Consider the following 57,671-nt stretch of genomic DNA (forward strand, 5'->3'; position numbering starts at 1 on the left):
ATCGGAGAGAATTCGCAAACATTTTGCGAGGTATTTCCGATTTTAGTCCAAAATAATTTGAAAAAAGTGGTTCTAAAATAGTGTGCTAATTTACATGAATACAGACAAAAAAAGTGAGCGATCAGGCTATTCTCGAATATTATGCGAAACGCTGGTCGATCGAAAGCTACGTTCAGCAAACGAAAGAAACATTAGATTTCGATCGATATCGAATCCATCATGAGTAAGGCATCAGCGATATTGGACCATCGTGCAATTTACGTATATCTATTGCATGACAGAACATTCAAGTGATTTTTCAACCGGTCTTGCGAGTGTGAGATCGAGAAAGATTCATGATCTCATTAGAGTTTATTTATTACGAAGCCCAAAAAGGAGTGCCACTGATTTCATTAAAAACTAGTTACGAGTGACATAAGGATACCTTCGTTTACTTTTTGAAGATAGCAATATAATAAATATACTGTAATTTATTAATTTTAATAAAATTACAAAAAAATATTGACTCCTTTGATGAACTTAAATTATAATTTAGACACAAAAGTGCCGTTATTTGGATGATGATAAGTAGTAATTCTATTTTACACTTTTGGTAAAGCGCTTAACTAAATTTGTTATTCAAAATTGGATAAAATAAAAAATATTGATTTTTCAAATAACTTAAATTATAATTTAGTCAAGATAATTAGCGTTCTTTCAACTATGGTGAATTGTAATTCTACTTTGCACTTTTAGTAAAGCGCTTAACTGAATTTATTAAATGTAGATGGTTTAGATGTAAAGGAGCTGTTAATACTTAAGGCAAAATGCAGAGAGGATGCGATAAATGTATGGGAATTGTTTAATTCTTCAATCAGGAGGTCCTACTGCCGTTATTAATAATTCAATGGTCGGTATTATCGATGAAATCTTGAGTTCTTCGTTTACCGGCAAAATATATGGTGCTATAGGCGGGATTCATGGACTGCTGAATGAGTCGTTTATTACACTAAATAACTTGTCTATTCAAGATCGTTACCGGCTTCGATGTACGCCGGGGGCTGCATTAGGTACGTGGCGTTACAAATTAACTCCTGACGATTTTGAAAATATTATTAAAATTTTTAAAAGAAATAATATTAGATATTTCTTTTGTATCGGTGGTAACGGTTCGATGAATGTGGCGAAAATAATGAATGAATTCGCAAAAGCAGCTGGATTCGAAATGGTTGTTATTGGGATTCCGAATTCGATAGATAATGATTTATTAGGGACTGATCATTCTCCGGGATATGGTAGTGCAGCTAAGTTTCTAGTCACTTCAGTTCTTGATGTGAAAATGGACATGGCCAGCTATCCAGAAAGTCGCAGGGTAACGATTATCGAAACGATGGGAAGACATACTGGCTGGCTTGCTGGTGCCTGTGCTTTGGCTGAAGTGTCTACTGATAACGACCAGCTCCTCATTTATATTCCAGAAGTTCCGTTTCATTTGAGTGATTGTTTAAGTAGAATCTCTAAGGCTTGTGATGAAAAAAGAAATACAGTATTAGTAGTAGCAGAGGGCCTACGTAATGAAGATGGTCAATTGATACAACAAGATATAGAATATGATATTTTAGGAAGACCAAAACTCGGCGGTATTTCTTCTTTTTTGAAAGAGAAGATCGAAGAACATATAGGTATTGACACACGTTCTATCGCTTTAAGCATTTGGCAACGGAGCAGTATTGCTCTTGCTTCGAAGGCAGATGTAGATGAAGCGTACAAAATAGGAAAAGAAGCTTGGTTATATGCCGTTGAAGGATATACAGGGGTCATGATTGGCATTAAACGAAATATGAATACAGACAACTACCAGGTATCTTATGAAGCAGTTCCGTTTGAAGAAACAGCAGGGAAAGAGCGATTTGTACCACAAGAATGGTATGATTCTCAAAAACATACAATGACCGAAAAGTTTAAAGAATATGTACATCCGGTCATTCAAGGGGAGATGCTCATTCCGATAGAAAATGGTCTACCAGCTTATAAGCGAATTATTTAGGCGGCAAAAGGTAAGCGCTTTACATTTAGTTTTAATAACTAATTATAAAAAAGTTTCTCGAAGTATATAAAAGGAGTTGGGGAAATTTGAAAGAAAAAGTTCGTTGTGCCGTCATCGGTGTAGGCAGGCTGGGGTTTGTTCATGCGAAAAATGCTGCGACCTGCATCCGAGGAGCAGAAGTTGTCACAATTGTTGCTTCTAGGAAAGAAAGGGCAGAAAAAGTTGCACGTGAGTTAGGTGTTCAATGCTGGACGAACGATCCCCAAGAAGTATTCGATAATCCACTGATTGATGCTGTAATCATTGTAAGTCCAACGAAGACTCATGCTGAATTAATTATTCAAGCAGCACGGAGCAAAAAGCACATTTTTGTAGATAAGCCGTTAACAGAAACTTTGGAAGAAGCTGATGAGGTGATTAAAGCGATTGCTGAAAATAACGTCTATTGTCAAGTAGGGTTCATGAGACGATTTGATCCTTGTTATGCAGAAGCGAAAAGAAGAATTGTCCGAGGGGATATAGGAGAGCCTATTTATTTTAAAGGGGTGAGTCGAGATCCTGGTTCCCCCCCTGAAGATTATATTAAAACAAGTGGTGGTATTTTTCTTGATTTGTGTATTCACGAATATGATATTGCTCGTTTTTTGCTTGGAGATGAAGTGAAATCCGTTCAATCATTCGGTCGAGTACTTGTTCATCCATTTATGGAAAAATACAATGATGTTGATCAAGCCATGACATTTATAACCTTTAAGAAAGGGGCGGCAGCTAATGTGGAAGGAAGCCGAAATTCTACATTTGGCTACGATGTTAGAGGGGAGGTCGTTGGCACAGAAGGAGTGATTCAAATTGGGTCGATACAACATCACCATAATATTATTATGACCAAGAACAAGAGTTATCATGATAATATTCCAGATTTTCAGACTAAATTTCAAGGTGCCTTTTTACTAGAACTTGAGCATTTTATTGATTGCGTCCGAAATGATGTTAAGCCATCTGTAGATGAAATAGATGGGAAAATAGCGTTGGAAATTGCGGTAGCTGCGACTGAATCGTTTAAAAAGAAGGAAATTGTATATCTGTAAAAATTTTTATAGAAAATAATTTGTAAAGGAGAGGGAAAAATGGAAACGATCCGTTTGACTATGGCACAAGCGCTTTTGAAGTTTTTAGACAATCAGTATGTTGAGTTTGACGGAAAAGAAATTAAATTTGTGAAAGGCGTATTCGGTATTTTTGGCCACGGTAATGTGACGGGACTCGGAGAAGCGCTTGAAAGACAGCCGGGGGATCTAGTATATTTGCAAGGAAAAAATGAACAAGGTATGGTGCACGCGGCAACTGCTTATGCAAAGCAAAAAAACCGACTACAAATTTTTGCTTGCACATCGTCGATTGGACCTGGAGCGTTAAATATGGTGACGGCAGCTGCAACTGCAACGGTCAATAGAATTCCTGTACTCTTGCTTCCAGGAGATATTTTTGCTAGCCGACAGCCTGATCCAGTTCTACAGCAAATAGAAGATCCGACTGATTATACGGTATCAGCAAACGATGCTTTTAAGCCGGTTAGTAAATATTGGGATCGTATTTCCCGGCCAGAACAACTAATGACTGCTGCATTAAACGCTATGCGTGTACTGACCGATCCTGAGGAAACAGGCGCTGTGACATTGGCGTTGCCGCAGGACGTTCAAGCAGAAGCTTATGACTATCCAGTAGACTTTTTTAAGAAAAGAGTGCATCATATCGAACGAAAAATTCCTTCAAAAGCAGCAGTACAGCGTGCGGTTAAGCTCATTTCTGAAAAGAAAAAGCCTATTATTATTGCTGGTGGGGGCGTACATTATTCATTGGCTACAGAAGTGCTGGCTTCTTTTAGTGAAACGTTCAATATACCGGTGGGAGAGACACAAGCAGGAAAAAGCGCGCTTTCATGGAAGCATCCAATGAATATGGGCAGTATCGGCGCCACAGGGTCGCTGGCTTCTAATATCTTGGCTAAAGAAGCAGATTTGGTTATTTGTTTAGGAACAAGATTAACCGATTTTTCGACATCATCTAAAACAGCATTCCAGAACCCAGAAGTGGAGTTTCTGAATATTAACGTAAGCACATTTGATGCCATGAAGATGGATGCACACATGTTAGTGGCTGATGCTAAAGTCGCGCTTGAACTGCTAACAGAAGAGTTAAAGAAAATTAATTATCGAAGCAGCCATGATACAGCCAAATTACAAGAGTTGAAAGAAAAGTGGAATCAGGAAGTAGATAGACTTTATGAGGATGAACGCGAGAATGGCTTGTCACAAACTCAAGTTCTCGGCGAAATTAACCGGTTCATTGATGAAAGCGATATCATTGTATGTGCTGCGGGAAGTATGCCTGGAGATTTACACCGTTTATGGAGAAGCACTCAACCAAAAACATATCATATGGAGTATGGTTTCTCGTGTATGGGATATGAAGTGGCTGGTGCGCTAGGAATTAAAATAGCGGAACCAGATAAAGAAGTCTATGCCCTTGTTGGTGACGGAAGCTATTTAATGTTGCATTCGGAATTAGTCACAAGCTTACAAGAAAAGAAGAAAATTAACATTATATTGGTCGATAATAATGGATACCAATGCATTCACAACTTACAAGTCGCACATGGAAGCGACGGATTTGGAAATGAATTTCGCTATCGCTCTGAAGAAGAAAACGTTTTATCAGGAGATTATTTACAAATCGACTATGCCGCAAACGCTAGAAGCTTAGGGGCCAAAGGGTATACTGCCCGTACGATTGATGAATTAAAAGAGGCGCTTGAGAAGGCAAGAAAAGAAACGGTATCCACATTGATCGATGTTAAAGTTTTACCTGGCACGTCTACAACGGGATATGAATCATGGTGGAGACTTGGGGTTGCCGAAGTGTCCAATAGCGAAAAAGTGCAAGAGGCTTATGAAAATATGCAAGCAAAATTAGAGCAAGCAAGAAAATATTAAGCACCTAAAAATATCTGTTTGTCCCTGAAACTGTTGATGTTGAGGAAGGGTTTTATATCACCAAAGATACAGTGCTCCATGAATACCGATTCCCTTCCTCCTCAAAATTTTAATATTTAATATATGTCAGGAGGAGAAATAAAATGTCAAAGCTTCTAGTAACACCAAAAACACAAGCGACTCAAGACGGTAATGCAATTACAATCACACCTGAATCAGCAGGTTGGAAATATGTTGGCTTTGAAGTTTATCATTTGAAAAAGGGACAGATGTTTGAAAAAGAGACAGGGAGAAACGAAATGGCTGTTGTCATTCTCTCTGGACTTGCAAACGCTGAAACCAAATCTAAACATTGGGATAACATTGGAAAAAGAATGAGTGTATTTGAAAAAATACCTGCATATACCGTATATGTTCCTCATGATGATCAGATAAAGATCGAGGCGCTCACCGAACTCGAAATCGCCGTCTGTCTCTCTCCTGGTGGCGGAGACTATGAAGCCCGGCTGATTAAGCCGGAAGAGGTCGAAGTCGTAACGCGTGGTTACGGTAACATGGAGAGAGAGATACACAATATTTTGCCAGAAAACAAGCCTGCACATAGTCTATTTGTGATTGAAGTTTTCACACCACAAGGGAATTGGTCAAGCTATCCGCCTCATAAGCATGATCAAGACAATATGCCTCATGAAACATATTTAGAAGAAACATATTATTATAAAATCAATCCTGCAGATCGCGGATTTGCCCTTCATCGCGTATATACAGATGATCGTTCACTCGATGAAACAATTGTTGTTCGAGATGGGCAAGTTGTACTCGTTCCAAAAGGCTATCATCCTGTTTCAGCGCCACCTGGATATGAATTGTATTACTTAAATGTAATGGCTGGTCCAATTAGAAAATGGTGTTTTACAAATGATAAAGATCATGAATGGTTAATGAAATAAAACATGGTATGTTGAGTTGTAAGTAAAAATTTCAAATAGATAGGGAGGGATGCATAATATGAATCTTCCTTTTCATCTCGGGATTCACCCAATCAACTGGGTGGGCGAAGATGTACTTGAGCATGGAGATTTTTATACGTATGAACAGGTTATGGAGGAAATATCATCACTTGGTTTTGAAGGGACAGAAATGAGTCGTAAGTTTCCTAAAAATGTAAATGAGCTTAGAACAGCATTGGAACATTATGACCTTCAGCTAACAACACAGTGGAAATCCGTCTTTTTTTCTGATCCAAACCAGCATGAAAGTGAATTAAAGGCGTATCGCAAACATGTTGAGTTTCTCAAGCAATTCGGCTGTAAAGTTGTGAGTACAGCGGAGATCGGAGGATCTATGCTTAACCAGGATCCGCGTCGTGGACAGGATGAAACATATGTTGAGTGGTTGGATGATGATGGGTGGAAATACATGATTGAGGGATTGAATAAAGCGGGTGAAATTTGCCGTGAGAATGGGATGTATTTAGTTTATCATCACCATGCCGGTACAGTAGTAGAAAGACCTGAAGAAATCGAGCGTCTAATGGAAATGAGCGATCCCGAAACAGTGTTTCTTCTCTATGATACAGGGCATGCCTATTACGGAGGAAATGATCCTGTTCAGCTATTGGAAAAATATTACGATCGGATTAAATATATCCACTTAAAAGATGTGAGACAAGATGTTTTGGATAAAGCAAGAGAAGAAAAATACAGCATTAGAAAATGTATTAGAAGCGGTCTTTTTACAGTTCCCGGAGACGGTTGTCTTGATTTTGTGCCAATTATTAAAATTTTACTAGAACGAGGTTATAGCGATTGGGTTTTAATAGAAGGGGAACAAGATCCTTTACAATATAATCCATATGAATATGCAAAAAAATCAAAAAGTTATATAGAAGATATTATTAGAAATTTAAAGAGATAGATAATATTATTTCGGTTTGTCGACAAAGCGGATATTAGTGAGAAATAGTTGAGAAACATGATTTAACGACCTGATGTATTCAAAGAACTAGATAGAGGGATCTAACGAAAGCTTTGAATGCATCTATGGAAGAGTGGGAGTGTTCCAAGGACAGAATCTGGGAACTACAAAGTTTAGGAATGCTCAAACAGACGGTACGGAATATGATATGAATGGGAAACACTCGAAATAAATTGTTGTAATTTTTATAATAATATCTAGTTTCATAAAAATAAAAAAAATACTTTGACCCTTGAAGTTCTTTAGCTAAAATTAGAATAAATTACATTGGGTAAGCGCTTTACCTATTGGATAAAAAATAAATATAAGCTTTATTGTTATTGTTGGATTAACAGAGTTTTGTCATCCTAAATTATAAATAATGATGCCTTTTAATTAAGTGCTTATCCGAAAACAGTATCGAGAGGATGGGGTAATCATGGAAAAAACAATACGTTGTGCAGTATTAGGATTGGGGAGACTTGGATATAAGCATGCTGAAAATCTTGCTTCAAAAGTGAAAGGTGCCGAACTTGTAAGCGTTGTCGATCCGCTAGAAGGAAGAGCTGAGCAAGTCGCTAAAGAGTTGGGGGTAAGGAAGTGGTCTTGTAATCCCGATGGGGTGTTCGAAGACGACAATATTGATGCAGTGGTGATTGTCACTCCAACTAGCACTCATGCGGATATGATTAAGCGTGCTGCAAGAAATGGGAAGCATATCTTTGTGGAAAAGCCAATTACTCAGGAGTTAGCTGAAGCAGATGAAGTGATTCAAATTATTAATGAGCATAAAGTTATTTGCCAAGTGGGCTTTATGAGGAGATTCGACCCAGCATATGCTGAAGCCAAAAGAAGGATTGAGGCCGGGGATATTGGAGAACCTATTTACTTTAAAGGGGTAAGCAGAGATGGAAACGTCCCTCCTGAAGAATTTATAAAACATAGTGGAGGCATTTTTCTCGACGTTGCTATTCATGATTACGATATAGCGCGTTATTTAATGAATCAAGAAGTGAGTTCTGTTACATCAACAGGGAGCATTCTATTAGATTCAAACAAATTTATGGAAAAATATAATGACGTGGATCAAGCACTATCTTACTTGACTTTTGATTCAGGGGCTACTGGAGATATTGAAACAATGAGAATCGCTCCTTATGCATATGATATTCGCGGAGAAGTAGTTGGGACAGAAGGCGCGATCCAAATTGGTTCCATGAGGCTCAATGATGTGAAATTGTTTACGAAAAAAGGAAGTTATCACGATTTAGTTCAGGATTTTCCGACACGATTTGAAGATGCATATTGGTTAGAAATGATTCATTTTATTGAGTGCTTGCAAAAAGGTGAAAAACCAGTATGTACCGAAATTGATGGAAAATTAGCTTTGGAAATCGCTGTAGCAGCAACACGATCATTTAAAACTGGAAAAACGGTTTATTTAAAAAAAATAGCCATATGAAAGAGGGGGGCTTTTTAAGATAAAACAAAATTGTTAAAATATGGTAAAATTTTACCAAAAAAGGGTGATTTAAAATGAATGTAAAACTAGGCGTATGCCATTGGTCTTGCCCAATAGATGGGCCGTATGCTTTGAAGATGGCATCAGAACTAGGTTTGGAAGGAATTCAGTTAGATATCGGAAGTTATGAGCGCGGATTTCCTTTGTCTAGACCATCGATCCAAAAAGCGTATGTAGAATATGCCAAAAAATATAATATTACTATTACATCTTTGGCAGTTAGAGAGTTAGATAGACACGGGATGACTAGGAAAGACGGCACTATGGAAAAGGAAATTGCAGTAGAGGCAATTTTGAAAGCCATTTCAGCTGCAGAGGCTATGAATATTCCAATTGTTATGCTTCCTAGTTTTGAAGATGGGGAAATTAAAACGGATCGGGATTTTCAAAGGGTTGTAAACTGTTTAAAAATGGCATGTGAGGAAGCCGAGAAGAAAAATATAATAATCGCAACTGAAAATCTGCTGTCTATAGAGGAAACAAAGCAACTTTTCAATTTAGTTAATAAACCGAACCTTAGATTATACTTCGATACCCAAAATTATCACTTAAGAAGAAATTATAATGTGGCAAGTATGGTAGAAGAGCTTTTTCCTTATATTTGTGAAATCCACGTGAAAGATGGTAGAGATGGACATATGAGCGGTGCCCTTTTGGGTGAAGGAGATTCTGGTTTTTTTGAAACGATGGAAGTATTAAGAGATAAAAATTATAGTGGGTGGATTCTGCTAGAAAATTACTATGATCTAAGACCTTTATCTTTAGAAGGAGATGATCCAATAGAGTTATTAAGGAGAGATATTTCTATTTTAAAGACACAAGTTTTGTATTCAAATGGATAAATCAAATTACAACCTTATAAAGGGAAATGGGGGAAGAGGCTTATGAAAAAAAAGATGATAAATCTATCAGTTATGTTGCTGGTTATTGCTGTTCTTTTAATTGGATGTGTCCAGCAAGAGAGTACTCAAGGAGGGAAAACAAGTAATGATAATAAAATAGTGGTTGGATTTTCACTCGGAACAATTAAGGAAGAAAGATGGCAGCGGGAAATTGAAATGGCAAAGAAATTCGCAAAAGAACATAATTTTGAACTAGTAGTTCAGTCTGCAGAGGAAGATGCATCTAAGCAGGTTAAGCAAGTGGAAAATATGGTTACACAAGGAATTGATGTTTTGATTATATCTGCGCAGGATTCAGAATCGGCTGGAGCTGTCGTAGATATAGCACATAGAGCGGGGGTTCCAGTGATTGCATATGACCGACTGGTTCGAAACGGTGATTTAGATTACTATGTTACATTTGATACGGTAAAAGTAGGAGAGTTGCAAGCTCAAGGGCTTGTACAAAAGTATCCGAAAGGGAATTATATTTGGCTTTTAGGTGGGCCGGAGGATTTTAATGCGTATCTACTTAAAGAAGGGCAAGAGAAGGTATTAAAACCTCTAATTCAGAAAGGGGATATTAAGATCGTTACACAACAGTGGTGTAAAGGGTGGAGTCCTGAAGAAGCATTAAAACATACCGAAAATGGGCTTACTGCAGCAAATAACAATGTAGTAGCAGTTCTTGCTTCAAACGATAATACAGCTGGAGGAGCAGTACAAGCATTAGAAGCTCAAGGATTAGCTGGAAAGGTCGGAGTTTCAGGACAAGACGCTGATTTAGCAGCAGTTCAAAGAATTGTAGAAGGTAAACAAACGATGACAATTTACAAACCAATAAAAGTTTTGAATCGAAAAGCTATGGAATTGGCATATGCTTTGGCTAAAGGAGAGAAGGAAAAAGTGAATAGCATGGTAAACGGTAAAGTTAACAATGGAACTAAGGATGTACCTAGTGTAGTAGTTGATGTTGTCAACGTTACGAAAGAAAATGTAGTTGATACGGTAATCAAGGATGGATTCCATAAAATTGAAGATGTTTATAAAAACATCCCGAAGAATGAGTGGCCAAAACAATAATGATATGAAAAGGGGTATCTATCTGGTAGATATCCCCTTTGTCCAAAAACAAACGTGATGGAAAGAAGGTGGGATCATGGGATTGTATATATTAGAGTTAAAGAATATTTGCAAAAAATTTCCTGGAGTAAAAGCATTAGATAATATCAATCTTAGAGTTAAATTTGGAGAAATACATGCACTGTGTGGAGAGAATGGAGCTGGGAAATCAACACTAATAAAGATTCTCAGCGGCGTTTATCCATATGGAACGTATGAGGGAAAAATTTATCTTGATGGAAAAGAGGTACAATTTCGTAATATCCGTGACGCGGAAAATAACGGAATCGTCTGTATTCATCAAGAACTTGCACTAGTAGGTGAATTAACTGTTCAAGAGAATATTTTTTTAGGAAACGAGCCGAATATTGCAGGTGTTATTAAAGAGGACGAAATGTATATTAAAACTAAAAATCTTTTAAATGAGCTTGGATTAGATATTGATCCCAGAGAATTAGTAAAAAATCTTGGTATAGGGCAACAGCAGTTAGTAGAGATTGCTAAGGCGCTATCCAAGAATGCGAAAATTCTTATACTTGATGAGCCTACTTCAGCATTGACTGAAAAAGAAAGCAATACTTTGTTAAATATCCTTTGTCGTTTGAAAGCAAAAGGAGTTACATCTATTTATATTTCCCATAAGCTTGATGAAGTCCTAAGTATCGCTGATACTGTTTCCGCTATACGAGATGGGCAATACATTGGTTCAAAGGATATTAATGAAATTACCAAGAGTGAACTTATTTATATGATGGTGGGGAGGAAGCTCGATAAACTATATCCACGTAAAAAGAGGGAGAGAAAGGATTGTAGTTTTGAAGTAAAGAACTTGACTGTTTACGATCCTGAAATTCAATCAAGAAAAGTTATTGATAATATTAGTTTTAGGGCTTATAAGGGAGAAATATTGGGTATAGCCGGTTTAATGGGAGCAGGCAGGACAGAGATGGTTTCCGCAATTTTTGGAGTTTTCCCTGGAAAAAGGGAAGGAGAGTTTTATATAGATGAAAAAAAAATAAATATTCGCCAACCAATAGATGCCATCCAAAATGGAATCGCTCTTGTTCCGGAAGATAGAAAAGGAACCGGACTTGTTTTAAATATGACTGTCAAAGAAAATATTTCAATGGCTAGTTTAAGAAATTTTTTCAATTTTATTATTAAAGAAGATGAGGAAAATTCGTACACTCTTCGTTATGTTCGTGATTTAAATATAAAAACATCTAATATTGAAGAAGCTGTAAATAACCTTAGTGGTGGAAATCAGCAAAAAGTTGTACTGGGAAAGTGGCTATTAACAAAACCAAAAGTCCTTATTTTAGATGAGCCTACTCGTGGAATTGATATTGGTGCTAAATTTGAAATATATGAACTTATTAATCAGCTAGTGGATGAGGGTGTTACAGTAATTATAATTTCTTCTGAGCTTGAAGAAGTTCTGGGGATTAGTGATCGAGTTTTAGTTATTTATGAAGGTAAATTGAGGGCTGATCTCCCTATTCAAGAAGCAACCCAAGAAAAAATAATGTATTATGCTACAGGAGGGGTCTAAAAGTATGGAAGGAAAACTCAATAAAAGTTTAGAGCTCAATGAAGTGAACAACAATAAAAAGAATTTTAATCCAAAAAACTTTTTTTCTACTAATGTAAGAGCATATGCCATGATCATTGGTCTAATACTTATATGGGCCATGTTTGCTATATTAACTGACGGGATATTTCTTTCAGCACGCAATATATCTAATTTAACTATGCAAATGGCTGTTGTTGCTATTTTAGGAGCAGGAATGGTCTTGGTCATTGTGACTGGCCACATAGATTTGTCTGTGGGTTCACTAGTAGGTTTAATAGGAGGAATTGCTGCAGCATTAATGGTTTGGAAGGGGTGGGGCACTGGACTAACTATTATTACTGTCCTCTTAATCGGGTTGGCAATAGGAGCTATTCAAGGTTTTATAACTGCCTATTTAAATGTACCTGCCTTTATTGTTACGTTAGGTGGAATGATGGTTCTTAAAGGAATATTATTAGGGATTACAAAGGGAGTCACTATTGCTCCTATGAGAGAAAGTTATAAAGTTTTTGGTCAGGCTTATATTACAAACGTAACCTTATTTAGCTTTGCTGGACTAGTGATTTTATCTATGTTCTTCCTAGCTTATCGCAAAAGAAAAAGTGGAATTAAATATAATCTAAAACAGGAACCAAGCTCTTATTATGTTAAACCTTTGGTTTATAGTCTTTTGATTTTAGGCTTTGTTTACATTATGGTTGCCTATAAAGGCATGCCCGTACCTGTTTTCATTATGTTGATTTTAGTAATTGTATTGACTTTCTTAGCGGATAAAACAACATTCGGAAGAAGTGTATATGCAATAGGCGGGAACTTACAAGCTGCTATTTTTTCGGGTATCTCAGTAAAGAAAATTGTTTTGATTGTTTTTGCTTTAAATGGACTAATGGCTGCTATTGCGGGAATCATTTTGTCTGCGAGGTTAAACGCTGGTTCTCCTGCAGCGGGAACAATGATGGAATTAGATGCCATTGCAGCGGCTGTTATTGGTGGAACAAGTTTAATGGGGGGGAAAGGAAAAGTATATGGTGCAATTTTAGGTGCTTTAATCATGGCAAGCTTAGATAACGGAATGAGCCTGCTTGATATGGATGCTTTTTGGCAATATATTGTGAAGGGCTCAATTTTGATTTTTGCAGTATGGTTTGATATATACAGTAAAAAGAAAGCATAGGATTTTGTATTAAATTATCGTGTTGTAAAACGCATAATGGATGCATAAATGCACATATAAAAAACACCGCTTTGGAAATCATATACAGCGACCAAAAGATAAACACCCAAGGGGTGGATGCTATCATGATTTCCAATTCTATGATCGAATATGCACTAACTGGAGAAATGGATCCTATTTTAGATGTATTATTTCGATACATCGATCAACTTTCTTTGGAACCTCTTATGTGACATGAAGATCACCCTTGCCCATTACTGATCAAAATTTGGGAAGTGGTTATTCAGCTTTCGAAGCATCATCGAACGGGTCTTTAATCAACCGGATAGTAATAGTCTGGAACCATCACGATCGTATGGATTTAATTGATATTTGTTGCATATGTAACTTTGTATACTTATGCATAAATTTTAGTTTTCACTTTAATTTTACAACACCATCTTAAATATTAAAGTGAAAAAGTACAATAAAAAGCTTTAAAAAGTCAAGGATTTGTATTATAATAAGAAATTAAGGAAAGCGCTTAACCAAGGGTAGGTGAAATTATTTGAAAAAGTTAACAATTGGAATTATTGGAGCTGGAAGAATTGGACGTCTACATGCTGAAAATATTATTCATATACCACAAGTGAGAATTAAAACAATCTCTGATCTTTTTGTCGATAGTGTAAAAGATTGGGCATGTCAAATTGGTGTTGAAAATGTGGCAACGAATTATGAAGATATTTTAAATGATGATGAAATTGATGCTATTTTTATTTGTTCACCGACTGATACACATGTACCGATTATTCAAAGAGCTGCAGAAGTGGGTAAACACATTTTTTGTGAAAAGCCAATCAGCTTTTCGATTCAGGAAACGAAAGCTGCTCTAGAAGCTGTGGAAAAAGCAGGCGTAAAGCTACAGGTCGGCTTTAACCGTCGTTTTGATCGTAATTTTGTAAAAATTCAAGAAGTAGTAAAAAACGGGCTTATCGGAGAAGTGCATATTGTAAAAATCACATCCCGCGATCCTGAACCTCCTCCAATAGAGTATATTAAAAGTTCAGGAGGTTTGTTCTTTGATATGTCAATCCACGATTTCGATATGGCTCGTTATGTGACGGGAAGTGAAGTGACAGAAGTATATGTTCAAGGAGCTAATTTAATTGATCCAGCTATCGGCGATGCGGAAGATATTGATACTGCTGTGATTACTTTGAAGTTTGCAAACGGGGCAATCGGAGTGATTGATAACAGTCGTAAGGCTGTATATGGATATGATCAGCGTGTTGAGGTGTTTGGATCGAAAGGTAGCATTATGGCGGAAAATGACCATCTGACCAACGTCGAGATAAGCACAGAGGAAGGGGTATATAAAGATAAGTTAAAGTACTTTTTCTTGGAGCGTTATAAAGAGGCCTATATTCGGGAAACATATGCATTTATTGACTCTATTTTACACAATAAACCACTCTGTTGTACCGGAAATGACGGTTTACAAGCAGAATTAATTGCTAGAGCTGCACAGGAGTCTCTAAAAACAGGTAAGCCCGTAAAAATAGAATATATAAAAATTTAAAAAGATGGCATAGACTTACTGCTTTATCTTATTTTTTTCAGGTATAAGGTAAAGCGCTTAACCTATTTATTAAAAGCAAGTTTAAGGAGGAATATAAAGTGAATCAAACACTTTCTAAAGAAAACTTGGCTTATTTGAAGGAAAAGTCAATTGAAGCACGACGCCTTATCATTGAAACAGTATTCCATGCAGGTGCTGGTCACATTGGAGGGCCATTGTCAGCGGTTGATGTCTTGGTTAATCTGTATTTTAATGAAATGAACATTGATCCACAAAATCCGAAAGCAGAAGATCGTGATCGTTTTGTTCTATCAAAAGGACATGCAGCAGTTGGACTTTATACTGTGTTAGCAATGAGAGGATACTTTCCGATAGAAGAATTAAAAACATTTGATGCTCTTAATTCTCGATTGCAGGCACACCCTGATATGAATGCTTTACCAGGTATTGATATGTCAACTGGTTCTCTTGGTCAAGGAATTTCAGCAGCAGTTGGAATGGCACTTGGAGCGAAACTTCAGAAGAAAGACTTCGTTACTTACTGTATGATTGGTGATGGAGAATCACAGGAAGGTCAAGTATGGGAAGCCGCAGATGTGGCATCTAAATACAAACTGGACAATCTTGTATGTATTCTTGACTATAACAAATTGCAGCAGTTTGGCTGGAATGCTGAAGGAGGAGGGAGAGAAATACCTGTGTTTGAACCTGAAAAGCGCTGGGAAGCTTTCGGATGGCATGTGATTAGTATTGATGGGCATGACCATGTACAAATTAGCAAAGCTTTTAAGGAAGCTCGTAAAATAAATGACAAACCAACCATTATTATTTCAAATACAATAAAAGGAAAAGGTGTATCCTTTATGGAAAATCAGTATTTATGGCATTCACGTGTTCTGACAGGTAAAGAATTTAACGATGCAATTCAAGAAATAGAAATGGGGTTTAAGAAATGAAAAGAGTATTATCTACAGAAAAAGTTTCAATGAGAGATGTGTTCGGTGAAATATTGTTACAATTGTCAATAGAAGATGAAACTGTTTACGTCCTTGATGGGGATTTGGCTAACTCTACGAAAGTAGATACAGTGGCTATGAAAAATCCAAAAAAATTTTTACAGATGGGTATTGCTGAACAAAATATGATGAGCGTTGCAGCAGGGCTTGCAACAACGGGATTACAGCCATGGGCTACTACATTTGCAGCGTTTCTTTCTAAACGGGCAATTGATCAAATTCAAGTTCAGATTGCTCAACCAAGTTTAAATGTCAAAATGGTTGGTGCCTACAGTGGTCTATTGACAGGATTGACAGGGAAAACACATCAGGCATTGGAAGACATTGCCATTTTTCGCTCGCTTGCAAATATGGTTGTGCTCGCTCCAGCAGATAGTGTGGAAGTAAAGAAGATGATGGAGTTTGCCCACAAATACAAAGGTCCTGTATACATGCGTCTTGCACGTGATCCTTATCCAGTTATTTTCTCACAGGATTACAATTTTGAACTTGGAAAGGCAGTTACATTAAAAGAAGGAAAAGATATTACAATTATTTCAACAGGTACACAAACGAGTCGTTCGCTTGAGGCAGCTGAAAAGCTGGAGGAAGAAGGGATTTCAGTGGCTGTCATCCATATGCCAACAATTAAGCCACTTGATAAAAAAGCAATTATTAGAGCAGCGGAGACTACAGGAGTGATAGTAACAGCTGAAGAACATAGCATTTACGGTGGTCTTGGAAGTGCTGTAGCGGAAGTGCTTGTTGAAGAAAAGCCAGTTCCAATGCTTCGTGTAGGAGTAAAAGATCGGAACGCTGAGTCAGCTCCAAACGAAGAATTATTAGAGAAATACGAAATTTCTGTTAAATATGTTGCTGAAGCTGTAAAAAAAGCACTGAAGAGAAAGTAAATATATAAGTTGAATTTTTGTTTTTCAACTAATCCATTCAGCAGTCACGTTATATTTTGGTCTATAAACAATGCGGTTGTAGATGATATGGGAAGGGTGTGAAACTCTTTATTGCAACTTAATACTAGAAATTGAAAATGGAAGTTTAGAAATTCCTAAACTTCCATTTAATATAATATTTTTTAAAAGGTGGGAGATGAAAACATGCGGAGGAACATTGTCAAAGAAAAACTCTTTATTAATGGCAAATGGATAGAAACAGATACTACACATAAGATATATAATAAATACACAGGAGAACTTTTTTCTGAAGTTTGTGTAGCAGATGAGAGATTAGTAGATCAAGCTGTTGAAGCCGCAGTGTACGCTCATAAAAATACATTATTTTTACCAGAGCATCGATATACAGTACTAATGCGTACAGCTGAGCTTTTACTTGAGAGTAGTGAAGAATTTGCAAAGATTATTGCACAGGAAGGCGGCAAACCAATTACAGACGCAAAAGTTGAAGTCAATCGGTCAATATCCACATTAAAGATAGCGGCAGATGAAACAAAAAAGCTCGTTGGAGAAATTATTCCTAATTATAATGTTCCAGGCCGTTTCATGTATACAGTGAAAAAACCTGTTGGAGTAGTAGCGGCTATTACGCCATTTAACTTTCCGTTAAATCTTGTCGTGCATAAAGTTGCTCCTGCACTCGCAGCTGGAAACCCAGTGATTATTAAACCGGCATCTGATACTGCTACAACTGCAATTAAACTATGTAAACTGTTAGAAAAAGCAGGGGTACCGAATGGTTACGTGCAATGCGTTGTTGGAAGCGGTAGTACAGTTGGTGAACAGCTTCTTCGCGATGAGAGGATTGCCCACTATACGTTTACAGGTTCACCGGCTGTTGGTAAGCATATTCGAAAAACGATTGGCTTAAGAAAAGCTACATTAGAACTTGGTTCAAACTCTGCTACTATTGTTCATAGCGATGCCAATGTTGGAAAAGCAGCAATGAGACTTGCCAAAATGTCATTTTCTCATGCTGGACAGATTTGTATTTCAGTTCAGCGCATTTTTGTCCAAGAATCGATTCAAGAAAAGTTTCTTGAGAAGTTTTTAAAAGAAGTTTCTCTTTTAAAAGTAGGAGATCCGTTAGATCCTGATACAGTCGTTGGGCCAATGATTAATGAAAGCGAAGCGAAGCGTATTGAGCAGTGGGTGAGAGAGGCAAAAGAAGGTGGAGCTGAAATTTTAATCGGTGGCACAAGAGAAGGGAATATTTTTCATCCAACTGTTATTACTAATGTAAGAAAAGGAATGAAAGTATTGGATGAAGAAGTATTTGCGCCAGTTGTTACAGTGTCAGCATATAGAACAATCGAAGAAGCTATTGAACTTGTTAATGATTCGAAATACGGGTTACAAGCTGGCATTTACACATCTGATTTGAATTTGTCCTATAAAATTCCTTACTTACTAGAGGTGGGTGGTGTAATTATTAATGATACCTGCTGTTACCGGGTAGACCAAATGCCTTACGGTGGTGTAAAAGAAAGTGGAAATGGTAAAGAAGGACCGTCATATGCAATTCAGGATCTTGTGGAAACAGTAACAGTTGTTGTAAATCTAGAAGACTAATTGTATGTAAAATTTTTGTGTCAAAAATCCCATCTCACCAAATGGATTGATGGAAAATGCATTTTAAATCCATTTGGTGAGATATTTAGCGATAACATTGCAGGTTTGATAAAATTAAATTATAAGAAAGAGTTCTATTTTTGTAGAGTAGAATCTGACTTTCGTCATCAGCTCTTAAACGATTTACGCGTCGCTCTCCTAAAGTAGTCATGGTCGACGCTATCGCTTTATGAAGCGGTCTCTTGATATTAGGTCAATAAAGTAGACACAAAAATTTATAAATTTTTTTTTCGCAGCTACCGCGCTATCGCTTGGTGACCTTTTAAAAATAATTACGACGTTGTCCTAATTATTTTTAAAGGTAAATTTTCGGGTCTAACTATTCTATTAATATGCTCATTAAGCTTCTTTTTTCCGTACATACGTTCGTATTCAGATGGCGAAAAACACTCTGTTGCGGAGTGAATACGTTTATTGTTGTAAAATATTTCTACATACTCAAATATGCTCTTTTTTGCTTCTTCCCTTGTTTTATAACGAGTCTGATAGATTAGTTTTTTTTATTATCCCATGAAATGATTCAATACAAGCGTTGTCATAACAATTTCCTTTTCGGCTCATGCTACATTTCATTCCGTATTCCATTAGCTTAGCTTGAAAGTCATTTGAAGCATATTGACTCCCTCAATCAGAATGATGGAGGATAGAACCCTGTGTGTTGACGCTGATAGGCTTGCTTTAAAGCACTCAACACTAGCTCCTTTTTCATGGAAAAGTCTATATGCCAGCCGACTATTTTTCTTGAATACAAACATAATACTAGCTAGATAAAGAATATTACTATAATAAACTGTGTCTACTTTTTAGTCTAACATCAATGAAGAAGCTGAACATTTAAGACATGCCGAAGAAAACAAAAAAATCTACGCTTGAAGAAAAGAAACGATTGAACGAGTGTTTGCGGATATGAAAGAGAAGAATGTTCTGCGTTGGACAGTTTATCGAGGTCTAGAAAAAGTTTCAATGCAGGAGATGCTTGTTTGTGTTGCCATGAATTTGAAAAAACTAGCTACATGGCTATGGAGGGCAACTCCAGGCTCTTCATTCACATTTAGGCTCTTAATCAAAATAGGGTTCAGACTCAGCGTCTGAACCCTATTTTGTCTACAGTCTGCGACATGAATTTCATGTCCTAGGTCATCGCGAAAGATTACGATGCGATGACGTTTCTTCGAACGGCATTGTGGTGTTCCTAATTAGCATATGACGTCTCGAATCATGATGATGGCTGTTTTCTAAACGTCTCAAACTGCGACATTGATGCAGTTCCATTTTCTTTGATGCGAATCACAAAATCTTGTCCGTTTTCAGCAAATGGTCGATGCGTTCGATTTTGAAATACGCACGGTCTTCAACAAGAATATGTCGTTTGTGCGCTAATGTTTTTCCGACAGGAGCATCATGACGAAGGGACGATCGTTTCCACCGTTTCGAGCGGCATTTCCAGTTCAGGGGAATCAGCGACATGACGCTTGACACCAGAGCACTCCCTGTGATATATGGCCCAAGGAAGGCGAGATTTTCCTATCGTTATGGTGGTCGAATTCATCACTAGCAATAGACGTGGAAACTGGAGAGCACGACATGTTTTTCGATAGCATTTGGATACAATGAGATTGAAGAGTCGTTTTATGATGTCATAGCAAACATCACTGACTTTTTTCGAAAAGGTAGAGGAAACTTACGGCAATACATAAGTCGCTGCTACAGCGGATCCATGGTTGAAATCCTTCCCATTCGTTCATAGAAGCAGTCACAAAGTAGTGAATCAGCGTACGAACATCAGAGACTCGGGCAGTATATTTATAGCCGAACACTTCGATTTCGATGTGGTTTGCAATTCCTCTTCTGAAACAATTTTTTACAATAGATTCGGAAGTGTGGTATTTATTTTCATGAATAGCACCTCTTTCCTTGGTGATACTTATATTCTAGAGGAAAGGTGCTCTTTTTTGTATCTGTCACTGGATTTTATTGGTTAATCAACACGCCTGAAATATAAGAGCTATGTGCTTGACTTCAATTTTACTGTAGATTTTCGCTCTACAAGCGTTGGAAGAAGAGTAATGCGCCTCTTTTCTTTTATTTCTCCTTCGATCATTGAAACCATTAAATCCATTACTTCTTTTCCCATGCTTTGAATTGGTTGAGCAATGGTTGTTAATGTCGGTTCAACGATTGTTGCAATAATAGTATTGTCAAATCCGACAACAGAAAGTTGCTCTGGTACGTTCATTCCCATTTCTTTCGCTGCTTGGATTACTCCCGCCGCCAATAAATCATTACAAGCAAAAATAGCTGTTGGAGGTTTGCTACCACTTAAATATTTATGAGTCATAAATTTACTTGCTTCTAAAAGATTATTGGTTTTTTGAATAAATTCGAAGTCAGGTGTGAACTCCAAATTATTTTCCTCCAATGCCTGTTTAAAACCACGGAGCCGTTCTCTGTTACTCCATACATCAAGAGCGATGATACCGATATTTTTATGACCTAGCTTAATTAAGTGTGAAGCCGCGAGGTATCCTCCCATGAAATCATCAATTGCTACCGTATTGATAGAAAACATCGGAAAATCACGAGCAACACTCGCTACAGGAATATCTTCTTGCATAAGTTCTTCCACTTTATCTAAATTTTCAAATCCGGAAGCTAAGATAAAGCCGTCTATACCTTTTTGTTTCAGAAGACTAAGGTATTTATTCTCCTTATCAATTTGATAATCCGTGCTACATATGACGAGGTTATAACCAAGTTCGTGTCCCCGATCTTCAATACTTCTTGCTAACTCTGAAAAAAATGGATTCGCTAAATCGGGAATAAGTAGTCCGATTGTCTTTGTTTGCTTTCCCATCAGAGCTGATGCCATCATATTCGGATGATAGTTAAGTCTTTCCATCACTTCACGGACTTTTCTTCTTGTCTTTTCACTAATCCGTCCGTTATTATTAATCACCTTAGATACGGTTGCGATTGAAACATTCGCTTCTCTTGCCACGTCATAAATGGTCACTTTCAACCTTATTTCTCTCCCCTATTTTTCAGGATATTGTTTGAACGATACAAGAAATAGGAACTACTTCACTTATGGAAATAGTTTCCTCTAGATTTTTGAGTTAAATTTCGATAAAGGAGGATCCATTGTATAATGATTGATAGCTTCTTTGCAAATAACTCGCCATTTCAAATGAATTTCCTTTTACGATGACTTTTCACTACCGTCTGTTGAAACATTAGAGCGAAATGAAGAATCTACAAAGATTGATTCTTTCGGTCTGATGATTTCATAACGATTATAAAGGGAAGATCTATTTGAAGCAAATACTTCCCCTGTTCGATATTCATCGTCAATTAAGATACAAATAGGTGAGGTATCAGCTGTATATTCAGGATGAATTTTCCCGCTCATAGACACTTTTACTAGTTTCATGCCTATTAATTGAGTAAGTGTATGAATGCCCCGTAACACCCTACATCCCACATGGCACCACCGAACTCTTGGTGTAGCCGAATATTATTCGGATCATTAAGTAACCATGAAAAATGCACCTTAATATGATGGTGATTACCAATAAAATCAGATTCGAACAATTCTTTAACCCTTTTATATTGACTATGAAATTGATACATAAACGCTTCCATCAAAAATAACGTTATTAGCTTCAGAAGCTCTTTTAATTTCAATCATTTTCTCTTCAGTTAAGGCAGCTAGCTTTTCAAGTAGTACATGCTTTCCTGCTTCCATTGCTTTTACTGTCCATTTTTTATGCAATGAATTAGGAGGTGGAATATATACTGTATCAATTGTTGTGTCGTTTAAAAGATCATCATTATTTTTCATAAATTTTAGGTGTGTTAAAGCGCTTAGCTCTTTTTTACTCCTTGAAGCCACTGCTGATACAAATGCACGATCTAACGCTGCAGTGTAGGAATTATTTCTGTAAAGACAATATTTGCAACACTTAGTATACCCCAATTTATCCTTTTCATAAATATCTCCAAATTATAAATTCAATTTGTAATTTTGTGATTAAGCGCTTACTTGTTTTTATTATACCTTAACTCAACTTTCGCAGCACAATTTTGGCCTTGATATAATTAGGCAAAACTGCAATCCATTTACGTAATTGACTTTCGATTAATTTTTTAATCTGTTGATTTACATTTTGAAGTGCATCTTCAAGAATTTCAATGAGTAGTGAAGTGCAAAGGCCCAATCTAGTTCATCGATTTCATCACAAAGTTCATAAAAAATGCCGCCTAATGTTCGATAATCTGTACTTACTCGGTTTTGCCAAGACAAAGACAAAATAATGTACCTTGTAAACACAATAGTGGTATGGCTGATCATGGAATCATAAGATCTTCCTTGGAACTCTTTTTGGAGATTCAATAATGATTTGACTTTTCTGAAGAATACTTCAATATCCCAACGTATCCCATAAATACGAATGAATTCTTGATCCGATAAAGTACAGTCTGTACTCAAAATAGCTAGCCACTGTCTCTTTTTATTACGATTACGGACAAATACCACTTTAACAGGAACGCCATTTACCATCGTTGTGTGAATAGAGCGCAAAATACCCTTTTGATGTTGTGATGGTTTAGCTGTTTGGTATAGTTTTTTTAGGCTACCCATTCACCGTTCACTTGATATCTTTGTTTTGTATCCTTCACCATTCCAATAACATCCAACCCTTGATCCACAATTTTGCTTCGAACATGATTTGATTGTAGTGTGAACAATTTTGCTGAGGTAGTCAAAGTCTGTCAAAAAAGCGTCTATCCGAATGGATGGGCGTTTATTTATTTGCTGAAAGGTAAGATATCTACCGACTTATTTGAAATTAAAATAATTGTTTAAATGAGAATTTCCTTTAACTCAAAAATAGGCTAAATTAATTTGAAGGGCTTAAATTAGAAAATTTGTTCCCTTTTCATTTCAACACATGCATTCCAACTCAGGCATGTGTTTTTTTATTTCGAAAAAATTTGATAATATAAATAAAGAAAAATTTGGATTTGTGATGGGAAAGATGCTAGAGAAACTACTAATTGAACTTGCAAAACAGGTAGATTGTATTTACACATTAAGCTCTAATGAACAAATTTGGATAACAAAAATAGATTCGAATGGGTTGTATTGTATGTCGAGACAGAAAAATCGAGAGAGAAGTTTGAAAATGGAGGACTGGATCAGCCTTGGGAATATATTTCCTTTGACTTTATAAGAACAGGCTGGAATGAATTTATAGAGCTACGGACGGCCAATTCAAATGATTTTCTAAAAACAAAAGAAAAATCTTCTTTTTTGATGGCCTTTTTTCATCAGCTTCCATTTGTCACGAAAACAGTCAAGGAGAATGCAGTTGCCATTCAATTAAAAGAATTTACTACCGAAGATTTACCAACTGAACAATTTCATAAGGTGATTTCTTTTTTAGAAGAAGTAATAAACGGGGTATATGATCCTAAAAGATTAAGTGAACAAACCAATAAAAATTTATATCGAATTAAATCAAGAGGGAGACAAGATTTAAGACTTTTACGTTTCCTGAATGATGAAAATGAATCGCTTTTTTATGAATATATCAATGCAAAAAATAAAGTTGAAGTGATAAAGAAACAATTTGGTCAATGGAATCGTGTTTTTGGGGATAACCGACTAACCTCTGCACTAGTGGACAGACTAGTGCATCATGCACATGTCATAGCATTCACAGGGGAAAGTTACCGATTGAAAAATGCCCTTTCTTCTATAAAAACATAATGTGGTAATTAATGTAAAAATTTCTGCAAGCCTATGAAAATTTCGCTGCATTTTTCTGCACTTTTTGCTTGCAAAAAACACCCAGACAACAACTTAATCAGTTTCAGTATATTATGAATAATCTAATGAACGATCCAAAATCATTTGAACTACATCAAAAGGACTTAACCAAAGTGTTAAAGGAACAAATGGAAGTGGATATAGATTTTTGGGAAGATTACTTTTCACCATGGTTTTCTTGTACGCTGAGAGAGTTTCAAGGAAAATGGACAAATTTTAGCACTGACAGAAATCATGTAGCCCATAACAAGCTGATTGATTTTAAATTGTATAAAAAATTTAAAAAAAGCATGAGTGATCTATTATCTATTATAACGGAAGCAGAAGATAAGTTTTCCAAGCATTTAGAAGAGGAAGTAGCAAACTATCTGGAAGAATTAGAAGCGATGGAATTTGCTGACACCTATCAAAGGAAGACGGATTTTAAGGAACTCATTGAAGAGGAAGCAGGAGTAAAAATTCGGGATGCAGAGGAAATCATCCAATTGTTACGAGAACATATCACCACCATTTTTGAACGTATTGAACAAGGTATTTATTACAGAAGTGACATTGAGGTCACCTATAATGAACCTCTGCTGAGCAGTTATGAAGAGGTGTTTCAAATCGTTCACAATATCAGTAAAAATAGTATAAAGGTTGATGTAGAACCCCATATCGATGAATCGGAAGGCAGTACGAGTCATGTCTATTTTTTAGTGTTTTACAATGATGTTCATCAAGAAAGTTTTGTAATTAGCTACACGAATGGTGAAGCAGAATTTGACGAAGAACAAGCGTCGTACATGCCTAAAACAAATGAAGAAATGGATATTTCAGCTTTAGAGGAATTAGAAGCTCTTATTAATAACTTACTGGAAAACAAAATGCCGGAAGTTCCCGACGATGATTTAGCATCTTATCCCTGTGAAAAATGTAATGAGTATACGGTTAATTTGTCAGAAGACAACCAGTATGGATTAGGAACATGCCTTTATTGTGGTCATGTAAATCCTGTAAGGATATGTTTAAGATGTGAAGCTGTTTTAGATCAACCAGCAGAAGGACTTTGTGAAAGTTGTATAGAATATATCAACGAACAGTAATATGGATCGGGTTATAGACCTTTGTTTCTCAAATAAATGTCTAACTAGAAATAGTAGGTGTTGATGGTTTGAAAATAAAGAAAAAATTAAAACCAAAGTTAATAAAAGAGATTATCGATATTAAAGAATCACGAGGTGATATATTAAGATTTTCACAAAATTATCTCACTAACTTATTTGCTAGACATGATTTTGTTTCGAACTGATGCTAGTATAATTCCATGGACACATCTAAGTTAAATTTTCATATAACTGACCATAATAAAAAATGAAAGGATGTGTCCTTATGGGTAACCATAGTACTGGAAAAAAATTTAATGAAGACTTCAAAAAAATGGTTGTTGATCTTTACAACACTGGCAGCTCTGTGAAAGATTTATGCAGCGAATATGGCGTATCAGATGTATCAATCTACAGATGGATTAAACAATAATCCCCTATCGATTTGGAAGATGGAACATCTGTCACTCCGGATGATGTTGTCAAGCTGCAAAAAGAAATCCGTCGTCTTCAGGAGGAAAACGACATTTTAAAAAAGGCTATGGCCATATTCGCGAAAAAGTAAGTCAAGACGAGCTCGTTTCTGTGATTGATCAACATAAAGACCAGTATTCCATTAAAACGCTTTGCAAAGAGTTCGAAATACCTAGAAGTACGTACTATCAATCGCTTCAACAGGTTGAGTCGAATCGTAACCGGGAAAACAAGGAATGAACCGACAAAATCATAGAATTCATACAGAAAGCAAACAACGCTATGGTGCTCCAAAAATCCATATCACTCTTCAAAAAAAAGGCTATTTGGTGAGCCTAAAAAGAGTCTAGCGTTTGATGAAAAAAGCTGGAATTCGTTCGATCATTTCGAAAAAATACCGTCCATATTCAAGTAATCAAAGAGTGAAAGAACGAGAAAATCTATTAGAACAGGATTTTTCGACAAATTCCATTAATGAAAAATGAGTATCAGATATTACTTATATCCATACAGTGAAAGACGGTTGGTGTTATTTAGCTTCTGTACTGGATTTGCATTCTAAAAAGGTTATTGGTTATTCCTTTTCGCGGACGATGACAACGGATCTGGTGATTCAAGCTTTAGCAAACGCGTATGACACTCAAACTCCGGAAAGAGGGCTTATCATTTACTGACCTAGGTTCTCAATATACAAGTGAAGAATTTACTAAGTATGTTCAATCCAAAGGCATGAAACAGTCATTCAGCCGCAAAGGTTGCCTATATGATAATGTGTGCATGGAATCTTTTTATGCCATTTTGAAGAAAGAAGAAATACAAAACGTCAAATATATGGATTACCAGTAAGCTACATTAGCTTTATTTCAATACATTGAAGGTTGGTATAATCGAAAAAGAATTCATAGTAGCATTGGCTATAAAACCCCACAAGAGGTAGAGGACTACATTCGGCGTACCGCCTAATCGATATCTTGAGATTGTGCACCCGCTTTACATGGAGTGGCGGGCATGATAGCCTTGTTTGGCGATGCCGATGTTTTACACATCTGCCTTCTTGGTAGGAGAATCATGCCCGCAGAGACTCCTTGTCAAGCGTCACTGCCTTACCACACTTATATGGGCAGGCACTTAATTAAAAAATTAACTTCTTTGTGTCCCAAAATTTGACTTAGATCCACTTTTGTAAAATTAAATTTGAAGGTTCTACCAAAATAATAGTAGGTCGTACAATAGATTGATATAGTAGCTTCGTCAATTTGTGCTTCTATTTTTCTTATGAGTTATTAATACAGCTAGAAGTTTAGCTAGCCAATTAGTATCTGGCGATTACCACAACATTATTGAACATCCTAAAATAACGAACCCAGTGATGTAAAAATATTTGGATTATATCACACTAGATGGTTTTACGGTGAGTGACCCAATAAAATGATAAAATTCATTATTACAGATCAACGAAACTTTTTATCATCCTTGGAAACTCATAATGAATTTTTGAACAAAATGTGTAAGCACGTTTTTCGGAATAATTTAGTTATAGAAAGAAGTCGATTATTTTTAGGAAGTATTTATAGTAGAACTGAGTATATAAACATTTTTTGAGGAGTTTTCTGGTAATTGTGGAGTTAGGGGGTATGAAAATGGAAAATACGGTAACGGAAGAATATTTTAAACAAGAATATTATAAACCTTTAGATGAAAAAACCATATCCTATTGGGGATTTTTATTTCTTGAGAACAAGTTTCAAGAATATATATCAACAAGGGTAAAAGAAAAATTTGAAGATTTAGAGTGGACTAATAGATTAGCTTTAGAAGCTGAACAAGCACTAAAGGATACTGGATTCACTGCTGAAAATTTTATTGAAATATTTTCAAACAGGGAAATGGAAAATAATTGGAGAATAGGCGAATATTTAGCGGAATGTGTACTTGAAGATAAGTTTAACGCAAAGTTTTATTATAATAGTTCACGTGATGCTAAAAATCCAAAAGGAAATGATACAGGTGCAGATTTGGTGGGGTTATGTGAAGTTGAAGGAGAAAGTTGTTTCTTATTTGGTGAAGTTAAAACATCAAATGATTCCGATTCGCCGCCTAATGTACTCTATGGCAGAACAGGCATGGTTTATCAGCTCGAGAGTTTAAGAGATAATGCTGAAAAGAGAGATGATTTAGTAAAATGGATTTGGACAAAAGCTGTGTTGATGAGCGGAAGTTTTAAAGATGAATGTACTATAGCTTTAAAAAATTATTATCAAAGTTCAAAAACAAAAGTTAAACTAGTAGGGGTATTAGTTAGGGACACTGAAGTAAACTATAGAGATCTACATTCAAGGGCAAAAGCTTTAAATAAAAATATTCCAGGGCAAATGATAATAGAGCTGGTCGGAGTGTATAGTGGCTATAAAATGGAAAATGATAACTGGGTAAAGGCATTAAGACGGAGTGGTTAATTATGAGTATGAAAGTACCAAATCATTGGCTAATAAATACATTGGTAGAACAGGAATTTATAGAATCTATCAAAATTGCTGATTATAGACTTATTAAAGCGTCTTTATCTGATAGTTTTTTTAGTTGTAAAAATAATACAACAATCATTAACAATGAAAAAGATAACGCTTTAATCCAAAATGTTTTAGATATATTAGAATTAGCGATTATAGAATTGCAAAATAAAAAGTTAGAAACTGAGCAAGAGAAGCAAACTTTTTATGAAATTTGTCAATCAGCTTTTATTTTATTAAGGGCTTTGCCTTTGCCTGAAAATGAAGTAGATAAAATCAAATTTGTATATAAATTAGTTGCATATTCATATTTAGGGCAGAGATGGCAGGATGGGAGAAGATTCTTACTTGAAAATTCGGATGTTTGGGATGTTGACTCTAACGAAGAAGAGTGGGACTTAAGATTATTTAAAAAGATATATTTGGCATTTTTATATTTGGTGAGAAAGTCCGATTGGAAAGACTTAACTCAGGCAAGTTCTATTATCACTGAGTTAAGAGACGAACAGCAAAAATTTGAATCTTTATACTTACAAAAGCAAAAAATTGAATATGCAAGAAGCAGCGCTTTTGAGCTAATAGGTCTTTATCATCTTGCTAAAGCAATCGATGTTTCAGCCGAATTTATGATTAATGGTAATCCAATTAATATTCGGGAACAACTAGATTTCCATTTTGAAAAAGCAATAGATGCAGCTGAAGCAAGTTCAAATATTGAAATGGGTCTCGTCATAAAGCTCTTACAAAGTATGCTTCAACAAATGATTGCTAACTCAGTTTGGATGGTTACTCAGAGAGTAAATTCAAGAGTAACTAAATTTGTTGAATATATAACAAAGTCAAATAAGCCTATCTTTGAACTTTTATATCCACAGCGACGGGCTATTCTAGAAAAAGGCTTATTAGATCCTGCTCATAAAGCTATTGTTGTAGATATGCCAACTTCTAGTGGTAAGACTGCATTGGCTGAATTTAGAATTCTTCAGGCATTAAATCAATTTTCGGATGATAAAGGATGGGTAGCATACGTTGTTCCAACGAGAGCCCTTGTGAATCAAGTAACTAATAGATTAAGACGTGATTTTAGCCCTATTGGAATCAAAGTAGAGAAAGTAAGTGGATCATTAGATTTAGATTTATTCGAAGAAAATCTAATACATCAAAATAAAGATGATTTTGATGTATTAGTTACTACAACTGAAAAACTAAATTTACTTATTAGAAATGGAATCGAAAAAGAATTAAAAAGACCACTTGCATTGGCCGTTATCGATGAGGCTCATAATTTAGAGGATGAGACTAGAGGGCTCAATTATGAAATATTAATGGCAAATATCAAAAATGATTGTCCTAAGGCAAACTTTTTGTTACTAACTCCTTTTATTCCTAATAGTAAAGAATTAGCATCATGGTTAGATCCAGATAGTCCAAATGATATAAGTATCGGGCTCTCTTGGCAACCAAATGATCGTCTAATTGGCGCGATATATCCAGAAGGTGAAGGTAGAAAATGGAAAACTAAATTTGAAACTTTACTTACAGATAGAGAAAGAATCCAAATTGAGCAAAAACTGGATATAAGTAGTGAAACGCCTATGGATATAGCTAGAAGTAGCTTAACAAAATCTAAGCTAGCAGTAGCTGCAACAAAGCAGTTAATTAATAGGAAAGGTATTTTACTAATCTGCCAAAAACCAAGGTATTGTTGGAATGTTGCAAAAGAGCTATCAGTACATTTAGATGATATTGATTTGGATGATGAACTAATTTTGATCAAAAAGTTTATTGAGGCAGAGTTAGGTGAAGACTTTATTTTAAGTCGTTTACTTGATAAGGGTATAGGTGTTCATCATTCAGGTATACCGGACGAAATTAGATTTTTGATGGAGCAATTAATGGAAAAAGGAAAGTTAAGGGTTTTAGTAGCTACTACTACAATTGCTCAAGGTATAAACTTTCCTGTATCAACAATAATTATGGCTTCTTATAGATATCCTTATAAAAAAATGCCGACAAAAGATTTTTGGAATTTGGTCGGAAGAGCGGGAAGAGCCGACCAAGGAACACTTGGTGTTGTTGGAATAGTGATTGGAGATGAAAAAGCTAAAAAAGAAGAAGAACTTAATGAACTAAAATTATATTTAAAACAATCCACTAAAGATTTAGTATCTAGATTAGTTGAAATGGTAAATGATTTAGAAAAACTTGGAGACGACAAAGATTTAGGGGATTTATTATACATTGACTCAAGATGGTCTCAGTTTCTTCAATATCTTGCTCACATGTATAATCAAACAAAGGATTTAGATAGCTTTAGTGCAAATGCCGAATTGTTTTTGAGAAGAACATTTGGTTTTCATTCAATTGATCCAAGTAAACGAAAAATACTTGTTAAAAAAGTAAGGGAGTACGCCCAAAAACTAGATACTCAAAAAAGTTATGCTACTCTATCTGATAGTACAGGTTTTTCTCCTGAAGCAGTTGCGAAAACAATTAGTGCTGTAAATAAATTGAAATTAACTTCTGAAACATGGAATAAAAGTAATCTTTTTTCGAGTAATGGAAAGTTAAAAGATTTAATGGGAGTAATGTTAACAATTCCAGAAATTAAAGGGAGCTTAGAGGAAATAGCTACTAACGGTGGCACTAAACGTAAATTTTTAGCAGATATAATCTCCGATTGGGTTTCTGGAAAAACATTGGATGAAATATCAAGGAAATATTTTAACGATACTAGTGAAGAATCTCTTACAGAATGTTGTAGAGCAATATATTCAAAAATTGTAAATGCTGCTTCTTGGGGGATGTCATCCATTATTAAACTTCCAGTGACGGGTATAGATTTTGATAAATTAGTTGAGGAAGAAAAAATGCAAATAAAAAATTTACCTTCAATGATTTATTATGGAGTTAACTCCAGTGAAGCAGTATTAATGCGTTCATCCAATGTTCCTAGAAGTATTGCGGAAGAGATGGGACAGATGTATAAAAATTCCCATGATATAAAATTAGCGTCGTCAGTAAGTGCAACAGCTTGGATAAATAGTCTAAAAGATGAGGATTGGAATAAAATTTCAGCAAATAAAAAGCTCTCTGGAGTAGAATATAAAGAAATTTGGAAAAAGCTAAATGGACAATAATTAATGTTAATTTTAATTATTAAAAGATCCCCTTCTTATTAAAAATCCTAGGGGATCTTTTGTTTTTAGAAAAAAGAATTATTTTACTCTATCTAATGCTAAGGAGACGATTGTATACGGTGCTAGCGAGCCATGGCGTCGCAGGCGAGCAGGCGGTGCAGCTTTATAAAAGCGACGATGATATACGCGGGCTATTGGACATGTTCAGCCGCGAAGTCGATTGCTTGATCGTTTTGACGAGCGAGCAAATGTTTCTCGTGCTGCGCACGAAGTTGTCGCCGTTCCATGTCAGCAACGACTGGATTAAGCGCCATTATCTTCGCTCAGGTGCCACGAACGGCGATTTGTACTTGCCTTATTTTACGGTGCTCGTCTTGTTTGGCAGCTTTTATGATACGTATCAAAGCCAAGAACCAACGCGGCAATTTTTAGGCATGGATGAATGGGTGCACCTTGTCCAAGAGCGTATCGATCAATTGAAACAGCACGACCCGGACGAATTGAAACAATTAGAACAAGAGTTTTCGTACAATTGGAGACTCATTATTGAAAAATGGGATGCGATGGACGATATTAAAGAAACAGCGAAAAAGCAAAGCGGCAATACGATCAGCCGTTTAAGCTTCATCGACACGGCGCGGCGCTTTTTAATCGACCAAGGTCTTATTGTCGATATCGGCAACCATGAAGTCGCGTTGACGGAAAAAGCAAAAACAATTGTTCAACGTTTTTCATGGAAGTCGAATACAACCGCGGGATTTTTGAATTTATTTACGGATTTGAAAGGGAGAAGGACGATGCCAGTGATCAGTAAAATTCGGCTCACGAATGTTGTGTATGAAGAAGGGCGCAAACGGTACTGATATGATCCCCTTATAGTAGACAGAAAAAAGAAAGCCCATTAATCTGACTATTATGGAGGGGATCTTTCTATAGGGACAAATCGAAGAACTTTTGATTCCATTATAAACCTTTTCAGATTTTTGGCGTATTTTTCGACAATTATAGTATGGAATTAGGGAATTTAGTCACGATTAGATAAGTAAAAAAAGAGGTGCAATAAGCTAGCCTTTAAATTATTTTTTGTTTGAGATACGGGGGACAAATTGGGGGCAAAAGCTATTTGGAGGGCATAAAATTCACTCGGATTTACGCTGAGATGAAAAAGAAAAACCCTTGATTTTCAAGGGTTTTAAAAATTAGCAACAATTCACAAGATATGAGGAATTGAAACCAAAAAGGGTGATGATATGCTATCCCAAAGGCTCAAGTTTTTATCTTAACTACGAGGAATTGAAACTTTACGTCCCGATATACGACTTTGGCATCAAAAGCCGTTTTTATCTTAGCTACGAGGAATTGAAACATAAGAATTTTTGTTCTGTTACTAAGAGGAATTGAAACCTTCATTGCCGCAATCGCACAAACATTTCCATATCAAACAAAATATTGATTGGAGAAAGAAAGTTGTTTAATCACTTCAAATTCTGGTAATTCTAGTGATATAGAAAGCATTTACGAAACCTCCTTATGTTTGTGTGGTAGCTAACATTATTGCCAGGTTTTCGTAAGTGTTTTCTTCTTTTTTGCCAAAATCACAAAAAGTAGTGATGAATCTTTTTTTTAAAGCGAGAGAAGTGATTACCGAATCTCATTCCTAACCTATGAAGCAGGGATGAGTTTTTTAATTTAAAAATTGGAATAAAATAGCTTCCAATAGCATTTTTTTGCTATAATTTATGTAAAATTTGTAAGCGATCTAGTTTGGTGGTGAGCTTTTTGAAAGACTTGCAGCAAAAAATAATCGCATTTCGAGATGCTCGTAATTGGAGACAGTTTCATACTCCAAAAGATTTAGCGATTTCCCTAACGTTAGAGGCGGGGGAATTGCTGGAAAATTTCCAATGGAAAACAAGCGAAGAAGCAGTTCAAGCTAATTTTGAAAATATTAAGGATGAACTAGCTGATGTTGTTATTTACGCACTTTTATTGTCACATGAATTAGGCATTGATTTAGAAGAAGCAATCATCAATAAAATGGAGAAAAATGAAAAAAAGTATCCGATTGAAAAAGCGTTTGGTTCAAAGAAAAAATATGATGAGCTGAAGTAGTACACTGGTCAAATGCCTGTCTCCTCGAAGTTTAATGACAGAAGCTGTATTGGCTTCTGTTTTTGTTTTTATGACATGTTTTGAAGTGGTTTTTACCAAAATTAGTTAAGGTGAACATAAACGTCCTTTATTTTAAAGTAGCATTGATTTTTTTACAAATTGTAAAATTTATTTTTACAAAAAAGATATTTAGGGTATAATTATTACAGCAAGTATATTTTAAAAGAAGTTGATACTGCGGCATAAGGAGGGAGGAAAAATGAACTTCTTTCAACATCGTAAGAAAATTGGCGAGAATATTGCCACTTTTATTAGGTTAAAAGGATTTTCAAAATCATCTTTTTCTAAGTTAACAAACATTTCTCGTCCAACATTAAATTTAATTCTTGCCGGGGAAATTTCAAGCCCAGTTACATTTCAAACCCATCTAAAAAAAATTACGGCAGCTTTCAATTTGCCTGAGGATTACTTTCTGCATCCTCCTGTGATCATTCCTGAATCATGGCAGAGACCGGCTATGCAATATTCTGATCATTTACAGGAAGAAAACAGGCCGGAACATATTCAAAAGATTTTAAACGATCTTGATGACTTATTAGATATTGCCGCCATCTATCTATAAATGAAAGGCATGGGAAAATGATGCGAATTACTAGTGAAAATCTGGATCAGACGGTCAAGCTGAACAAAGAAATCAAAGAGGAAATTGAACGACTTATTACGGTTGTGGAGACAAGATATAAAAAAATCCGCATCCTTTCACCTGAAAAGCAGGCCCTGCAAATACTAAAAGAACACTATCTTATTCAAGTTCCTATACCTGACGAAAATTGGGGTGGCGCCATCCGGGAATTGCCTAATGGTAAGAAAGTGTTTGTCATTAACACGGCACAACCGAGGGTGTATCAGTATTTTATCTGTTGGCATGAAATCTACCACTTAATCAAAGGGATTGAAGAAAGTTCGTCCCACATAATTTCAACAGAATTTGACCTTTCTGAGAGAAAAGCAGATTATTTTGCCAGCCAAATGCTTTTAGGTCATGATGTGTATGAGTATTTTTATCAGGTGGGCCATCACTTGCCATTTGTTGAACGAATTATGCACTGCATCGATACCTTCAAAGCACCCTACAAAGCCATCCTCATCCAACTATATGAATCAGCAGGAGAATATAAAAACGAAGAACTGCGCCAGCAAATAAAAAAGAACTTTGATATTAGAATCAGCCAGCAAGAATTCGAGAAGATGTTCCGCAAGTTGGCCCTAGATGTATCATTGGTTCAGCCGAGCAATATTATCGACTTAGGAGCATTAGAAACAAAAATCAAAGAAAAGCGCGCAGAACATGAAGAAGTCGAAATGTATAAGGAACATGAAGAGTTTCTCAACCAATTTCGCCGGACATTAGAGGGATTGAATCATGTATGAGATGGTTAGCGATAGTTTTAAAGAGTTAAACAGTTTTATTACAAAAGGGCATGATTTGCGGATTTGTATACTTGACAATAATAATGTACAATTTTGCACCCAACACGAAAAATATTTTCCAGTTGACAAAATCTATGGATATTACGACCTTATTTTAGTTCCAGGCTGGGTGTATGCTGAAATTGCACAAAGTGAACATCGGCGTCAATATATTTCTTCTATCCCTCAACAGTTGCTTTATTTGGATGAAGAAACGGATTACCTCCCTTTGGTAGATTATCATGACTTGAAACTCATGAAAGTGTTTGCCAATGCTTCTTCTCCCGGATCGAAGCCGCATCGATATTTAAAAAAACAGATTCAAGAAGCGGAATCAGGCAGAGTAGATATTGATGATGAATGGATTGGGAATTATTATGAAAACGGCTTTGACAGCAAGGAAGAAGGGATAATAAAGAAAAACGCTGGAGAAACTTCTATTCTTGCATTGGCTTTCTTGCTTGTTCACCATTATGGAAATAAAATTAAACAAATTTCCATTAGCACAAGTGATTTTGCGGTTGTGGAAATAAAGAAAAAAATTATGGATTATTCATCTAAACATAACTTGTTAAACGTGCCCACTATCAATCCAATCAGCTTTTTAAGTACAGATGTCCTTTTGGCGAGAGCTTTTCGGATGGGAATGATTGGAGAAATAGAACTTATTTATCTGCGAAAAAGTACGCATCGAAAAAGAGTCATCTGCATTGTTAGAAATAATGATAGTACCGTTGTTCCGGTCGATACCGTGATGGAGACGGAAGATTTTTTACAGCTGTTAAAAGGCAATGAATCTTACGATATTATTTTTTAAGCTGAGCAATGATTAAAACAGCCACCAAATTTTACGCAAACGTGAACGGACGAGAAGTCGAAGTTCTTACTGGCGATGAAGGACTAAAAGCATACGAACTCGCTAAAAGTTACTAGGAGAGATGATTGGATGAAGATTTACAAAGAATCTCTTAATATTTCAGTTCGCCAATGGCTTGAATTATAAAAAAATAAAGAGATTTTTCAAGAAGAAGATGTCGAGCTCATGATGATGCTTTATTATCAAACGAATTGCAAAGCGACAGGAAAACAACTTGCAAATCTTCTAAATAAAAAGAGTCATTCTGTCTTAAACCTTCAAATCGGAAGACTCGGAAAAAGAATTGTAAGCAAGCTTCAAAATGTGCAATTTCCAAGAGCAAAAGACGGCACTATTAGGTATTGGCATATCCCCTTTTTAGGAGAAGAAGATCGAAACACGTTTATTTGGCAATTGAGGCCTGAATTAAAAGAGGCTATACGCATCTATGAAAAGGTAGACTTGAACGATAAAAGTCAAGAAACTCTTTTACCGCAAGAATTAGAAAATATCGAATTATACGAAGGCAGCAAAAAGCTGGTGGCTGTAAATCGATATGAGCGGAATCCTAAAGCAAGACAGTTATGCTTATTAAAATATGGGTACCAATGCTCTGTTTGTGAATTTGATTTTGAACAATTTTATGGCGAAATCGGTAAAAAATTCATCGAAATCCATCACATAAAACCAATAAGTGAAATAAATGAAGAATATCGAGTAAATCCTTTCGATGATTTAAGGCCCGTATGTCCTAATTGCCACGCCATGTTACATAAAGTCAATGTTTCTATCGAGGAACTGAGACCGATTATTCAAAAAAATCATCAACAACGGTAGCTATTAAATATTTTTCAACACTGAATTTTATCATTTAGACAAAAAAGAAACACTCACGAAATTACATTTTCGACGCCAAAATATCGCATTGATTTTGCGGTCGAAAGAAGCAGCTATCATCGAAATTATCTACTTCAAGGACCAATGGAAGAAGATAATAACACGATGCATCGCTATCGTGATTCTCTCGTTGTTCGCCACAATGGTTCGTACGAAAGAGCGGCACGCCTATGTGTTATTCCCTTGGTACGATGAGGATGGTTACGAAGAACATAAGCTATACAAAAGCATTAATGAAGTCAATATTGGCGGACTGCCGTTTTTGCCGAATGCTACTCGATTAGTAGAACAATTTATTGAGCGGCTCGTCGAAAAAAGTCCAGAGGAACTGCAAAAAGAAGGAATTCTCCCAAAAGGGACAATAGAGGAATGGCAGTCTTCTTTAGATGAAAAAGTGCTTGTCGGCAAGGGTCCCGCGCGAGCAAAACTACCGCGCCCATCTCCAGCACTGTTTTTATCTATTCCAGTGAAACGGTTAAAAAAGGGGTGGCAGGTGATTGGACACCTCGAACCTATTGTAATTAAGTTTATTATAATCTCCCTGTTCTCCGTGTCCAATTTTTAGACTAACATCAAACAGCCATCGATGGTGTTTAAGGAGATTTTGCGGATGATGGATTGAGCTAATTCGAAGTATGTTACAATGCCCGATGATAGGAATGTGATGATCAGGACGAGAGGAGAGAGCAACATGCGTTTAGACATCCGATTAGACGGCTACATCGTAAACTGCGACCAAGACCACGATGAATTTTTGGCAGCTTTCACTGAATGGCTCGAGTCAAACGGTTGGGGATACGCAGGAATGTCGCTTCCAGTGACGGAGGAAGAGGATATCGAAGTAGAAATCGAAAAAATGCTGACAAATGATCATTATAAAAAGTGGGGGACTTTTTCGTTGCCTGATGATGACGAAGATGAGGAAGAGAGTGAAGTGATCCCTGTCAAGTAGACAGGAATAAAAAAGCACATTTAAGCAGCCTGAGTCCTATATTCATAAGGACTCAGATTATTTAATTTCTTTTGGAAACGTTGGTGGTTATAAAAACGAATATATTTGTGTACGGCATCCTTGACTTCTTCAGCTTTGTGAAATGAGTACAGATGGAAACACTCTGCCTTGAAATGGCTGAAGAAGTTTTCCTGCAGGCAATGTCCAAACAGTTTCCTTTCCTGGACATACTGGCCTTTATATTGTATCTTTTTAATAGGTTGTTGTATTGACGGGATGTATATTGGAACCCCTGATCACTATGTAGAAGGAGTCCATTTACATTCCGTTTTTTATGGCTTTTTTTAGCGTGTCGATGACCAGTTTGATGTCATTTCTTTGACTGATATGGTAGGCCACGATTTCATTGTTGTATAGATCTTTAATGGCGGACAAATAGAGCTTTTGCCCATGAAAAATTAAATAGGTAATATCTGTCACCCACTTCTTGTTTGGCTTTGACACGTTGAAATCTCGGTTTAGATGGTTGTCCGAAATCACATAAGGCTCTTTCTTTCCGTAATAAGGTCGTTTCTTCCGAATCACCGCCCGGATTCTCATCTCCCTCATCAGCCTTTGTACTCGTTTATGGTTGATATCCCGTTTGTGTTTCCGTTTCAGCCAAACTTTGACTCTCCGATACCCATAGATTCCTTTCACTTCTTCATGGCACTGTTTGATTTTTTCCTTTAGCTGCTCGTCTTCCAAGTGCTTCTGCGAAGGGCGTTCCTGTCGTTTTACCCACTTGTAATATCCGCTTCGAGACACGCCTGCTATCTCACATATTAGTTGAATCGAACCATAACACCCGGCCATTTCTTGAATGATCGTGAACTTCCAGTGAGCTGGTACTGCTTCCATTCCCCTTTCACCTCTTTAAGAGCTTTTTTAGCATCTCTACTTCCGTCTCAAGACGCTTGATTTTCGTTTCAGGATCTTCTGGGCGAGTTCTCGGTCTTCCTTTATTTGGTCCTTTCGCTTTACCTCGTTTTTCCTCCAGACCTTGTATTCCTTCCTGTTCATAGCGTTTCACCCATCGACGTACCATGGAATGACTAATTCCCAATTCTTTTGCCACCGCTTTGTATCCCATGCCCTCTTTCAAATATAAATCCACAGCTTTCTTTTTAAACGTTGCATTATATGTTTTTCGTATTTTCCCCATAGAAAAATACCCTCCATAGTAGACAGATTAATGGGCTTTATTTTTTCTGGCTACTATAAGGGGATCATATAATAAAGAATGGATTGAGATTATACTCAAAAAATAGAGAGCACTTTACACATGTTTGATAAGAACAAAGACTACAGATGGACATTGGAACTGTCTAAGCTGTTAAGAAATATCTTAAGCAGCAAGTTATCAAATTTAGTTAATGAAAATATCGTGTTGTTGTGTATCCAATTATTAAACAAAGGTAGAAAAAGTTATTGGGATAATAAGGAATATGACGATCATCGCATGTTTTGTAAAGAAATCTCCACTGGAAAAAGTTCAAGAGAATTAGCAATGAAGAATATTCCTGTTTAGAAAATTTTTTGAGGAGAACTTGAATAAAAACTCTGGGGATGATTCGGCGCGAGTGTGTTGATCAGTGAATTGCCTCGCACAGTCTATATATTTGTTGCCGTTTTGATCATAAACATATATTTCTTCGCCTCGCTTCATTACAACTTTGTCCACTTTATAGTATAGACTATTTGGATTTGTTAAATTTTCATTCTTATCACACTCCATCTATTTTTGGTATTGATAATAAATGGAAATTTGAGAAACATGTTTAACTGGAAAATCTCTCCCTTCATGATAATAAATTACAAAACAAATATTCTTTATTATTAAAAATTGTAAATTTTTTGTTAAATATCCTAAAAATAGGTTGAGTTATATTCTTTTTTGAGAAATAATTTTCCTAGATTATAAAGTTCTCGCCAACAAACTCCTCAGTATCTTACTATGTCTATTTATGGCAGGAATATTTGCAATCGCTTTAATTATTACTAATCAACATTTTCCTGAACACACAAAAAGGGTAACTAGCATATTATTAGCTTCTAATGCACTTGGTGGTTCATTAATACCCATTATTATTGGTTGGTGTATGGATTATTATCCAGCGCGGATTTCCTTCTGGGCTTTTGCTACTATAATGCTTATGATGTCGATTCTTGTCATTATAAAATCTAGGAAACGATAGAATTTCAAGAGAAAGTGAAAATATTCAAAGCAATTCGAATATCCAATAATAAAAAATACATGACAAAGCCTAAACTTATCCCAGCCCCAAATATTCATATAACTATAAAAAATAAGAGGTGAATTTACCATGAAAAAAGAAATTTTAACAACTAATAATATCGTTCTTAACCAAAAAGCAAAAGATAAAATTGACGCAATTAAAATGGCAGGGAAAATCCTAGTTGATAACGGTTATGTAGAAGAAGAGTACATTAGTAAAATGCTAGAAAGAGAAGAATTGAGCTCTACATATATGGGCAACTATGTTGCGGTTCCGCATGGAACGGAAGAAGCAAAAACATCTGTAAAATCTTCAGGAATTTGCGTGATACAGCTCCCCGAGGGAGTTGATTTTGGAAATGGAAATATCGTTCATATTTTGATAGGTATCGCAGCAGTAGACAATGAACATTTGGATATTTTATCTAAAATCGCTATTTATTGTTCAGAAGAAGAAAACGTTCTCAAAATGGTTAAAGCTACTTCTAAGGAAGAGATCCTTTCCTTCTTTGAAGCGATAAATTAGAGTTTTTCACCCAATGTGATCGTCAAAGTCATTCAAACACTGAGATTCATTGTTTATATCAGGGTACCAATAAGTTGTTTATTTTTGTGATTCATTACCATATTTTGAGATTCAGTCAAAAAAAGTAGAAAACACTTACGAAGTCCTGGTAAAATGTTAGCTATTATACAAAACATTACAGGAGGTTCGTAAGTGTTTTCAGTGCCGAACATTTTAGGTTACTAAACAAGAGATTCATGAAATTATTTCATTAATGTTAAAAATGTCTGTTATGAAGAACGGTGGACCTATTGCGGGTTTATGACCTCTTATGTTTGCGATTCTCGAACAAGAAAAGCAAGTAAAAGTTAAATAAATCTTTGTATTAATTCGGATACTCAAGCAGCAAAAAGTCTCCTATTAAAATAGTCTTTTTCTAAATTTATTTTTAATCAAGATCTTCAATTTTTAACAACGCCTCTTCCGGATTCCTGTCTTGTATTGGAACAAAAAGTCTTGCAACAATCTTTGATCAATTAAACTACTAAGATCATTTACATCTTCTTCAAAAAATAATGGAAATTTGTCGTCGACCTCCAATCGTGCAAAAATCCTAGGGGATCGACGACTCTTTCAAATCTTCGTTGAACCTTGACAAATCAAAGGATTGATTAAATGTAACACCTTCGCTAAAATGAAAATAACCAATAAACCATTTAAAACCAAATACTTATCTAACAACAATTTGTGGGGTTTTTATCTTAACTACGAGGAATTGAAACTTTTTCGTTTAGATATATCGCTATTTTTCGATCGCTGTTTTTATCTTAACTACGAGGAATTGAAACTCCAGGGAAAGTCTGTTTTTGCGTTCAGACGTTGAACGTTTTTATCTTAACTAGAAGGAATTGAAACCCAAAATTGATTTCGGAACCGTCAATTTTTTCACCGGTTTTTATCTTAACTAGAAGGAATTGAAACATAAGACTACGCAATTCATTCATCGCCCTGGATTGGTTTTTATCTAACTAGAAGGAATTGAAAACCTCTTAGATTGGCGTTCCCTGTTTCAGCTAGGTGAGTTTTTATCTTAACGATGAAGAAAAATTTTAAACCAAAAAGCACGGCCTATGCGGTCGTGCTTAATCAATTTTTATGGTCAAGGAAACGGATGTAGTGCTGAAACATCCATGAGCCAGCGATGCCTTTGTTGAAACATTTGTATTGACCGCTCCTTATTTATGTGCGGTGAAACAGCTTGCACGTCTCTGTATTTTTTGCTTGCAAACGATAGAAAGAAATGAAGAAGCCCATTCTTCATTTCGATCGTGTGGCGTTATCTGATGAAGCGGTATCAACAAGTTTTATAAGAACAAGGGTTCACCCAAGAAGAAGGTTATTAACTTTCTGGTTAATATATATTGTCTACATGAGCGTTTACTAGGCGCTCATTTTATTTACTGATAAGCGATCAGATCAGGAAATTCATTTTATTTCCAAAATTAATTGTGTGCATACCACAAAAAATACTAAAAAAATAATCATTACAAACAAATAATGTAAAAAATACTCCAAATTACCTATAAATGTGATAAAATGATAATTAAGGTAAAAAGTGTATAATATTCAATTATTTAGGTGAAAAATGCTTGCTTTATCTTTTGCTATATTACTATGTTTTATTTTTACATTTTCACCATCTGATGATGCTTATCGAGCCACCAAAACTGCAAATCGCCGCCCTGTTCTTTTCTAACCAAAGCGTTAATCCCGATAACAATGTAACAGCGAAAGCCGATTACCTTATTTGTCTGACTGGAAAGGTTGCGGAAAATATAAAGCATTAAGTTCTACTACTAGAACTGGGTTTAAGAAGTTAACTCATCAAGTTTCGTTTTATACAGTTGGAGGAAGTGTTTCCTTTAGCGGAGCCGGAGCAAGTAGTAGTGGATCTAGTCCTGGTTATTCAAGAAGCACAACTTCAAAATCTTATAGCAGCTCTGGAAATGTTTGTGGAAGCGGTTTAACAATATATCTTGGCATGTACACTACTACTATAGTTGATTATAGTAATAGAACATACACAGCTATTGCAAAAATCTAATATTTAGAGCAGAATATCTACACTTTTTACCTCATTTCCAATATAAAGGCTAATAGGTTAGGAGATATGTTTATATGAAACAAAATATCTATTTGCTTATAGTATGTTTTTTCCTGCTTACAGCTTGCAGTGAACCTTATTTTAAAAATCGGCCTATTCATAGTAATAATTTTATTAATACGATCAATTCTTATATGAAAGAAAGTAATGATGGAAGTGTTTTTGAAGTAACCAGTCAGTCTGAGGAAATATCTGATTTGAAAAATAATAGCTCGATATTATATCTTGGCAAAATAAATGATAAATTACAGCCTAGTGAATGTAAGCAAGAACAAAATAATTTTTATTGTAGGATTTTATTATCAATGTTAAAAAAAGATAGTTTATTCTCAATAGAAGAAATTAATAAGGTTCGTTCATTTTTTGATTTATATTTTCTTTATAATATGATGGAATATATTGGTGATTCAGAGGGGTTAGAAAAAATAAAAAAAGTATTTATGAAGCTAGAGAATCCAGGCAAGGCTGATCAAGTGGAGTATTATTATTTTCTAATATTGGATTATAAGATAAATAACACGGTTGCAGATATGAAAGATAAAATTGAAAATAACATTTCAAGTTTTACTGAACAAGACCTTTTAGACTTAGACTATAATAAACCAATTCTTCTTCATGCCTCTATTATTTTAAGCAATCTATATGATCTTGAAGTAAATTTGGACCATTTAAAAGACATATATGAAAAGAAAGAAAACCAAATAACAATATTATTCAGAGATGAAATTACTTATTGGGTTCATTTAATGATCGCAAAAGAACTAGAGCAACACTTTGAGAACAAAAAGTTTATGACTAATATATTATCAGAAACAAGACCTTTTCATACGTACTTTTATTCATTGGAGAGTATAAGAAATCTATATTTAATGTCGAATGTATTTGCTAGTAAAGAAATTTCTGATGTCGATAAATATTTAAATGTACTAAGCCATCGCATAGATAGTTTTAGTCAGGAATTGAAAAACAATAGAGATCAAAGTTATTACCAATATTCATATTATTTAAACTATGCAGAAGAAGTGATTGGAAAATCCTCTCGTAATCAAGAAGCTGCTGAAAATACAAACTGCCGAGACATAAAATTATTTAATGAAATGTATTACTGTTATAAGGCAACTGGTGAGATGGCTACTTCTGAAGCTGTTGCTATAGAAGAGTCAGATGACTTACTTACAAAGGTACTAAAGTACGATATCATTGACCCTACTCCCAAAGATATCGAAGAAATGAAAAAATTATATCCTGAAGTTTTAAATAATGAAAGTAAAGACTTCTATATTATATTAAATATTTATACTAGTCTAGTTCAAAAGCATAACCTTGATATAGATAAGGAATTAATTAGAAAAAAGGTAGAGCAGTATGAATGTTATTTAGGATATTGTGAACCAAGAGGTAACTATGTTTTTGAGCTAAGTGTGTATTTGAATAATATCCTTAATATATTAGAGGGTGATGAATTTGCACAAAAATTCCGTTGACAACTATGAGGATATTCATGTTAGTGTTAAAAACATTAACTTTCAATACGGCGAAAAAATAATCTTGAGAAATCTCTCTCTAGAGATAAATGAACCTGGTTTATATGCTATTTATGGAAAAAGCGGGTGTGGGAAAACCACTTTTATCAATATTTTATCTTTAATACAAAAACCTCACTCAGGAACCATTAATTTATTCCATAAACAAATTAATTTTGAGGATGTTGAATTAGTTGATGACTTGCGGAAAAAAATAGCGTATTTCTTCCAAGATTTAAATTTAATAGAGACTTTAACAATTAGAGAAAACCTTCAAATTATCTCACTTATAAACAGCCAGCCTTTAGATAACGAAAAACTAAATAAATACAGCAGGCAAATACAAATGGAAAACAAGTTAGATATTCCAGTAAATAATCTCTCTGGTGGTGAAAGACAACGAGCAGCTTTTTTAAAAGTATTGGTATTTGAATATCCGCTTATTTTATTGGATGAGCCAACGAATAATTTAGATGAAGAGAACATTAAAATCATAATGGATATTTTATCTAGTATAAAAAAAGATAGGGTCATTATAGTAGTAACCCATTCAAAATTTGTTGTGGAAAATTCAGACAAATCATTTGATTTTATTCAATTAAATAAAGGATTGAAAGAACTATGTTAAAACATGATTCGGTTTTTTATTATATAAAGCAAAAATATTTAAAAAGTTTAAGAAAGCTTGCGATACTAAACTTTTTATTACTAATATTGATTATATTTTCGATCTTTACAGTATTTATTTCTGCTGAGAACATCCATAATAATATATTAAATAATGATAAATTATCAATGGTACTGATCAATGGATATACAGAAACAGGAGAATTTGAGTACGATACCAACTTAATTTTAAATTTGCCTCATGTTAAAAATCTTACCTATGATTATGAAATTCCTCTTATTTATTCGTCGGAAAAAGAGGAGGTAGAGTTTTTAGATTGCTTGCCTCTTAATGAAACTACTAGAGAAGCAATTAGTTTTGACGAACAAGTTGATGACAATGCTTTAGTGCTGCCAGAACATTTTAAAAATCAAAAATTAATTATTTCTGATATGAATCACAAGCCCGTTAAAACTACAAACTATTATTATGAAGGATCAGGCACATATTTTCTAAAGGATCAATGTTATCTCGCTCAACCTTTATATAATAAAATGTTGGCAACAATTAATAGCAGTAACTATTCAGGTGTTAAATCACTTATTGTGAACTTAGAAAAAACAGAATATATATATGATTTTGTCAAATCCTTTCATGAAATGTTTAATGAAGATGAAGTTTATGTATATTATCAATCTGAAGGATTGGAGAACTTAGTACAAAATTCGAAAGTCTCTTTTCATTTGCTTTTGTTTTTCCAGCTAAGCTTACTTATTGTAATTGTTATTGTATATAAAAACAGCTTAAATTCTCTCATCAAGTTAATAAATCGTGATTTACTGTCTCTCTATTTAAACGGAATGTCTAGCAAAGAAATCACATCCCAGTTTTATAAAACAATCGAATCAGGAAACAAAAAAATTTATATTTTCTCTTATGGAACGGTTATTTTATTTGCTATTCTTCTTTCTAAGGCGCTAAATAATGAAATATTAATGATAATTACCGTTGGTTTATTATTACTATTAAGTTTATTCATTTTACTAAATAAATTGTTTGTAAAGTATGTTATTTCCAGCATATTAGCGAAAGAACTATCAAATGAGAATATTGTTTCTCAGCTGCGTAACTAGTCTTTAATCAAGTAACATTTAGAATGACAACGGGGACGACTAACCGTTGTCATTTTTTAAATCCAATAATTTTTAACATTCCACTTTTTCTGATAGCACATGCTGCAAATTTTCATTTATCTGAAACAGAAAATCGTGTGTAACTGGACCGTTGCAGACTAGAAAATTGCGTCACCAATTAGTCCATATAATTGTGTCAAAAGGGAAATAGAAAAGAGCCACATTGCTTCCTTTCCTTTGTAGAATTTACAATGGACAAACATAAGGAGGAATGCAACAATGGCTTTACCGTAAATGATGTAATGTCAAATAATCCACTTATCTATTTTCTAAATCTATTTCTAATTCAGGATCTTTAATTCTTTACAACGCCTCTTCTCGATTTCTGTCCGATAAAAAGTCCTAAAAACAAGCCTTTGATCAGTAAGAATACTGGAATCATTGACATTCTTCTTTATAAAAATAATGAAAATTTGTCGTCGACCTCCAATCGTGCAAAAATCCCGGGGGATCGACGACTCTTTTAAAATTCAATTGAGCCCACGCAAATCAAAGGATTGATAAAATTTGACTCCTTCGTTAAAATGAAAATAACCAATTAACCAATTTAAACGAAATGCTTATTTAACAACATTTTCTGGGGTTTTTATCTTAACTATGAGGAATTGAAGCTCAGATTCCTCATCATATGCCATATAAATATAAACGTTTTTATCTTAACTATGAGGAATTGAAGCCAGCTACATATAAACTCAATGATGAAAAAAACGGAATAGTTTTTATCTTAACTATGAGGAATTGAAGCCCGTAACAACACGTACACCGTCGCAAATAATTTCGAAAGGTTTTTATCTTAACTATGAGGAATTGAAGCCTGACAAATTCCAAGTTTGTATCAAATGATGGATTGTTTTTATCTTAACTATAAGGAATTGAAGCTGATGATCCGTTCACCAATTATGGTGAACCTATTGAGTTTTTATCTTAACTATAAGGAATTGAAGCAGGTTGTCCACTTTCACACCTTGTTTCTCGAGCCATCGTTTTTATCTTAACTATAAGGAATTGAAGCATTTCATAAATTCTTCTCTGGAACGTCCTGATCGTTCGTTTTTATCTTAACTATGAGGAATTGAACATTCCTCTCCTTTTCCTTTTCTTAGAGATTTACATCATTGTTTTTATCTTAACTATGAGGAATTGAAACTCATATCTGACTTTTCAGCGATCGAAGCCCGTGTAGTTTTTATCTTAACTACGAGGAATTGAAACAGTGGAAATGAAAATGGTTGTGTACCCCTTTTCCTGCGTTTTTATCTTAACTATAAGGAATTGAAACCACATGCGCCAACCGTAAAAATATGCTTGTATTTCGTTTTTATCTTAACTATAAGGAATTGAAACCGTTCTTCTGAATTTAAAATACAATGACCACTAAAAGTTTTTATTTTAACTACAAGGAATTGCAACACCAAACTAAAGGCCTTTACGTTTGATGCCTACCAATTGCTCCCATTATAGACCCCCGCTGTTAAAAATAAGGAATAAAAAACTTTGAGGCGGTCATATGATACATTTGAGATATAAAAATATTGTGCCGATATGATGTTCAAAACAGTAAAATTGATGCAGGTATTTGCTTATGAAATATGATCAAGGTGTTTCCTTGTCTTCTAGATACAGGCATGGCATCACGATCTCCATAATTGTAGATGTAAATCCTGCTGGGAAGTTTGAAAATTGGTCATTTCCTTCATGATTAGACGGATACCCCCATTCTAATGATGAAGGAGCTGTTTAAGGCGCCACACCCTGTTCCAGTGAAAGAGGATGACGGTACGGTTGCCGCTTTGACAGAAAAAGATTGTTCAAAAGAATGCTACTGGATGTACTTGTTAGCCAATGGCGATTCAGCTCCAACCTTCTTGTTCTGGCCTCTCTAGATGAAAAAGCTCATTTCATCCATCCTGCTGAGAGCTTTGTGGTGTGCATTTCATTTGTGAAACGATTTCATTGAATGGTGACCCATATTTTTTTGAAGCTTTTATTCGCCTTTTTCCTGCAAAAAATTTGTTAATCCTTATTGTTTAAAGAAGGAAAAATTACCCCTTTGTCGAATGGAGTAAAAGAAGAGAGGTAAATGCTGAAACTTAAGCAAATTTGTTGCGTTTACGGTTCAAGACTTATGAAAAACCGAATCAACAGCAGGTTAGAAATTGTCGTGCCTCATTCCCAAATGTAAACGGTGAAGGAAAATATTTTCAGCATTATGAGTGGCAACAAGGCTGTTCAAAAACTAAGCTATATAGGGGGGTGTTGAAAGTCGAAAAAGATGAAAAATATTTAAGGGCGAAAAAAAGAGTGGAAAATTTGAAAGCCTTTTATTTGCATTTCATTTCTTATGTTTTAGTGAATTCTATGCTTTTTGTTTTTAATTTAATTTCGGATCCCGGTAATTGGTGGTTTCAATATCCGCTTTTTGGCTGGGGGATTGGGCTTTTAGTACACGGCGCCTCAACATTTGCATTTGGCATATTCGGGGAAGAATGGGAAGAAAAAAAGATAAAAAAATATATGGAAAAAGACAGGTAGAACATTTTAAAAGCGTTCGGAATCGAACGTTTTTTTGTGGAGAGTATTAAAATGGAACATCTAAAAGATGCACCCTGTGAGGTGCATTTCAAACATTACAGTATGGAGAGTTGAATTATGTTTCGTCTATTTCATAAGCGGTGCTTTTTGTGTAAGCGAAAAACAAAAACTTCCTATCATTATGTAGACCATAACGGAAATAGTATGAAAGTTTGTCCGGAATGTGCAGTATATGCGGAAAGAAGGGCATTTAGAAAAAAAGTGTAGGCACCTTTTGGAAGGTGCTTTTTCTTTTCCTTCAAAACTCAACTTCAAAGGAGGGAGCTCTTTGTTAAATACTGCACAAGCAACGGGTAAGTGCAAGAGCCAAAAGCGCTGCTAAAATCGATTGGAAACCGCTGCAGAATCAATGTTGAAGCGAACAGTAGCTGATAAATTAGCCAAGATTAAGTTTAGTAACCCATAAAATAATTATGTAAACTAATATAAAAAAGAGTCGACTCATTCATCATATGGATATAAATGGATGTATTGCAACTGATGGGGATTAACTCAAAGTATGGATATTGTTGAGGAAACAGGTTGGAATGGGTTGATAAAAAGAAAGCTTTCTGATCTTGGAGGATGGCCGCAGAGACATCCGAGAAGATGGCGAATCAGAAGACGAAAAATTGCTTTTGTATACATTGAAACATCCAGAGGGCACAAAAATCCTTTGTTCACAATAAACGCATCGGCATTTTGCAAAGGAATAGTTGCTTGGTCTGTATCGGCTTAATTTATGGTGTCTCCAATGAAAATCTGAACATTAGTGTACTTTTGAAATGCGAAATAATGATGGAACCTCTTGAGGTTATGGCGTTAAGGGAATTTAAACAAAACAACGCCCCCCTTAATAAAAGAGGGCGCATTGTAATGTCATTTAGCAGCACTTAGAAGGGTATCCTGGATCAACAATTACGTTTCTTGTAATTGGTCTATAAATATGTCTAGGAACATTGACAATATTGAAACGATTAATCCTTACAATTGGATGGATATAAGGAACTACACGTGGAATGAAACGGTCGCGAACCACATGTTTAGGCGGACAGATAATGGGTCTAGTATGACCAAACATTGGAAACTCACCTCCTAGAATATCTATATACATTAAATGTATTAGCAGGGCTTTTTGAAACGGACAAATATCACAAGTTATATAAAAAATTCATCTAATTGTAAAATATTGTAATATTTGGTATCGGAAGAGCATTCATAGTACGCATTTTGAAGAAAAATTTTTGTTCGATGTGTTGACGTTAAAAGACGTCCAGATATCCCGCTTTATGTAGAAAGCTAAATTTGGAATGATCGGGATCAAATCCATTTGCCAGCTGCTTAAACAAAAAAGAGTTCAGCAACAGAAGAGAAAATGAACTGTTATTATGTTTACTAGGGACAGGAGAAACTCATTAAGTGAGGGGCTATAAGTTTTCGTGTAACCGATTTATCAGCTCCATCAGAGCGGAGTATTATGATTTAAACGGCAAATTGCTAAATGTGAACGGCTCATTTCTTTGTTCTACAAAAACACAGATCCAACGCTTTTATGCCATATTATGCAAAAAATTGCTATGGAGACTTCCCAACTTTTTAACAGCAGCATTGGAATTCCACTTCTTTCAAATAATTGCTTAGAGAGAAAAGCTATCGTCTAAAACAGCATTTCTTCTGTTAAGAAAAACGGTAAGCTGCTTTATTTTTAGCCTGCCGAAACAACCTATACAAGTTGTGAAATAGGGTTTTAACATGTTACCGTACATTCGTCAGGATGGCCGTCCGGGTTTTCACATTTTAACATGTTACTGCACATTCAAAAGGACTGTTTCCCGGGGTGGATCGGGACTGTATAATTGAAATCAATCTGTAATTAACAAATCAACGACCGGTGAGGCAGAATTTTTTTGCCTAAATTCATAAAAACATAAATTTCTACTTGACAGGTAGGATTAATATGTTTTAATATAATGTTAAATTTACTGGAAAATTAAAAACGCCGACTGGTTCACTAGAGGCTCCATTCAAGATGGATTTTCTTGATTTGGGAGCCTCTTAGTTTTTAAATTCGCAGCAGGAATATAAATGATCCGTGTAAGGCACAGAGGATGAAATAGTCTTAACAAGATCAGACTTGCACTAAGAAAGCTGGTGCAGCGAAATCGGATAACCATTTAAAAAAACGTAAAAATTTTATGATAAGGAGAGGATCACATGAGTAACCTTCTTCGTCAGGCTGTAGAAATTAGAAGAAAAAAATTGATCAACAAACTGATTGTCTTAAATGCATTTAAGAATGAGGAGCAGCTTTGCAAATTAACGTTATCAGAATTAGAATATGAATATAAAAAAACCCAAAGGGATTCCCATCCGCATAGTGAAACAGGGTTGATTCGTTGGACGAGCAAAAAAATATAATTTTCATCAAAAAATACGCATGATTCTTTTAAACCCGTACATTGGAAAGGGAAGGACAGTGAATTCTCCTCAAAGCATGGGTAAGTGAACTGAATTTTCCAAAAGGCCTTCAACCCTTCTCAATTATTCTGCTAGTGATTTGCAAATCAAAACGCTATGGCAAATTCCAAAAAATTTGAATGAGGATTTATCGAAAACGAAATTTTACGCAATAGCTTTTAGTAAAAATTTCTATCTGCTTTTGTACCTTTAAATACTACTATATAGATAGTATTAGTATGATTTAATAAACTACCAGCTGAATTATTTGAGGCTCTTGATTCGAGATAGGAGGAAATCTTGAATTAAGAGCCTCTTAGCTTTTCATTTTAGTGTAAGGATTATAGATGCCGATTGAAACAGCGTTCTTCATTTTCCTAAATCCGCCTTTAAATTTTTAACATATATAGATGCCGATTGTGCCATAGGAAAAATAGAAAAAATGTACATATGGAGCTCGGTTACGCAGAAGGGGGGAATAAGGCTTCAAAGGCTATTGCAAAGCACAAAATAGCGTCCTCAAACGGTTTAAAGATTTTGTACAACTGAGAGGGGAAGCCGTTTTCATCATCGGCAGCCTGAATCAAATGCAGATCAGCTTGAGTTTGAAAATGAACAATAAAAAATCGCAAACGCGCGTTATTACATAGAAAATAGCAAACAAGAACTTTCAACGACTAATGTAATGAAGTGTCAACCATTACATAAAAAATAGGGGAATTTTCCGGCAAAAACCATGAATTTCAACCTTACAGTTTTGGCTTCATTGGCCAGACATTGAGAAAAGGATAAACTTGTGATCAATCAAGTTCGGTTTTTGCTTCGTTTTCAGATCAGCACACTGAGATGTGATCTATCTAGTCCGGTTTTGACCGAAAATAGCAAAACAAAAAACAAAGTTCATTTGATCTTCTAGCAGCTGTATGGCCTGCTGTTTATATGAATTAGACATTTAAATTCTTACAACATTGAAGTTTGTGACCGCTCGCCATTACGGAAAGGCGTAACGGGAAAAACGATCAGTTGAAATTTCCAACAAAAAAAGGCATCCGTGATGGATACCCTTTTTCATTATTTTTGTACTAAGGAATCTAGAATATCATCGATGATTTGCGAATTGGCAATAGAGCCTGTGTACAACCAGCTTTTTTCAGGTGAAAATTCAAAAACGTTGCCTGCTTTTACAGCCGGAATGCTTTTCCATAGAGCATCACTTAAAGGTGCTGCATTGGAACCGTCACTATTAATTAAGAACAAATAGTCAGCATCCAATTCTACTAATTTCTCTAAAGAGATAGAGCTCCAGTTATCTGCTGAGTTTGCTGAAATTTCTTTTACAACTTTTGGCACTTTTAATCCTAAGTCTCCGTACATGACGGCACCGCTTGAAAGTTTTTCATTTACGATAAAGAATTGTCCGCCTACTAACCAGACTGCTGCGACAGAAGGATTTCCTACTTTTTCTTTAATTGTCTCTTTCGCTTCGGCTACTTTGGCGTCATATTCTTCTAGAGCTTTTTCCGCTTCTTTTTCCTTTCCTAATACTTCGCCAATAAGCTTCAATTCTTTGCGCCAATCGCTGTTATCTTCTTCACCAATAACAAAAGTAGGGGCGATTTGATTATATTGTTCATATTTTCCGCCTTCTACCATGCTAGCGGAGTCCATTATAATTAAGTCCGGATTCATTTTTTGAACTGCTTCAAACGGAAGATCATGAGGAATGGTTGGAATTCCTTTCAGCTCATCTTGCAGATAATCTTGTACGGTTTTCCCGTCGTTTACACTCCATTGTGCGACAGGTTTTACGCCAAGGGCAACAAGATGATCTTCAAGATAGCTGGCAATAATTCTTTTTGGATTAGCAGGAACTTCCACTTTATTTCCCATTCCATCTGTTAATGTTCTTGTTTCTGCTGACTTTTCATTCTCATTTGAAGCTTGATCCGATCCGGAAGAGGAGTCGGTTCCTTGTCCGCCGCAAGCGGTTAGTGATAGAGCTAATAGCGCAGCTCCTATTAGAGAAAATAACTTTTTCTGAAATACCATTTCTAAACCTCCAACTCATATGATAAAATAAATTTTTGGGAAGCAATAATGATAACCATTTTCAATTAAAATATATCTCTGCCACTTTGTCAATCTTAATTTTTATCATTTGGAGGAAAAATGGTTTATGGATTCAACGATACATACGAAAACCACTTCAGAATCTTTACATAAAAGCAAAAATAGATGGATTGCTCTTATCGTTCTTTTCATAGGCATCATTGGCCTATTTCTGTCAGTTGTCATATCGATTCGTTTTGGTGCTGCGGATTTGAGTTATCGGGATGTTCTTGGTGCGTTTTTTGCCTTTGAAGAGGACAATCAAGCTCATGTCATTGTCAGGGAATTGCGTTTGCCCCGTGCAGTCGCAGCCATTCTCGTCGGTTCTGCCTTGGCTGTTTCCGGTGCTATTATGCAAGGAATGACTAGGAATCCATTAGCCTCTCCTTCTATTATGGGTGTAACGGCAGGATCGTCCTTTCTCATTGCCATTGCGCTGGCATTTTTACCGGGAATCTCTTATTTCGGTCTATCAATCTTTTCTTTTATAGGTTCAGGTCTTGGCGCTTGTCTTGTGTTCGGCATTAGCTCCCTTTCTCGCGGAGGAATGACGCCTGTGAAGCTGGCTTTGGCCGGGTCAGCGATTACATCACTCCTAACCTCCTTATCGACTGCGATAGGAATTAAATTTAATATTGCAAAGGATATCAGCTATTTTTTTGCGGGAGGAGTTTCAGCTGTCCAACCAACCCAAGTCCATTTTCTTTTGCCGTTCGTCATTTCCGGACTTTTGCTGGCCATCTTACTGTCGCGCTCTATTACCGTCCTTAACTTGGGCGAAGAAGCTGCCAAAAGTCTCGGGCAAAATACAAATGTGGTAAAATTTTTAGGAGCGGTCACGGTGCTGCTTTTAACAGGGGCAGCTGTTTCAATTGCTGGAGTGATTGGCTTTGTCGGACTCATCGTTCCTCATATTGCACGGTTTTTAGTCGGAACGGATTACCGTTGGATTATTCCTTGTTCTGCCGTTTTAGGCGGGATTTTATTAATTGCGGCTGATATTGTCGGACGCATGGTGAATGCTCCGTTTGAAACTCCTGTTGGAGCGATAACTGCCGTTGTAGGGGTTCCCTTCTTCCTCTATTTAGCCCGTAAAGAGGGGAGGGTGTAACATGTCAAAAAGATTAATAAACTTCAAAACATTGTTTTTTTCAACTATTTTTTTCATCATTATAACCGCAATCATAAGCATTAATGCCGGCTATATACAAATACCTCTTCATGAGGTCATTGCCGCCTTATTAGGAAATGGAACAGATCAAAATGAATTGACCATATTCCAATTCCGTTTGCCTAGAATATTCATGGCATTGCTCGTAGGGATGGGAATCTCCCTTTCAGGGGCTATCCTCCAAGGGGTTACGCAAAATCCGTTAGCGGATCCGGGAATATTGGGGATTAATTCAGGAGCAGGGTTTGCCGTTGTATTATATATGTTCTTTTTCCAAGGAGCTTCCTTTTTGAACGGCTGGGCTTCCGTGTATGTTTTGCCCATAACGGCTTTAGCAGGCGCTTTTCTTACCGCCGTCTTAATCTATTTTTTATCTCGAAAAAATGGACATATTACACCGATAAGACTTTTATTAATGGGAATAGGGATGAATGGGGCATTCAATGCCGGCATCCTCATCTTCCAAATGAAAATGGAACCGAATGATTTTACAAGAGCACTTACTTGGCTGTCGGGAGCCATCTGGGGTGCGAACTGGAACTATGTGTGGGCGCTGTTACCATGGTTATTGATCCTTATTCCGATCGCGATTTATAAATCAAAGGTTCTCGATATATTGCTTTTAGGTGATTCAACAGCAACAGGGGTAGGAATAAACGTTGCAAGAGAACGCAAGATTTTATTAATCATTGCCGTTACACTGGCAGGAGTTTGTGTAGCGGTTGGCGGAGGGATTACGTTCCTTGGCTTGCTTGCCCCTCATATTACAAGGCAACTAGTCGGGCCAAAGCATTCGAAATGCTTGCCCCTTACTGCAGCTTTAGGAAGCTTCATTCTTTTGGCTGCAGATACATTAGGACGGGTTGTCATGGCTCCTTCAGAGCTGCCTGTCGGGATCGTTGTTTCCATTTTGGGGGCGCCTTATTTTATATATTTGCTAATAAAATCAATTTGACGCTATATACAGCAAGATTTCATTGCACCGCTTCGTCTCAAAAAAAACTATACGAATTTGTCTAAAAGCGGCCCGGTTAAATGAGGGAAGGGACAAACACCTCCAGTGTCGAATGCATCAAATAAATTCGATGAATGGAGGTGTTTGTTTTATCCAAAAGATCAAGCGGTCAACGTTTTTTCATTATTGCAGCTTGAAGCTGCGCTTGTTCGTTATAAAAACTGTTTTCTGCCGGCGAAAGGATGATCGTTTGCCATGCTATCCCGCAATTAATACAAAAGCAAGCCAGGCGAGCCCAGGTCCAAGCGCTACGACTACAACAGCAGAAAGTAAAAGCTGTTTAAAAAATACATTCTCTTTTACCCCTTGTACGTTTGCGAGCAGCAATGCACCGTTAGTGGAGAAGGGGCTTATATCGACGATGCTTGAAGAAATGGCAATGGCTGAAACGACACCGATGGAAGAAATGGTCGGGTCCTGTAAAATGGGTGCTGCCAGCGGGATGATAGCTGCCAGAAACCCTGTTGTCGAGGCAAAAGCTGAAACGATGCCTCCTACGTATGACGATGCAAGGGCTGCGATTACCGGATTTCCTACTTTTGCGATTAAGTCAGTCATGTAATCAATCGTTCCAATTGTTTCTAAAACGCCTACGTATGTGACAATACCAGTTATTAAGAGAATCACAGACCAAGGCATCCGTGATAGAACGCCCTTTTGCTGCTTTGGAGCAATTAATGCTAGCACTAATCCTACTCCAAGCGCTGCAAAGCCGATATCGATATCGAACATAAGAGCGAGGACGACGAGTGTGATGATCCCTAAAAGTGTGATGCCTTTGTAAAAAGTTAATCCATTTTCTTGTGATTTATTGTTCTCATTTGCGGAGAACCCTTCAGCTCTAGACGCTGCATCTTCTTCGGCAGCAGTTCGCTTTTTCAGCAGCCGAAGTCCTCCCAAAACGATGAACACAATCACAGAAGCAAATACACTGAAGATAAAAGCGTTTATGAAAAGCAACCCCGGCGAATGAGGAAGATCTCTTGCCTGCATAACGCCGTTAACAATCACTCCATAAGGATTAAGCAGTGAGAAGGATCCCGCTGTGGAACCAATCACTAACAATAACCCCATCAAGAGAGGATTAATGTTGTATCGTGCGGCAAAACGCAGCGCAATCGGCGCTAGGATCGCAATAGCAGCAGGTCCCAAAGTGCCGACGCTAGTTAAAATAGCGCAAAGCAAAAACATTATCCATGGCACGAGACCTAGATTACCTCTGACTAGGCGAAGACCCCATCCGGTAATCAAATCAACTGTCCCGTTTTTCTCAACAATTGAAAACAGATAAGTCACTCCAGCAAGAGTGACGAACAATTCAGCCGGAAAACCGCTGTAAATGTCGTCAATATTTAATCCGCTGAATACAACTCCGACGATAAAAGCAGCTACGAACCCTAAAACACCGAGGTTAATTGGTAAAACTGAACCTACAATAAACATCAACAGAAGCACAATAATTCCAATGAGCTCAATACTCATATTGATTTTTCCTCCTAAGCTTTGGAATGAAAATAGAAAATCCCAAAAATTTGAAACCGCTTTCTAAAAACCCCAGCTTACAAAATCGACGATCGACAATGCATTATAAGAATATGAATGACTAGAAAAAAGGTGACTTTTTATTTGAATATTCTGAAAAATATAATTTCAAATCATAAATCGTCACCTCTCGAAAAAATAATTGAAATGTATGCTTTTATTTTGAATGACATACCTGAACATTTCGGCGACTTCACAAGGAAATCGGCTGCTTATCCTATTTGTTAGAAGGAGGTCCAAGGGCAAAATAAAGAGAGAAACAGCATTTATAAGATTAAGATAAAGTGTTTTTCGCACATTCCCTCCTTTTCTCCGTTTTTCATTCATCACAGATTGTTTACAGCTATTTATTCATTTACAAAAATGTTTACGAAAGCAAAATGAAAAATATGCATCTTTGTCAATTGTCGACAGGATGTACGAAGCGATGAAATATTCGTAATAAAAATTTGAATATTCTTATTTATGAAGTCATTTATAATGAAAGGGATCACATTAATTTTTATATATGGAGGAAGGAGAACTTCTATAAATTTCGAATAAATTAGAACAGTGCAGCAAACGAAAGATTTGCGGAAAATCTTCCAATACAATGCCGACTTTACAGAATTTTTCGATTTGTATTTATAAACAAGTTATAATAGGATTATAAAAAATAGACAGTCGACATTATAGAGAGGAAGAGCGGGAATGAAAAATAATCAATTATTTTACAATCATTCGTTGTCCCACAAAATAGCGGAAAAAATAACAAACCAAATTATGGCGGGGGAGCTGAAGCCCGGAGAAAAAATTATTGAA

The 57,671-nt window shown here is 35.9% G+C and carries 44 protein-coding genes and 7 pseudogenes (1 of these 51 running past the window's edge); 39 read left to right on the plus strand and 12 right to left on the minus strand.

The window, feature by feature from the left end:
• Positions 1-826: 826 nt before the first annotated feature.
• The 14 genes from FB379_RS11980 (at position 827) to FB379_RS12045 (ending at position 18,346) form a co-directional block, all read left to right on the plus strand.
• Positions 827-2,026 carry a diphosphate--fructose-6-phosphate 1-phosphotransferase gene (locus FB379_RS11980; protein WP_144598081.1) on the plus strand — a complete coding sequence of 400 codons (1,200 nt, stop codon included), beginning with the start codon at positions 827-829 and terminating at the stop codon, positions 2,024-2,026.
• An 86-nt stretch (positions 2,027-2,112) separates the two neighbouring features.
• Positions 2,113-3,114: a Gfo/Idh/MocA family oxidoreductase gene (locus FB379_RS11985; protein WP_144598082.1), complete on the plus strand. Its 1,002-nt coding sequence runs from the start codon at positions 2,113-2,115 to the stop codon at positions 3,112-3,114.
• 39 nt (positions 3,115-3,153) lie between these two features.
• The gene (gene iolD / locus FB379_RS11990; protein ID WP_144598083.1) at positions 3,154-5,019 is read left to right on the plus strand and encodes a 3D-(3,5/4)-trihydroxycyclohexane-1,2-dione acylhydrolase (decyclizing); all 1,866 of its coding nucleotides are present in this window, start codon (positions 3,154-3,156) and stop codon (positions 5,017-5,019) included.
• 143 nt (positions 5,020-5,162) lie between these two features.
• Positions 5,163-5,969, plus strand: a complete 807-nt coding sequence (gene iolB / locus FB379_RS11995; protein ID WP_144598084.1) for a 5-deoxy-glucuronate isomerase — start codon at positions 5,163-5,165, stop codon at positions 5,967-5,969.
• A 58-nt stretch (positions 5,970-6,027) separates the two neighbouring features.
• Positions 6,028-6,936 (plus strand): myo-inosose-2 dehydratase, encoded by a 909-nt coding sequence (gene iolE, locus FB379_RS12000; protein ID WP_144598085.1) that lies wholly within the window; start codon positions 6,028-6,030, stop codon positions 6,934-6,936.
• Between the two features lie 478 nt (positions 6,937-7,414).
• Positions 7,415-8,437 (plus strand): Gfo/Idh/MocA family oxidoreductase, encoded by a 1,023-nt coding sequence (locus FB379_RS12005; protein ID WP_144598086.1) that lies wholly within the window; start codon positions 7,415-7,417, stop codon positions 8,435-8,437.
• A 74-nt stretch (positions 8,438-8,511) separates the two neighbouring features.
• Positions 8,512-9,339 carry a sugar phosphate isomerase/epimerase family protein gene (locus tag FB379_RS12010; protein ID WP_144598087.1) on the plus strand — a complete coding sequence of 276 codons (828 nt, stop codon included), beginning with the start codon at positions 8,512-8,514 and terminating at the stop codon, positions 9,337-9,339.
• A gap of 42 nt (positions 9,340-9,381) precedes the next feature.
• Entirely contained in the window at positions 9,382-10,461 is a 1,080-nt protein-coding gene (locus FB379_RS12015) for a sugar ABC transporter substrate-binding protein (protein WP_144598088.1), read from the plus strand.
• Between the two features lie 76 nt (positions 10,462-10,537).
• Positions 10,538-12,052 (plus strand): xylose ABC transporter ATP-binding protein, encoded by a 1,515-nt coding sequence (locus FB379_RS12020; protein ID WP_144598089.1) that lies wholly within the window; start codon positions 10,538-10,540, stop codon positions 12,050-12,052.
• 4 nt (positions 12,053-12,056) lie between these two features.
• Positions 12,057-13,247 (plus strand): sugar ABC transporter permease, encoded by a 1,191-nt coding sequence (locus FB379_RS12025; protein ID WP_144598090.1) that lies wholly within the window; start codon positions 12,057-12,059, stop codon positions 13,245-13,247.
• 547 nt (positions 13,248-13,794) lie between these two features.
• Positions 13,795-14,808 (plus strand): inositol 2-dehydrogenase, encoded by a 1,014-nt coding sequence (gene iolG, locus FB379_RS12030; protein ID WP_144598091.1) that lies wholly within the window; start codon positions 13,795-13,797, stop codon positions 14,806-14,808.
• 98 nt (positions 14,809-14,906) lie between these two features.
• Positions 14,907-15,764, plus strand: a complete 858-nt coding sequence (locus tag FB379_RS12035; protein ID WP_144598092.1) for a transketolase — start codon at positions 14,907-14,909, stop codon at positions 15,762-15,764.
• Complete coding sequence (locus FB379_RS12040; protein WP_144598093.1) at positions 15,761-16,714, plus strand: transketolase family protein; 954 nt, start codon at positions 15,761-15,763, stop codon at positions 16,712-16,714. The genes FB379_RS12035 and FB379_RS12040 overlap by 4 nt, the downstream gene beginning before the upstream one ends.
• Before the next feature lie 204 nt (positions 16,715-16,918).
• Positions 16,919-18,346, plus strand: coding sequence for an aldehyde dehydrogenase family protein (locus FB379_RS12045; RefSeq protein ID WP_144598094.1), 1,428 nt, complete (start codon positions 16,919-16,921; stop codon positions 18,344-18,346).
• Positions 18,347-18,678: 332 nt separating this feature from the next.
• Here FB379_RS12045 and FB379_RS19255 read toward each other — a convergent pair.
• A pseudogene (locus tag FB379_RS19255) lies at positions 18,679-19,179 on the minus strand (IS3 family transposase); the annotation flags it as partial.
• Positions 19,180-19,225: 46 nt separating this feature from the next.
• On the opposite strand from FB379_RS19255, the pseudogene FB379_RS12060 reads away from it, so the two are divergent.
• A pseudogene (locus FB379_RS12060) lies at positions 19,226-19,498 on the plus strand (transposase); the annotation flags it as partial.
• Positions 19,499-19,693: 195 nt separating this feature from the next.
• Here the strand turns inward: FB379_RS12060 and FB379_RS12065 are convergent.
• The 5 genes and pseudogenes from FB379_RS12065 to FB379_RS12085 form a co-directional block, all read right to left on the minus strand.
• Entirely contained in the window at positions 19,694-19,885 is a 192-nt protein-coding gene (locus FB379_RS12065) for a hypothetical protein (RefSeq protein ID WP_144598096.1), read from the minus strand.
• A 526-nt stretch (positions 19,886-20,411) separates the two neighbouring features.
• Complete coding sequence (locus tag FB379_RS12070) at positions 20,412-21,425, minus strand: LacI family DNA-binding transcriptional regulator (RefSeq protein WP_144598097.1); 1,014 nt, start codon at positions 21,423-21,425, stop codon at positions 20,412-20,414.
• Positions 21,426-21,605: 180 nt separating this feature from the next.
• The gene (locus FB379_RS12075; RefSeq protein WP_144598098.1) at positions 21,606-21,887 is read right to left on the minus strand and encodes a hypothetical protein; all 282 of its coding nucleotides are present in this window, start codon (positions 21,885-21,887) and stop codon (positions 21,606-21,608) included.
• A 132-nt stretch (positions 21,888-22,019) separates the two neighbouring features.
• Positions 22,020-22,382 carry a Gfo/Idh/MocA family protein gene (locus tag FB379_RS12080; RefSeq protein ID WP_158640192.1) on the minus strand — a complete coding sequence of 121 codons (363 nt, stop codon included), beginning with the start codon at positions 22,380-22,382 and terminating at the stop codon, positions 22,020-22,022.
• Between the two features lie 82 nt (positions 22,383-22,464).
• Positions 22,465-23,119: pseudogene (locus FB379_RS12085) on the minus strand (IS4 family transposase); the annotation flags it as partial.
• Between the two features lie 916 nt (positions 23,120-24,035).
• Here FB379_RS12085 and FB379_RS19115 point away from each other — a divergent pair.
• The 13 genes and pseudogenes from FB379_RS19115 to FB379_RS12150 form a co-directional block, all read left to right on the plus strand.
• Positions 24,036-24,179, plus strand: a pseudogene (locus FB379_RS19115) (ATP-binding protein); the annotation flags it as partial.
• A 125-nt stretch (positions 24,180-24,304) separates the two neighbouring features.
• The gene (locus FB379_RS12095; protein ID WP_144598100.1) at positions 24,305-25,324 is read left to right on the plus strand and encodes a hypothetical protein; all 1,020 of its coding nucleotides are present in this window, start codon (positions 24,305-24,307) and stop codon (positions 25,322-25,324) included.
• Between the two features lie 286 nt (positions 25,325-25,610).
• A pseudogene (locus FB379_RS12100) lies at positions 25,611-26,761 on the plus strand (IS3 family transposase).
• Between the two features lie 677 nt (positions 26,762-27,438).
• On the plus strand, positions 27,439-28,254 hold the full coding sequence (locus tag FB379_RS12105) for a hypothetical protein (RefSeq protein WP_144598101.1): 816 nt from the start codon (positions 27,439-27,441) through the stop codon (positions 28,252-28,254).
• Between the two features lie 2 nt (positions 28,255-28,256).
• A complete protein-coding gene (locus tag FB379_RS12110; RefSeq protein WP_144598102.1) occupies positions 28,257-31,448 on the plus strand; it encodes a DEAD/DEAH box helicase in 3,192 nt (1,063 codons plus the stop codon).
• 95 nt (positions 31,449-31,543) lie between these two features.
• Positions 31,544-32,262: pseudogene (locus FB379_RS12115) on the plus strand (DUF6063 family protein).
• A gap of 965 nt (positions 32,263-33,227) precedes the next feature.
• Positions 33,228-33,560, plus strand: a complete 333-nt coding sequence (locus FB379_RS12120) for a nucleotide pyrophosphohydrolase (RefSeq protein WP_044894221.1) — start codon at positions 33,228-33,230, stop codon at positions 33,558-33,560.
• Positions 33,561-33,819: 259 nt separating this feature from the next.
• On the plus strand, positions 33,820-34,182 hold the full coding sequence (locus tag FB379_RS12125; RefSeq protein ID WP_144598103.1) for a helix-turn-helix domain-containing protein: 363 nt from the start codon (positions 33,820-33,822) through the stop codon (positions 34,180-34,182).
• 20 nt (positions 34,183-34,202) lie between these two features.
• Positions 34,203-34,991, plus strand: coding sequence for an ImmA/IrrE family metallo-endopeptidase (locus FB379_RS12130; protein ID WP_206752140.1), 789 nt, complete (start codon positions 34,203-34,205; stop codon positions 34,989-34,991).
• Positions 34,984-35,847, plus strand: a complete 864-nt coding sequence (locus FB379_RS12135) for a hypothetical protein (protein ID WP_144598105.1) — start codon at positions 34,984-34,986, stop codon at positions 35,845-35,847. The genes FB379_RS12130 and FB379_RS12135 overlap by 8 nt, the downstream gene beginning before the upstream one ends.
• A 225-nt stretch (positions 35,848-36,072) precedes the next feature.
• Positions 36,073-36,723 (plus strand): HNH endonuclease, encoded by a 651-nt coding sequence (locus FB379_RS12140; RefSeq protein WP_144598106.1) that lies wholly within the window; start codon positions 36,073-36,075, stop codon positions 36,721-36,723.
• 44 nt (positions 36,724-36,767) lie between these two features.
• A pseudogene (locus tag FB379_RS12145) lies at positions 36,768-37,276 on the plus strand (nuclease domain-containing protein); the annotation flags it as partial.
• A 198-nt stretch (positions 37,277-37,474) separates the two neighbouring features.
• A complete protein-coding gene (locus FB379_RS12150) occupies positions 37,475-37,735 on the plus strand; it encodes a hypothetical protein (RefSeq protein WP_144598107.1) in 261 nt (86 codons plus the stop codon).
• Between the two features lie 20 nt (positions 37,736-37,755).
• Here the strand turns inward: FB379_RS12150 and FB379_RS19260 are convergent, their stop codons facing one another.
• From FB379_RS19260 to FB379_RS12170, 3 genes are all read right to left on the minus strand, one after another.
• Positions 37,756-37,992, minus strand: coding sequence for an IS3 family transposase (locus tag FB379_RS19260; RefSeq protein WP_472825690.1), 237 nt, complete (start codon positions 37,990-37,992; stop codon positions 37,756-37,758).
• 61 nt (positions 37,993-38,053) lie between these two features.
• Complete coding sequence (locus FB379_RS12165) at positions 38,054-38,635, minus strand: IS3 family transposase (protein WP_144598108.1); 582 nt, start codon at positions 38,633-38,635, stop codon at positions 38,054-38,056.
• Between the two features lie 7 nt (positions 38,636-38,642).
• Complete coding sequence (locus FB379_RS12170; RefSeq protein ID WP_144598109.1) at positions 38,643-38,939, minus strand: helix-turn-helix domain-containing protein; 297 nt, start codon at positions 38,937-38,939, stop codon at positions 38,643-38,645.
• 784 nt (positions 38,940-39,723) lie between these two features.
• Between FB379_RS12170 and FB379_RS12180 the strand changes: the two genes are divergently transcribed.
• The 7 genes from FB379_RS12180 to FB379_RS12205 all read left to right on the plus strand — a co-directional run bounded on the left by FB379_RS12180 (position 39,724) and on the right by FB379_RS12205 (position 48,537).
• Positions 39,724-39,972, plus strand: a complete 249-nt coding sequence (locus tag FB379_RS12180) for an MFS transporter (protein WP_395994371.1) — start codon at positions 39,724-39,726, stop codon at positions 39,970-39,972.
• Between the two features lie 129 nt (positions 39,973-40,101).
• Positions 40,102-40,539 carry a PTS mannitol transporter subunit IIA gene (locus FB379_RS12185; protein WP_066247519.1) on the plus strand — a complete coding sequence of 146 codons (438 nt, stop codon included), beginning with the start codon at positions 40,102-40,104 and terminating at the stop codon, positions 40,537-40,539.
• A 2,157-nt stretch (positions 40,540-42,696) separates the two neighbouring features.
• Positions 42,697-44,166, plus strand: coding sequence for a hypothetical protein (locus FB379_RS12190; protein WP_066247521.1), 1,470 nt, complete (start codon positions 42,697-42,699; stop codon positions 44,164-44,166).
• Positions 44,147-44,833, plus strand: coding sequence for an ATP-binding cassette domain-containing protein (locus FB379_RS12195; RefSeq protein ID WP_242009329.1), 687 nt, complete (start codon positions 44,147-44,149; stop codon positions 44,831-44,833). The genes FB379_RS12190 and FB379_RS12195 overlap by 20 nt, the downstream gene beginning before the upstream one ends.
• On the plus strand, positions 44,827-45,945 hold the full coding sequence (locus FB379_RS12200; protein WP_144598110.1) for a hypothetical protein: 1,119 nt from the start codon (positions 44,827-44,829) through the stop codon (positions 45,943-45,945). The genes FB379_RS12195 and FB379_RS12200 overlap by 7 nt, the downstream gene beginning before the upstream one ends.
• Before the next feature lie 1,781 nt (positions 45,946-47,726).
• Positions 47,727-47,888, plus strand: coding sequence for a hypothetical protein (locus FB379_RS18480; protein ID WP_158640193.1), 162 nt, complete (start codon positions 47,727-47,729; stop codon positions 47,886-47,888).
• Between the two features lie 373 nt (positions 47,889-48,261).
• On the plus strand, positions 48,262-48,537 hold the full coding sequence (locus FB379_RS12205) for a 2TM domain-containing protein (RefSeq protein WP_094245893.1): 276 nt from the start codon (positions 48,262-48,264) through the stop codon (positions 48,535-48,537).
• A gap of 922 nt (positions 48,538-49,459) precedes the next feature.
• Here FB379_RS12205 and FB379_RS12210 read toward each other — a convergent pair.
• Positions 49,460-49,657, minus strand: a complete 198-nt coding sequence (locus FB379_RS12210; protein WP_082829623.1) for a hypothetical protein — start codon at positions 49,655-49,657, stop codon at positions 49,460-49,462.
• 1,133 nt (positions 49,658-50,790) lie between these two features.
• Here FB379_RS12210 and FB379_RS12215 point away from each other — a divergent pair.
• Positions 50,791-50,994 carry a Fur-regulated basic protein FbpA gene (locus tag FB379_RS12215; protein WP_144598111.1) on the plus strand — a complete coding sequence of 68 codons (204 nt, stop codon included), beginning with the start codon at positions 50,791-50,793 and terminating at the stop codon, positions 50,992-50,994.
• Between the two features lie 1,110 nt (positions 50,995-52,104).
• Here the strand turns inward: FB379_RS12215 and FB379_RS12220 are convergent.
• Positions 52,105-53,082, minus strand: a complete 978-nt coding sequence (locus tag FB379_RS12220; RefSeq protein ID WP_066251568.1) for an ABC transporter substrate-binding protein — start codon at positions 53,080-53,082, stop codon at positions 52,105-52,107.
• A 127-nt stretch (positions 53,083-53,209) separates the two neighbouring features.
• Here FB379_RS12220 and FB379_RS12225 point away from each other — a divergent pair, with 127 nt between their 5' ends.
• Complete coding sequence (locus tag FB379_RS12225) at positions 53,210-54,253, plus strand: FecCD family ABC transporter permease (protein ID WP_144598112.1); 1,044 nt, start codon at positions 53,210-53,212, stop codon at positions 54,251-54,253.
• A 1-nt stretch (position 54,254) separates the two neighbouring features.
• Positions 54,255-55,268, plus strand: coding sequence for a FecCD family ABC transporter permease (locus FB379_RS12230; protein WP_063387779.1), 1,014 nt, complete (start codon positions 54,255-54,257; stop codon positions 55,266-55,268).
• Between the two features lie 258 nt (positions 55,269-55,526).
• Here FB379_RS12230 and FB379_RS12235 read toward each other — a convergent pair whose 3' ends face one another.
• Positions 55,527-56,810 (minus strand): SLC13 family permease, encoded by a 1,284-nt coding sequence (locus tag FB379_RS12235; protein ID WP_144598113.1) that lies wholly within the window; start codon positions 56,808-56,810, stop codon positions 55,527-55,529.
• 750 nt (positions 56,811-57,560) lie between these two features.
• Between FB379_RS12235 and FB379_RS12240 the strand changes: the two genes are divergently transcribed.
• Positions 57,561-57,671, plus strand: partial view of a GntR family transcriptional regulator gene (locus FB379_RS12240; RefSeq protein ID WP_144598114.1) — the start only. 555 nt of this gene lie beyond the right edge of the window; 111 of the gene's 666 nt are visible here — the first part of the coding sequence; it begins with the start codon at positions 57,561-57,563; its stop codon lies beyond the right edge, outside the window.

Origin of the sequence: Aeribacillus composti (assembly GCF_007827555.1) — a bacterium.
Classification (GTDB): Bacteria; Bacillota; Bacilli; order Bacillales; family Aeribacillaceae; genus Aeribacillus; species Aeribacillus composti.

Coding starts and splice junctions, on each gene's coding strand:
- FB379_RS11980 (WP_144598081.1), top strand. CDS start 827: ATGTATGGGAATTGTTTAATTCTTCAATCAGGAGGTCCTACTGCCGTT.
- iolD (WP_144598083.1), top strand. CDS start 3,154: ATGGAAACGATCCGTTTGACTATGGCACAAGCGCTTTTGAAGTTTTTA.
- iolB (WP_144598084.1), top strand. CDS start 5,163: ATGTCAAAGCTTCTAGTAACACCAAAAACACAAGCGACTCAAGACGGT.
- iolE (WP_144598085.1), top strand. CDS start 6,028: ATGAATCTTCCTTTTCATCTCGGGATTCACCCAATCAACTGGGTGGGC.
- FB379_RS12005 (WP_144598086.1), top strand. CDS start 7,415: ATGGAAAAAACAATACGTTGTGCAGTATTAGGATTGGGGAGACTTGGA.
- FB379_RS12010 (WP_144598087.1), top strand. CDS start 8,512: ATGAATGTAAAACTAGGCGTATGCCATTGGTCTTGCCCAATAGATGGG.
- FB379_RS12015 (WP_144598088.1), top strand. CDS start 9,382: ATGAAAAAAAAGATGATAAATCTATCAGTTATGTTGCTGGTTATTGCT.
- FB379_RS12020 (WP_144598089.1), top strand. CDS start 10,538: ATGGGATTGTATATATTAGAGTTAAAGAATATTTGCAAAAAATTTCCT.
- FB379_RS12025 (WP_144598090.1), top strand. CDS start 12,057: ATGGAAGGAAAACTCAATAAAAGTTTAGAGCTCAATGAAGTGAACAAC.
- FB379_RS12040 (WP_144598093.1), top strand. CDS start 15,761: ATGAAAAGAGTATTATCTACAGAAAAAGTTTCAATGAGAGATGTGTTC.
- FB379_RS12045 (WP_144598094.1), top strand. CDS start 16,919: ATGCGGAGGAACATTGTCAAAGAAAAACTCTTTATTAATGGCAAATGG.
- FB379_RS12095 (WP_144598100.1), top strand. CDS start 24,305: ATGAACGATCCAAAATCATTTGAACTACATCAAAAGGACTTAACCAAA.
- FB379_RS12105 (WP_144598101.1), top strand. CDS start 27,439: ATGGAAAATACGGTAACGGAAGAATATTTTAAACAAGAATATTATAAA.
- FB379_RS12110 (WP_144598102.1), top strand. CDS start 28,257: ATGAGTATGAAAGTACCAAATCATTGGCTAATAAATACATTGGTAGAA.
- FB379_RS12125 (WP_144598103.1), top strand. CDS start 33,820: ATGAACTTCTTTCAACATCGTAAGAAAATTGGCGAGAATATTGCCACT.
- FB379_RS12130 (WP_206752140.1), top strand. CDS start 34,203: ATGCGAATTACTAGTGAAAATCTGGATCAGACGGTCAAGCTGAACAAA.
- FB379_RS12135 (WP_144598105.1), top strand. CDS start 34,984: ATGTATGAGATGGTTAGCGATAGTTTTAAAGAGTTAAACAGTTTTATT.
- FB379_RS12140 (WP_144598106.1), top strand. CDS start 36,073: ATGATGATGCTTTATTATCAAACGAATTGCAAAGCGACAGGAAAACAA.
- FB379_RS12150 (WP_144598107.1), top strand. CDS start 37,475: ATGCGTTTAGACATCCGATTAGACGGCTACATCGTAAACTGCGACCAA.
- FB379_RS12165 (WP_144598108.1), bottom strand. CDS start 38,635: ATGGAAGCAGTACCAGCTCACTGGAAGTTCACGATCATTCAAGAAATG.
- FB379_RS12170 (WP_144598109.1), bottom strand. CDS start 38,939: ATGGGGAAAATACGAAAAACATATAATGCAACGTTTAAAAAGAAAGCT.
- FB379_RS12185 (WP_066247519.1), top strand. CDS start 40,102: ATGAAAAAAGAAATTTTAACAACTAATAATATCGTTCTTAACCAAAAA.
- FB379_RS12190 (WP_066247521.1), top strand. CDS start 42,697: ATGAAACAAAATATCTATTTGCTTATAGTATGTTTTTTCCTGCTTACA.
- FB379_RS12200 (WP_144598110.1), top strand. CDS start 44,827: ATGTTAAAACATGATTCGGTTTTTTATTATATAAAGCAAAAATATTTA.
- FB379_RS18480 (WP_158640193.1), top strand. CDS start 47,727: ATGATGAAGGAGCTGTTTAAGGCGCCACACCCTGTTCCAGTGAAAGAG.
- FB379_RS12210 (WP_082829623.1), bottom strand. CDS start 49,657: ATGTTTGGTCATACTAGACCCATTATCTGTCCGCCTAAACATGTGGTT.
- FB379_RS12215 (WP_144598111.1), top strand. CDS start 50,791: ATGAGTAACCTTCTTCGTCAGGCTGTAGAAATTAGAAGAAAAAAATTG.
- FB379_RS12220 (WP_066251568.1), bottom strand. CDS start 53,082: ATGGTATTTCAGAAAAAGTTATTTTCTCTAATAGGAGCTGCGCTATTA.
- FB379_RS12225 (WP_144598112.1), top strand. CDS start 53,210: ATGGATTCAACGATACATACGAAAACCACTTCAGAATCTTTACATAAA.
- FB379_RS12230 (WP_063387779.1), top strand. CDS start 54,255: ATGTCAAAAAGATTAATAAACTTCAAAACATTGTTTTTTTCAACTATT.
- FB379_RS12235 (WP_144598113.1), bottom strand. CDS start 56,810: ATGAGTATTGAGCTCATTGGAATTATTGTGCTTCTGTTGATGTTTATT.